The sequence below is a fragment of the Flavobacterium lacustre genome, from assembly GCF_027474525.2.
Classification (GTDB): domain Bacteria; phylum Bacteroidota; class Bacteroidia; order Flavobacteriales; family Flavobacteriaceae; genus Flavobacterium; species Flavobacterium lacustre.
In genome coordinates, this window is record NZ_CP114882.2 from 3,344,047 (window position 1) to 3,401,717 (window position 57,671).

Here is a 57,671-nt window from a genome sequence, read left to right on the forward strand (position 1 = left end):
CCCAAAGTCATCAGCGCCTATTTGTACCAAAGCCAATTACCATTGTTAAACCATTGGAAATCGGCCGAAAGTCTTTATCTCGCCATATCCGATTCGGTTATCAAAACTACTTTACCAGTATTACCCATGCTCAAACAATGCATCATCACCGGGAACAACAGTACAACATTAAGCGCTTCGTTTTTCAAAACCAATCAGCAATTAAAAAAGGTAAGTATTTCCGGCTGCCTCACTGATTATGCGTTTTTAGAACCGCTCAAAAGTCTGGAACAACTCACCATCAACAATCAGGACTGCAAAATGGATTTGGCACTACTCAAAGAAAAATTGCCCAAACTCAACCTGCTTCTTGTATCCGGGACTTGTTCTAAAATCGACTTGCTCACAACCGGCAAAAAACTAAGGTGGCTTGGCCTTCCGGCAAATACTTCCCAACAAGAATTCGACTCTATATGTGCTGCTTTGCCCGCCTTACAAGTACTCGAACTCCGCGGAAGCGACAGTATCTCTAATCTAAAACCGTTACAGCATATCAACCAGTTGAAAGGGCTTATAATAAGAGACAAAATCACCGACATAAAATCACTCTATTCCTTAAAAGATTTGAGATACCTCTCTGTCCCTGATGAAAACAAAACAGACAAAGCAACCATTCAAGCATTAGAAAAGGCATTACCGGGCTGTATTATTGTCCCCAATTCCGGTGCTTGTTTGGGTTCCGGTTGGTTGCTTTTGATTGTACCTGCAACTTTTTTATTCAGTGTTATTTTTGACAGAAAACTTATAAAACTCCTTAAAAAAAACCATTACCATGAAGAATTATGAACACCTTAGAACCGTGCCGAAGCGATACCAAAAAGCCGTATTCGAAGCTGTATTTTGCAGTGTAGGATTGGTTGTTTTTGGGTATTTGGTCAGTTATCCCTTCCCTACAAAATTTCTTTCTTTGGCTCCACTTTTAATGAGTGCCTATATTATCAGTCGCCGTATCCATTCCCCTATGGCCACTTTAGCTGTATTTTTTCGGGACCTTTTTTCTCGAAAGAAACTCATTTATGCCTTCATCGGATTAGAAACAGGAATGGCTGCCGCAATGTATTATCGGGGCAGTATAGGCTTGCCGGTTTTGCCCGCAACATTAGAAAGTTTTGCTTTGGTCGGAATGACTATCGGTGTTGTAGAGGAATCTGTTTTCCGTGGTTTCATACAAGGCCGATTAATGAAATTAGATCCCGGTTTGGCTGTGATTTTTACGGCATTAGCCCATGCATTGTACAAAGCATCCTTATTTCTTGCTCCTGCAGCACAACATTTAGAAAACATGACCTCGTTTTTTCTGTGGTCCTTTAGTGGATATATCGTTCTGGGTATTTTGAGATATTATTCAAAAAGCATGGCGGCAGTTATTATCGCCCATGCCACATTTGACCTCATTCTCTATGCCGAAAATTTACAGGCTCCTTTTTGGGTGTGGTAAATCGTAATGCATTTTATCAGTTCTACTATTTTAACCTTAAACACGCAAAGCGTATGTGTTTTTCAGCCAATGCCAGTTTTGGAGCAGGAATTATTCTATCGGTAATAGGAATTGCCTCCATCAAAAAAACAGAAAAAAAAGCCCAAATTTATTTTGCCTGTATTCCTTTGCTTTTTTGTGTCCAGCAGGTTTCAGAAGGATTTTTGTGGCTCTCTCTCACCCATCCCAGTTTTAGTATACTCCAAAAACCAAGTACTTATTTTTACCTTTTTTTCGCTCAGGTGGTTTGGCCAATCTTAATCCCATTTGCCCTTTTGAAACTGGAAGAAGAGAAAAAGCGTAAAATAATGTTGCGCATACTGGTGGGAATTGGGCTGTTAGTCTCTTTATATCTCTCATATTGCCTGTTGTTTTATACTTCCGAAGCCAAAATAACAGGTTACCACATCCGCTATCAACAAGATTACCCAATCGTTTTTGGCGGCTACGGAGACTTCCTGTACAGTCTTGCAACAATTGCTCCAGCTGTAGTTTCGAGTATTAAACGAATGTGGCTGTTAAGCATTACCATCTTAGTATCGTATCTCATCACTTTGCTTTTTTACGTGGATTATATTATTTCGGTCTGGTGCTTTTTTGCTGCCATAATCAGCATTATGGTTTTGTATCTTTTAAACCATATCAATAAAAAAGTCTTTCCTGACCACGATGAACTACACGTATATTCGTTGTATAAAAAATAGAATAAAGAACTAATTATAAGCAAATTAGACTTAAAAAAAGCAATAAAACAACGAATAAATTGAATATAATTCGCTAATTTAGATACCCCTATAATACGTATCTTTTATATATTGATTTAATACCACAACGCCATGAAGATTACTTTCGAAAAAAAAATATTCCTTGGATTCATCATCAATTTATTGGTTGTAATTGCGCTGGCATGGGTTTTTATTTCCAGAATTAATAAAAAAAGAGATGAGAGTTTTGACAATACACTCAATTTTACGGCCATTTCATTATTCATTCTTTCGGCTATTTTACTGATCATTGTCTATTTTATCTTTCGGTCTCAATTGCGGGCTAAAAAAATCTCTCAAGATTTATTATTTGAAAACCGACAGCTGCTTCAGTCTATCATTGACAACACTACAAATCCTATATTCATAAAAAAAATAAATGGCGAATACCTATTGATTAATAAACAATACGAATCGTTATTTCAAATTTCGAATGAAAAAATAATAGGCAAAACCGACCACGATTTCCTTCCTGCAGCAATAGCCGATCAATACCGAAGCTCTGACCTAGAAGTCGTCAAAGCATTAAAAGAACTTAAAACAGAACAATCCATTCAGCAAGCCGATGGTGTACATACGTATATTGCCGTAAAATTTCCATTGTATGATTTAACCGGAAGAATCTACGCCATAGGAGGAATTTCGACAGACATCAGCGAAAGAAAAAAACTGGAAGAAGAATTAAAAGAAGTAGATAAATTGTTTAATATGTCTATCGACATCATGGCCATTGCATCAAAAGACAAGTTTATAAAAATAAATCCGGCTATGAGTCGCATATTAGGCTATTCGGAACAAGAATTACTGAGCCATCCTTTTTTAACCTATGTTCATCCGGATGATTGGGTAAGTACCAAAAACGAAATCAATAAACTGGAAATGGGTGCTTATGTCATCAAATTTGAAAACCGCTGGATTTGTAAAGACAGCTCTGTTAAATGGTTAGTATGGTCCGCCTCTCCTGATCTTTCCACCGGATTATTGTATGCTGTTGCGATTGATGTCACCGCACAAAAAGGGAATGAAGCCTCATTGAAAATAGCCGATACCTTTTTTAACATGTCCTTTGATATTCTAACTGTTGCCAAAAACGATCATTTTATAAAAATAAATCCGGCATTTACCAAAACACTTGGTTATACCCAACAAGAAATCAATGCTATAAAATTCATGGAATTAACCCATCCGGATGACCGACGCATCGCCGATGAAGTTCTGGCTAAACTTTTAAAAGGTGATCCGATTGTCAGTTTTGAAGATCGAGTTCTTTGTAAAGACGGAACCTATAAATGGCTGGACTGGCATAGTACTATTGATATGCAGCAAGGTATTTTATATTCGGTGGCACGTGATATTACGGAAAAAGTTCATTTAGAAAATGAACAACAAAAAGTCATTAACGAGTTGTATGAAAACGAAGAAAAACTAAGGTTAATTGTCGAAAATATTGGTGAAGGCGTTATGGTTGCCAATGCCGATAAAAAAATCGTCATGGCTAATGATATGGCCAATGAACTTTTTGGAACTCATGAAGATGATAAAATATCCCCTAATTTAATCAACCATTTCGAACTCTATTTCCCGGATGAGAAAACAACTTTTCCTTCTCAAAATTTACCAATGGAACGCGCTTTAAACGGTGAAGTGACGGATGATATCGATGTTATTCTTTGGGACCCGAACACAAAGGAAAAAAGACGGGTACTCATCAGCGGAAGACCATTAATAGATCAGGATAACAATGTAGTGGCAGCTGTGGTGACCATTAAAGACATCAGTAAATACAAACAACTGGAAGAAGAATTAAAAGAAACCGAATCAAAATACAGACAATTAATTGGCTTCAAGAAAGGCGGCGACAACATTTAAAAAAACAGTGAATGTCTTTTATTGTATTTTGATTTTCAAATTTTCTTTTACCCTTTCGAACCATTCCTTTTTAAGAATACTCAGAATAATACTGTCGCGGCGCAGTTCGCTATCGCAAGTCGGCATGTGACTTCTCATAACCCCTTCAACAGTGCAACCGATGCTTTTCATGGCGGCAATACTTCGCTGATTGGCGTTATCTGCACGAAATTCCACGCGCTCCATACCAAGGGTTTCAAAAGCAAATTGTAACAATAAAAATTTGCAATGTTTGTTGAGTCCCGTTCCCCTAAACGCTTTTCCGTACCAAGTATATCCTAATTGAAGTGTTTTGAATTCAAAATTAATATCATAAAAACGGGTGCTTCCTGCATATTTTCCTGACTTTTTATCCAAAACTATAAAGGGAAAATCGGTTTTATTTGCCTTGGCCTTCAGGGCTAATTGAATGTAATTTTCGAGATTTTCTTTTCCGTTGGCACGTACAAGTGAATATTCCCAAGTTTCGGGTTCGTTGATAGAAATTTCCAATAAATTCTCCACATCTGATTCCAATAATGGGCGCAATAAAACAGTTTCGTCTTCTAAGATGGTATTTTGGGATAAAGCTATACTCATGTTTATATTCATTTATGCATTAAAAAAAATCTAGATTATTAATTTTAATAATACGGTCCTAATCAAAAAATTAATGGATTTGAATCCCTTAATTTAAACATTAAAATCTAGTTTTCTATCGATGAACTACATCAAATCAAGTCGTAAATTTACTATAAATATTGAAATTTAACTTCTTACGATTTAGCCTTTTATTATTTTCTTTTTCTTAATTTCGTTTTCGGTAGCAAAAAATTAGTTGAACTAAATAGATAACTACAAAATCCAATTTTAAAAATTAAACTATGAAATCAATCCAGTTTCTAATTCTTCCATTCGTTTTTTTTGCTGCGTTCAGTTCCTATTCCCAAAATGAAAGTAAAACGGATAAATCAAAAGAATTTAAAGTAGCATTCGAGCAGTTCACATTAGAAAACGGACTTCATGTAATCCTGCATATTGATCGATCTGATCCAGTAGTTGCTGTTGCTTTGACCAGTCATGTGGGATCTGCGAGAGAAAAAGTGGGTCGTACCGGATTTGCGCATTTATTTGAACATTTGCTTTTCTTGGAATCGGAAAACCTGGGTAAAGGAGGACTTGATAAAATGAGTGCTCGTATTGGCGGGTCCGGTGCCAATGGTTCTACCAGCAGGGATCGCACTAATTATTTTCAGACTGTTCCAAAAGATGCATTAGAAAAAATGATTTGGGCCGAAGCCGATAAATTGGGATATTTCATTAACACCGTAACCGAACCGGTTTTAGCTAAAGAAAAACAGGTCGTTAAAAATGAGAAAAGACAGAGTTATGATAATAGACCTTATGGACACAATTTTTCTGTCATCTCCAAAAATTTATACCCGGCAACACATCCGTACAGTTGGGAAGTTATTGGTTCCTTGGAAGATTTACAAAATGCCACACTCGAAGATGTAAAAAGTTTCTACAACCGCTGGTATGTACCTAATAATGTTACACTGACAATTGCCGGAGATTTCGATGTCAAACAAACCAAAACTTGGGTCGAAAAATATTTTGGAGAAATAAAACGAGGGGAAGCCATTCCTAAAATGGAAAAACAGTCTGTAACATTGACCGAAACTAAAAAACTGTATTACGAGGATAATTTTGCCAAGTTGCCGCAACTCACATTAACATGGCCCTCCGTTTATGAATATCATCCTGACAGTTATGCTTTGGAAGTTTTAGCCAGTTATCTTTCAAAAGGTAAAAAAGCGCCATTGTACAAAACCCTCGTAGAAGACAAAAAATTAACGGATGACGCCGATGTTTTACAATACAATTCAGAAATTGCGGGTCAATACATGCTAAGTGTTACTGCTTTTGAAAAAACAAATTTGAATGATGTAATGAATGGCGTAAACGAAGCTTTTAAAAACTTTGAAGCTGAAGGGATTTCTCAACAGGATTTAAATCGAATTAAAGCGGGACAAGAAACTGCTTTTTACACGAATTTATCCAGTGTTTTAGGAAAAGGATTTCAACTGGCGCAATATGAAATTTTTGCAGGAACTCCAGATTATATCAATCAAGATGTAAAAAATATTCTAGCCGTAACTACCGAAGATGTGATGCGTGTGTATCAAAAATACGTTAAAGGAAAGCATTTTGTTGCCACAAGTTTTGTTCCAAAAGGAGAGGCTGATTTAATCTTAGAAGGTTCTTCATTAGCCGCAGTTGTTGAGGAAAAAATCATCGAAGGAAAAGAAGATTCATTTGATGCCAGTATTGCAGCAACCTATGAAAAAACACCTTCAAAATTTGATCGAACAGTAGAACCCGCTTATGGAGAAAGCCCTGATGTAATATTACCATCGGTTTGGAAAAGCAAGTTATCCTCCGGTTTAAACGTTTCAGGTATCGAAAACCACGAAGTTCCTCTTGTTCAATTTCAATTGCAACTAAAAGGCGGAATGCTACTTGAAAATACCGATAAAATAGGCGTTTCGACTATGATGGCGGAACTGATGACAAAAGGCACAAAAAATAAAACTCCTGAGCAACTGGAAAATGCTATCGAGAGTCTGGGAGCAACTATTAGCGCTTATGCAACTGACGAATCTATTTTTATTTCAGGGAATACACTAGCTAAGAATTACAATGCAACTATGGCATTAGTTCAGGAAATAGTTTTACAGCCACGTTGGGATACCAAAGAATTTGATTTGATTAAACAAAGTACTTTAAGCCAAATCACACAACAGAAAGCAGATCCAAATAGTATTGCCAGAAATGAATTCAAAAAATTAATTTATGGAAAAGAATCGATTTTAGCTAACAATCGTATCGGTACCGAAAACACTGTAAACAGTATTACTATTGATGATTTGAAAAATTATTATACTAAAAACGCGGCTCCATCTGTTGCTGATTTTAAAATTGTTGGTGCTATTTCAAAAACGGATGTGACCAATTCATTAGCACCTTTAAATAAAAACTGGGAAGCTAAAAAAGTTATCATTCCTAAAATAGCCCCAACAAATACAGCTGCCTCATCAAAAATTTATTTCTATGATGTTCCGGGTGCCAAACAATCTGTAATCCGAATTGGTTATCTTGCTCTTGCCGCTACTGACGCAGATTTTTATCCCGCTCAAATCATGAATTACCGTTTAGGCGGAGGTGGTTTTGCCTCCCAATTAACGCAAGAATTACGTGAAGGGAAAGGATATACGTATGGTATCAATTCCTCCTTTAATGGTTCTGTAAACAAAGGTCCGTTTACAATTTCCAGTGGCGTACGTTCTAATGTAACCTTTGAATCCGTTAGTCTGATTAAAGACATTGTTGCACACTATGGAAAAAATTTCAATGAAAACGATCTCGAAGTGACTAAAGGATACTTGATAAAAAGTAATGCCAGAGCATTTGAAACGCTTTCTGCAAAACTGGAAATGCTTTATGATATCAGCAACTATAACTACGCTGCTGATTATGCAAAACAACAGGAAACCATTGTTAAGAAAATTACTCTTGACGAACTAAAAAAGCTTTCAGAGCAATATTTGAATGCTGATAAAATGATTTATTTAGTGGTAGGCGATGCCGAAACGCAATTGAAAAAGCTGGAGCAAATTGGTTTTGGTGAACCCATTCTTTTGAATAAAACGGCTATAAAATAACTGTTTGAATTAATCTACCGATTCTGGGTATAAATAACTGATTGTATTAGCCCAGATCGAAGTGAAAATCCCGAACTGCAAAAAAGATAATTTTTCTTGTCCTGAAAGAGCGACCAACGGAAGCTCCTTTCAGGATTTAGAAAAATATTTTTTTAAGGGAGGATTGTAACGGAGTGCTGGATTAGCTCCAAAAAAATCTATTCGTTCATTTCGTCGTAACGCACCGGAATTTGCGGATCATACAACGGACATTTGAATTCTTCCAAAGTATCGGCCAGAAGGTTCATGGTTTTACCTTCGGTTCCGTAGCAATCGATTTGTATGCTCTGAGGCGTTGTTTTGACTTGAAAAGCGCCTTTCCCGTTGGTATTTTTCCAACTGCTTTCATCTACTTTTTCCCAGCTTGAAAACACTGAATTGATACGATTCAAGATTACGGAAACCGGAAGCGTTTCTAAGCCTTCGACTTCTTGTTGTTCGACCAAGGCTTCGTAAACCAAATGGTGGTTGAGGTAGATTCCGTCCTGATATTGCCAAAAAAGTAGTTCGTACATTGGAAAAAAGTTTAAAGGTTTAATCGTTTAAAAAGTTTAGGCAAAAAACAAAAGTTTAATTGTTTAAATCAATCAACGATTAATCAATTCAACGGTTAAACAATCTTAATATTCAAAAGTACCGTACTCACTGGTAATAGTCAGTTTCTTGGCATCGGCAGCTGCTACTCTACCCACGATTTGTGCATTGACATTAAACGATTTTGAAATCGCGATGATGTCTTGAGCCACAGCTTCGGGAACGTAAATTTCCATACGGTGACCGCAGTTGAATACTTGGTACATTTCTTTCCAATCGGTTTTAGATTGTTCCTGAATTAGCTTGAACAATGGTGGAACCGGGAATAAATTGTCTTTTATGATGTGCAGGTTTTGTACAAAATGTAAAATTTTAGTTTGTGCTCCACCGCTGCAATGCACCATTCCGTGAATTTCATTGGAAGTATATTTATCTAAAATTTTCTTGATAATCGGCGCATAGGTTCTTGTTGGAGAAAGCACTAATTGCCCTGCATCGATTGGTGAATTTTCGACAGCATCCGTCAATTTTACCTGACCGGAATAAATCAAATCTTCAGGAACTGCAGCATCGTAACTTTCCGGATATTTGGTAGCCAAATATTTTCCGAAAACATCGTGACGCGCCGATGTTAATCCGTTGCTTCCCATTCCGCCATTATAGCTTTTTTCATAAGTAGCCTGACCGAAAGATTCCAATCCCACGATTACGTCACCCGCTTTAATATTGGCATTGTCAATTACTTTTGAACGTTTCATTCTCGCAGTAACTGTTGAATCAACGATAATTGTTCGAACAATATCACCTACATCGGCAGTTTCTCCACCTGTTGAATGAATGGTTACTCCAAAAGAATCCAACTCTTTTATCAATTCTTCGGTTCCGTTGATGATGGCTGAAATTACTTCGGCAGGAATCAGATTTTTATTTCTTCCAATGGTTGAAGAAAGCAAAATATTATCGGTAGCACCAACGCACAATAAATCATCAATATTCATGATTAAAGCGTCTTGAGCGATGCCTTTCCAAACGGAAATATCACCTGTTTCTTTCCAATACATATACGCCAAAGACGATTTTGTACCCGCACCATCTGCATGCATAATGAGACAATAGTCTTCATCCTGGGTTAAATAATCGGGAACAATTTTGCAAAATGCTTGAGGAAATAATCCTTTGTCGATGTTTTTTATAGCGTTGTGTACATCTTCTTTGGATGCCGAAACACCGCGCTGTGCATATCTTTTTGAAGTATCTGAACTCATGTAAAGTAGTTGTGTAATCTGCTATAGGGCAGATGGATTTTGTGGCAAAGATAATTATTTTTTTGGGTTTTTCGTAAGCCGATTTGACAAGTATGTCTCGAAAAAATAATAATGGAGTGAGCGTATATTCATAAAAAAATGCCTGTTGGTATTGACAGGCATTTTTTTTATTCTGGTATTTTGGTCTTTATTTCCATTCGGGCATCGAACCGCCGGAAAATAATGTTACGCGGGAATCGGTTTGGGTTAAACTTGCGGTTTGTATATTTTTTATAGAAATCCCATCATTAGAGGTATTCACAAAAATAACATCTGCTTCATTTGGTGAAAATTTCACATCTAAATCATTGTAACCCGTTGGTTTTTCGATATCCAATTCGGTAGATGTATTTGTGGTATGATTGTAGACAAAAATACGGGAATCCATTCTTCGGTAATTAGAACTTTCATATCCTGAAACATCTCTTGTGTAAACAATTTTTTCATTATCAACCGAAATATTCAAACCACTGACGGCGCCATTGAATCCGGAAAGCACTTCGTAGAGAACAGTTCCCGAAGTATTTATCACGTAAATCTCCACGTTATATCCGGATATATCATTCACCTTGAGAACAATTTTACTTCCGTCCTGACTCCAATCGCATTCTGAAATAAATTTGCCGTTTGGCGTTTTGAACAATTGTATTAATCCACCACCATTAGAGTTGATACGATACAATTTATCAAAATTCGGATAGATCAGCTGACTGCCATTCGTGCTCCAACAGTAATTGACATGCTCCATATTGAATCCGGCGACAGGAATTGAATTGGTCACTTTAAAAACACCGGAACCGTCGGGATTCATTGTATAAATTTGGTTTTGAGAACCATCGGAACTAATATAAGCAATTTTTTTAATTTGCAGATTTTTTCTCGGACGGTAACTGTTTACTTCAGAAGACGTTAATTGCAACTCATTTCCTAATTCATCTGCAGTGTAGATAACATTGTTGCTGTTCACTTTTTTGATATACAAAAATCTAGGATTAGGAAAAGCCAGAGTTGTAAAGGTTTTTGTGACGCTGTTTGTTGGCGGATTAATTCCATCTGAGGCGGAGACCTGCCAATAATACTTGGTACTGTAGCTCAAACCTGACAGTTCTAAAGTGGCTGTTTTAAGATCGGGATAAGTCGTTACCACATCGGTAGTTCCGTTTTTCACAGTAACCACATAGGTTAAAACATCCGATTCCTGATCGGTTGCTGTCCAAGTTAAATTCAATTTTAAAGCTTGGCTTTTGGCATTATCCCCAGGTGCGGTTAATACGGGAATTGCCGGCGGTTTATTATTGGCTGTAGAAATTTCTAATTCAAAAACAATTTGGGTAGTACTGTTTTTGTTCACACTTGCCGCTTCAAATTTAGCAGTATATCCTTCTTTTTGTGCCTGAAAAGAATACTTTCCGACTACAATTTTATCAAAAATAAAATCCCCATTATCGTCTGTAAAATAAGTATTAGTTGCAGGACTTGATGAAATCCTTGCATTTTTAATGGGTTCGAATGTTTGAGAATCGACCACGCGTCCTTTTACGCTTCCTGCACCGGTGTCATCTATTACTTCCTCACTGCAAGAAACAAATAGTATAAAACACACCAAAATTTTTAGTCCAATTTTTTTCATTTGTAGGTATTATTAAATGATTACGCCTATTCTTTTCACTTGTTTATCCTTGACAACGGAATATTTATTTTACTTTATTTTTAATTTTTCGATGAAAATAATACGTCATCCCCAGTCCAAAACGCCAATAATAATCGTCTCTGCTTCCACTGACCACATAATCAACATTATCCGAAAAATTGAGGTTATGTTCCCCGTACACTTTAAATCCAAGGTTATTGGTGACCAGATATTCTAAACCTGCACCATATTGAATTTTAGCATGTGTATTTTTATATTTGGAATTAAAACTTACGCCGCCACCAGCATAGACATAGGGAGTTATTACATCGTACGGCAGAATCAAAAATTCTAAATTTAAATCCAATGATGCATATCCAACATCCAATTTATTTTTATTGCCCAGCCAAAACGCATTTGTCGAAGCACTCAAATCAAAACTCGGAGTAAAAAAATACTTTAAAGCACCCCGCATCATTGGTTTTGCTACCGGATTGGGGTAATCGCCGGCCATATATGTTGTACCTCCAACTAATTCTATTCCTACTTTCGCTCTCTTTTCTTGTCTGTTTCTTCCATAAAGTTGTGCGATATCGGCATCTTCTTTTTCTTTCACATAGGAATTTAAAAAGGTTTTAACCTCATCGGTTGTGGCTTCGACCTCCCAAAGATTTTCTCTGATTCCGTCCACAATTAAACCTTCTACCGCTTTTTCTATGGCTTCAGTAACCGCCAGTTGAATCGGTTCGTTTCGGGTAAACCCTGTCTCAACTTCCAACAGCCTTTTGATATTTACATATTTAAATAAATTAGCATCGACACTTTGAGACAAGATTGTTTTGGACACGTAAACCGTATTTAGAATTTTACCATTTGAGGTAGAAACTAATCGCAGGTAAATAGAAATTCTATCTTGGCGGTATCGCGTTGAAGCTCCTGCTCCAAAATATCGGGCTCCAAATCCGCCTGTAATGATATTAGAATCATACGAAATAATTCCTCCTTCTAATAATACACCGGCAAATAAAAGTGGGGTTAACTGAGAATCGTTTGGATTTGCCGTAGTTGCATATTCCTGCCGAGTTGATCGGATGATATTTCTTTCGTTCAAAAGATTTCCGAGATTTTCCCGTTCAATTGGCACAAACCATTTAGAATCTTCTAAGGCTTTGAGCAAAATAGAAGTAGCGCCTTGAGTGACAGCCGTGCTAAATGTACTTCCTTGATCCGTAGCCTTATACTGCCCGGTTTGGTCTTTGAATTTGTAAACGCCAACAACAATTTGTTCCTTAGGTTTTGGCATTTTAATTAACGAGGATGTTGCAGGAGTACTCTCTCCATAAATGGCTTTTTGAACGCCTACCGGCTGATTAAAATAAGCTCCGCAACTGGACAATAAAAAAAGAAATAATAGGGCAATAGTAGATTTTTTCATATTTGGATTCGCTTTTATTAACATTTTTGAAAACAAAATATCTTATACTGATTAGCAGTAAAAAAACCTGCGCTCAGTTTTAAAGAAATAAATACAAAAGGCATTATCTCTTTTGAAATTAATTGTTAGGAATGATAACTTGGGTTTGCTCGCCAGTTTCAGTATCTAAAATATCGACGACCAATCCCAGATTTGACGGATAAATGTCTACCGACAAACTGCCAAAAACATACGATCCCTCGGTAATTCCTTTATCACCAAATTGTTTTTGGAACAAAGAATTTGACACTTGATTCAACAATTGATTATTGAGATTGTCTTTGAAACGTTCCAGCTCCGTTTGTTGTTCCAGTCCAACACTGGTGTCCTCTTTAAATTTATTTTGTGCTTCGGCTGAACTAAGCAACCATTGATAATTAAAAGTATCTCCTCCAAATGCCGGATTTATTGGTTTGTAAACCAAATCTTGAGCATTAGAAACCAACGAATTTACCAACAGACACGCTAATAGGATTACTATTTTCATTTGATTGCGATTTAAATATGTTAAAAAAAATGCTTTGAAAACTAATGGACTACAATCTGTTTCTTATACAAGTCACTATAAAAACAAGATTCAATTCCTTGAAAATTAAACGCAAAATTTAATATTGCATAATTGATTTATTTTGCTTCTCTATATTTTTAAAATACTTGAAAACCTTGGAAGAAGCCGTTTGAGACATATATTTAAGGAAATCTTCTTCGGGTCTTGCTATAAATTCTTCGATGATTTCCCCATCAATATTGACGGTGATTTTTGTGGTTCTTCCAAAAGTTAATTCTTCTTGGACGTAAATAATTTTATTCGAATTAATTTTGAGTTTAGAAAACTCGGAATAAAAGAAATCGTAGAAATCGTTTCCTAATTTCGTTTTGGTCTCATTAGAAACAATTCCAATCATTTCTAATCCGTCATTGGGTTTCAAAACGCTTACTTTTGGCTCTTCCTCCTGACCAAATACAACGCGGTCTTTACCAATAATCACATTGTTTTCATCATAAATCAATAATAACACAATAATTTGATCGTCTTTCCCTCTATTGATTTGTGTTTTAGAAAGAATCACCTTATTTATAGGCTCTAATGTCATGCGACCATCTTGCATATTACTGGATTTATTATCATTTGATTTATTCTTTTTAAAAACAGACAGTTTAAATGAAATGTTTTTATATACTGCTTTCAGATTTTCGGCTGTTCCGGTAACGGACAATATATTTTCTACTTCCTCGACTTCAATTTTGGCTTTAACTTCTTTATAAACCGTTTGAGACGAAATAGTTTGCATATTGGCGAAAAGCAAAACAAAAGCCAGTTTTAATATCAATGATTTCATAAACTAGTGATTAAAAATATAAATAGTGCCTGAATTTCCGGTTTGTGTAATTTTCAAATCTTTGGATATCGAATTTGATCCATTATTATAGAGCGATAAATTATTTCCGTCCTGAATAATGGACATATTGGTTTCATTTACAGCATTGATTGAAAAATCACTAATAAAATTATTGGTTCCCGATTGCAAGACAAATTGATTGATTTCGTCGGTATTTTTATAGAGGTTCAAAAAATTATTATATCCGTTCTGATTCACCATTACAGTGGTATTTTGACTTTGTAATATGATATCCGAATAATTATAAGCACCTATCTGGGTAACCTGAATCAGGTTATTATTTTGAAGAAAATTAGTCATAGATTGCATTTGCAGAATTTCATTATTTGGATTAGAAATTATACCTGCATTCATTAAACCAAAAGAATCAGGAACAGAAATGGATTTTTCCTCCTGAGCAATACTATCGATTGCTATTAAACATCCGATACTACATAAAACACAATTTATTTTTGATTTCATGAGTTGTTAATTTTCTTGTCGTAAACATAAAAAAAGCACAAATTCCCATTCTAATTATAAAAAGCGGCAACGGTAAAAATTCAAAAATAAAAAGTGATGTTACTACTAATTTTTGTAATTAATAGAAAATCTTCTTTAAGAAAAAATTAGGGTTGAAAAAATAAAGACTTGTTTATTTTATAAAAAAGGTGGAATTGATTTTACAATTCCACCTTTTTATTTAAGTATTATTAGTTAGATTGCAATACAAAACTTGCATTAGCAGAACCCCATTGGTTCACTAAACTAATATGATCGTTACCGGTTTGGATTGTCCAGGCCATGTTGCTATCACCAAATTGGTTAATAAATGAAGTATTGCCTGCTCCTAACTGATCAGTTATTGCGACATTATCTTCACCCAATTGATACACATTGGCACCGTTAAAAAATCCAACTTGTAATACATTTGAATCATTACCTTCACCAACTTGCAATACATTTGAGTGGTTACCGGTAAGGAATTGTAAAGTTGTGGAAGAGTTTTGTTTTCCTAATTGAGTTGTCATAGCCCAGTTAAGAGATCCTGCTTGTCCTATAACAGCATCATTTCTTCTTCCGTCTTGGTTAATAAATGCAGCATTAGCAACACCTAGTTGTCCAACATAAGCATCATTACGACGACCATCTTGATTGACGTTTGCAAGGTTGAAAGATCCTCCTTGGTTTGTGTCAGATTCGTTGTGTCTTCCGTCTTGATCAACAATAGCCATGTTTGCAAAACCTAACTGTAAGGCATCTGAATCATTTTGAATACCTGCTTGCGTGATCAACGCAGTATTGGCGATTCCGAATTGATTTACTGCACTCATGTTACCTTGTGCAAAGCTTAAAGAAGCTACTAGCATCGCGGAGATGCTCAAAATTACTCTTTTCATAATAAATATATTTAATTGGTTATTAATACAAATTATTATGTAGGTTTTTCACAAGTGATTGGGCAATCACTTGTGTAATATTTAATACGAAATGCATTCTTAATTGATTGCTTTTTTAAATATCATACCCAAAGATAGAAAAGAATATCAATACAAATAAAATATAAAATACTGTTTTTTAGTATTTTAACTTACTTTCCGACTAAATGTAAAACTAAGCCGACCAAGTGATAAAATAAATAAATCGAGATTAAGAAAACAACTGTTAATTATTTACTAACAACTTTATCAACAAAAAAAGAGGCCTTTTACAAAGCCTCTTTAAAAAAAACATGAAAAATACTATTATTTAGTAAACAGTAATTCTCTGTATTTCGTTAAAGTCCAATATTCATTATCCACTAATAATTCTAATTTATCACAGTGATTTCTGATAACTTCAAAATATGGTTTTACTTTATTGCAATATGCTTCTGCCATTTCTTGAGCATCTGTCAAATGATTTGCTGATTTTCTTTCTTCAGTCATCGCCTCAACTTTAGAATTGATTCCTTCAATATGATTTGAAATTTCTTTAATTAAGATAATTTGCTCTTTGGCAAGGATTTTAAATTCGTCTCCAAAAATATCTTTTAACCCTTTTACATTTTCAATCAAGGTATTTTGATAACGAATAGCTGTAGGGATTACGTGATTTTTTGAAATATCACCCAAAACTCTACCTTCGATTTGGATTTTCTTCGTGTACTCTTCCAATTCAATTTCGTAACGTGCTTCGACTTCTATATGATTCATGATTCCCAATTCAGAGAATAAATCTAAAGCTTGTTTCGAAGCTCTGGCTTTCAATGCTTCAGGAGTAGTTTTGAAGTTGCTCAATCCTCTTTTTGCCGCTTCTATTTCCCAAGCTTCACTATACCCGTCTCCTTCAAAAAGGATTTTTTTAGATTGTTTGATATATTCTCTCAATACATTAAAGATAGCATCATCTTTCTTCATGTCTTTAGATTCAATCAAAGCATCCACTTCAATTTTGAACGCTCTCAATTGTTTTGCTACAATCGCATTCAAAGTTGTCATTGCGTTAGAACAGTTCGCAGAAGAACCAACCGCTCTAAACTCAAATTTATTTCCAGTAAAAGCAAATGGAGATGTTCTATTTCTGTCTGTATTATCTAAAAGAACATCCGGAATTTTACCAACTACATTTAATTTTAAATCTGTTTTTTCTTCAGGAGATAATTTTCCGGTTGTAACTCCTTCTAATTCTGCCAAAACTTTTGTCAATTGCTCTCCAATGAAAACTGAAATAATTGCCGGCGGCGCTTCATTTGCCCCTAATCTGTGATCATTACTAGCTGTTGCAATAGAGGCTCTCAACAACGATTCGTTATCATTTACCGCTTTAATGGTATTGATAAAAAACGTTAAAAATTGCAAATTGCTCATTGGTGTTTTACTTGGACTCAACAAGTTTACTCCAGTATCTGTTGCTAATGACCAGTTGTTGTGTTTTCCTGAGCCATTAACTCCTTTGAACGGTTTTTCATGAAACAACACTTTAAAATCATGACGCTCCGCTACTTTTTGCATTACATCCATCAACAAGCAGTTGTGATCTACCGCTAAGTTCGTTTCCTCAAAAATAGGAGCCAACTCAAACTGGTTTGGCGCTACTTCGTTGTGACGAGTTTTAACCGGTATTCCTAACAACATACATTCTTGCTCTAAATCTCTCATGTACGTTAAAGCACGAGTCGGAATAGAACCAAAATAATGATCATCTAACTGTTGTCCTTTTGCGGAAGTATGCCCCAACAAAGTTCTACCAGTCATGATAAGATCCGGACGAGAATTAGCCAAAGCACTGTCAACCAAGAAATATTCTTGTTCCCAGCCTAATGTTGCTGTCACCTTTTTAACATTCTTATCAAAATATTTACAAACTTCAGTTGCTGCATCATCCATAACCGACAATGCTCTTAATAATGGAATTTTATTATCTAAAGCTTCTCCGGTGTACGAAATAAAAACAGTAGGAATACACAAAGTAGTTCCGTAAATAAATGCCGGAGATGTTGGATCCCAAGCTGTATAACCTCTGGCTTCAAATGTATTTCTAATTCCACCGTTTGGAAAACTCGAAGCGTCCGGTTCTTGTTGTACCAATTGTGCTCCGCCAAATTTTTCTACAGGATCACTTCCGTCATACGATGTTTCAAAGAACGCATCATGTTTTTCGGCGGTTGTACCAGTAAGAGGTTGAAACCAATGCGTATAATGTGTAACTCCTTTAGCAAGAGCCCACTCTTTCATTCCCATTGCGATATAATCCGCTAATTTTCTGTCTATTTTAGTTCCATGCTGAACTGCACCTTGTACTCCTTTCAAAGCATCTGAAGTCAAATATTGCCTCATTGCTTTTTCATTGAACACATTTGAACCAAAAAGAATTGATTTTCGATCTGATTCTTCAAATTTAACGGGCTTTCTAGTTGAAGCTTCTCTCAAGGCTTGAAAACGTAATGTTGACATTTTAGACAAATTTAAATTGTTATTAATCGATTTTTTACAAAAAACAAATATAAACAATAAAAAATAAAAAAAATCAGCGTTAACAATTATCAAATTAATTTTTAAACGAGGTAAAAATTATTATTTTAAAACTATACCCCCTGTTAAAATACACTTATGTGAAAAATAATAGTTACCCATACAAAAAATACCCCCTGATTTTCCCTCCTAAAAAATTTGATTTATATTTGCAATCAAATAAGAATCACGAAAATAAATTTATAATATTATGGCTAAAATAAAGTTAGAGTACATTTGGTTAGATGGATATGAACCAACTCAAAATCTTAGAAGTAAAACTAAAGTTGAAGAACATGAAGACTTTAAAGGAACATTAGAAGAAATCGGAAACTGGTCTTTTGATGGTTCATCAACAAGACAAGCTGAAGGTGGATCTTCTGATTGTTTATTAGTACCAGTTGCAATTTACCCTGATCCTACTCGTATCAACGGATACTTAGTAATGACAGAAGTTATGAATGCTGATGGTACTGCACACCCTTCTAACGGAAGAGCTACAATTGATGATGATGGTGATTTCTGGTTCGGTTTTGAGCAAGAATACTTTATCATGGACAACCACACTTTATTGCCTTTAGGATTTCCAATAGGTGGTTACCCTGCTCCACAAGGGATGTACTACTGTTCAGTAGGTGGAAAAAACACTCACGGAAGAGACATCGTAGAAGAGCATGCTGATTTATGTATTGCTGCAGGTATCAACTTTGAAGGAATTAATCAAGAGGTTGCTTGTGGTCAATGGGAATTCCAATTGTTCGCAAAAGGAGCTAAAAAAGCTGGAGACGAAATATGGGTTGCGAGATACTTATTAGATCGTTTATCTGAAAAATATAACTGTTTTATTGAATACCACCCAAAACCATTAGGTGATACCGATTGGAACGGATCAGGAATGCATGCTAACTTCTCTAACGAAGTATTAAGAACATGTGGTTCTCAAGAAGTTTACGAAAAAATATGTGAGGCATTCAGACCTGTAACTGCAGAACACATTGCTGTTTACGGAGCATACAATGACCAACGTTTGACAGGTAAACATGAAACTGCTTCTATCCATGATTTCTCTTACGGAGTTTCAGATAGAGGAGCTTCTATCAGAATCCCATTAATTACCGTTCAAAAAGGATGGAAAGGATGGTTGGAAGACAGAAGACCAGCTTCTAACGGTGATCCATACAAAATTGCAGCAAGAATTGTTAAAACTGTAAAATCAGCTTTGTAATTCTTAGCCCGCTATAACTAAAAAGTGCCTTTATCACAAAGGCACTTTTTTTATGCTCTATTTTTTTAATACTAACTTTATCTCCATAAGTTTCTAATTTAAATATTCAAAAAAGTATATTTGCAGTACTCAAAAAATCACACTTATTATGATTGTATGGATTTCTTTTTTAACAGCAGTTTTAATTTTTCTTGCACTTGATTTAGGTGTTTTCAATAAAACGCCTCATATCATCAGCACGAAAGAAGCCGGAAAATGGACCGCTATCTGGGTCGCTCTTTCCTTTTTATTTTCATTTGTTATTCACTGGCTTTACAGCACAAACTACATTGCAAATCCTGACGGACTAAAACCAACCACAGCTTCTATTAAATTCATCACCGGTTATTTGATAGAATTATCATTAAGTGTTGACAATATTTTTGTTATTGCAATTATTTTTTCTGCTTTCAGAATCCCTCAAAAATACCAACATCGCGTTTTGTTTTGGGGTATTTTGGGTGCCATTGTTTTTAGAGGTTTAATGATCTTTTTTGGAGTTATGCTAATCCATAAATTCACTTGGACCACTTATCTTTTTGGAGCATTCTTGATTTATACCGCAATAAAGATGCTAATGAACGGCGAGGATGAAAAATTTGAACCTAAAAAATCATTCGTTTATAAAAGTCTGAAGAAAATTATGCCGATTTCCAATCACATGGACAAAGAGCATTTTTTTGTAAAAAGAAGACATATTAGAGCTGCAACCCCGCTTTTTGTAGCATTGGTTGTGATAGAAGTTATGGATGTTATTTTTGCTATTGATAGTGTTCCTGCTATTTTAGCGATAACTTCAGATCCTTTTCTTGTGTTCAGTTCCAATATTTTTGCGATACTAGGATTGCGTTCCATGTATTTCTTTTTGGCAAATATGCTGGCTAAATTCAGCTATTTAGAATATAGCCTTATTGCTATTTTAAGTTTTGTAGGTCTAAAAATGCTATTGCATGATTTCATCGAAATTCCAGAATGGGGTTCATTGGCTTTTATTGCCGTTTCTCTTTTGGCCGGAATCATAGTATCATTAAAAATAAACAAAGACGAAGTTCCTGAGTAAAACAAATCAGTATACTTTTAACCATAAAAAAAGGAAATCTTACGATTTCCTTTTTTTATATCCTGTTTTGAATTATTTATTTCAAAACCTTAACATTACTGTCATCTATTTTATAGGTTTTTATAACCGTTTTGTAATCCATACCAGCACCGGCAGCCGTACTTTTGGCAGAAAAATCACCTGGTACAATCACAATTCTAAATGTTTTTCCAAGTCTAAAATCCGACGGTAAAAGTGCGCTGTCAAAATCAGAGTCAATAAAAACAGTGAATTGATCATAAGAGAAATTATAGTTGTATTGTGCTGATCCCAGATTAAAATAATAAACCTGAGGCAACAATGCCCATGTATCAATTCCATTAACTGTATCAACCAACTCATAGACTAAAATATTGTCGCTGGAAAAAATCAACGGATCTAAAGCATAGGTAACTGAAAAACCATTTGCTTGAGTAAAACTCGGATTAACTTCAAATACCTCACTAATGGTATCGCTATCAAAATTATCGTCCGGTGTGCAACTTTGTAAGCTAAACATTCCGACAACCGCTAAAAGTGTAATTATTCTTTTCATAACATATAGTTTTTAAGTTCATTATACCATTATCCAAAATTCAAGCCAAAATTTATTTTTTATATAATTTAAACTAAAAAATAATTCGATTAACTTTGTAAATATGAAAGAGAAACTCAAATTATACATGGTAATGCTGGGCTGCACGCCCAAAGGTCGTTTTACGGAACAACATGATATTTTTTTCGGAATTGGTTATTCTCTAAAAGAATTAATCCCGAAAATGAATCTTTTTTGGCCTGAAGCCAAAGGGAAAATACATATTGATGCGTGGCGGGAAGTTACTGCAGTTGATGATTTTGCTATTGAAATTGTTTCTAAGACTGACTTTTCTGCTTCTAATACCGAAAAACTATTCTTCATCAATCTGGGTGGATACAAAGAAAACGAATTTGAAGAATACCATTATAAAACGCTAACTGTTGCCGAAAACATGGCATTGGCTTCGAAAAAAGCGAAGTCCAGCACTTTTTACAAACATTTTGGCTTCAAAGGAGCCACATCACATATTGACGACAAATACGGAATTGATGTAGATGATATTTATAATGTAACCGATATCTTAGCTCCAGATTACAAATCACAATTCGCTATTAAAATCACCAAATCAGAAACACCTTTAGAAGCAGACGCTATGCAAATTGGTTATTTGAAATTGGATAAAATTCTATAGTCGAAATATTTTCCTATTTATTACATTAAACTACAAAAAGACCTCTCACCCGAAAGGTCTTTTTTGTTTTTAAGCCCAATCATTAGTATGTAACTGAAACACCATTATTTCTCTTTTCCCAAATGGAACCACATCAACACATTTACCCACAATCTATACTAAATTAACTTTCGCAACCCTATATCGATATCGCAATGACAAAATAGTGTCTAAATCAGAAAATACTGCTCTATTACTACGTTAATTGTTAAAGTACATTTACCGCAGTGATTTTAACTATTAATTTAAAAACCAGAATTATGAAAAACATTTTAAAATTGAGTTTATTGTTGGTAGTAGCAATGACTAGTGTAAGTACGTATGCAATTGATGGTGATTTTTTACTAAATGTAAAAAAAGGAAATGGCAATGAAATTAGCTTTTCTCTAAATGGACTTCAAAAAGTCACAGTCTTTATTTATGACGATGAGAATAATCTAATTTATACCGAGAAAGCAGCCGGTGAAAAAGGAATTTTAAAAACCTATAATTTAGATGAATTTCCTATTGGCACCTACTATTTGGTTGTAGAAAACAATCTGAAAAAAGTGAAACATGAAATTGTTATTTCTGAACAAAAAACAATTTTGACTACAAAAGCAGTTTCGGAAATCTACAAACCGACCTTGAAAAAACAAAATGTAGCCGATGTTAATTAATTCACCTCAGAACAGGAAAATTGAATTTAATGTGTAAGAGGCTTTCTTTAAAGATAAAGAAAGCCTCTTTTTTGTTCTAAATATTACTTCAAATTGAACTCAAGTGAGATTCGTTTGGTACAATTTATTCCTTTTACATGTTTCTTCTGTATTGCCCGCCTACTTCAAACAAAGCGGCCGTAATTTGTCCCAACGAACACACTTTGGTCGCTTCCATTAAATGTTCGAATAAGTTTTCATTTTTAATGGCTGCATCTTGTATTGCTTTCAATTGCTCGTTGACTTTGTCCTGATTTGACTGATGCAAATTATTCAACATCGTAATTTGATATTGTTTTTCTTCTTCGGTGGCGCGAATTACTTCGGCTGGAATTACTGTTGGAGACCCTTTGGAACTCAAAAAAGTATTTACTCCGATAATCGGGAACTCACCCGTATGCTTTAGCGTTTCATAATACAAACTTTCCTCTTGAATTTTAGAACGTTGATACATGGTTTCCATTGCACCAAGCACACCACCGCGTTCGGTGATTCTATCAAATTCCTGTAAAACTGCAGCTTCCACTAAATCTGTCAGTTCTTCGATAATGAAAGCACCTTGAATTGGGTTTTCGTTTTTCGCCAAACCTAATTCTTTATTGATAATCAACTGAATCGCCATGGCACGACGTACAGATTCTTCTGTAGGCGTGGTGATTGCTTCATCATACGCATTGGTGTGCAATGAATTACAGTTGTCATAAATTGCATACAAGGCTTGCAAAGTCGTACGAATATCATTGAAATCTATTTCCTGTGCGTGCAAAGAACGGCCGGAAGTTTGAATATGGTACTTCAACATTTGTGCCCGTTCGTTAGCGCCATATTTATTTTTCATGGCTTTCGCCCAAATTTTTCGTGCTACACGACCAATAACGGCATATTCCGGATCAACACCATTTGAAAAGAAGAACGATAAGTTTGGTCCAAAATCATTGATATTCATTCCACGACTCAAATAATATTCCACATACGTGAAACCATTCGATAGTGTGAAAGCCAATTGCGTGATTGGATTTGCACCTGCTTCGGCAATGTGATACCCAGAAATAGAAACCGAATAGAAATTTCTAACATTCTTAGTAATGAAATATTCCTGCACATCACCCATTAATCGCAATGCAAATTCAGTCGAGAAAATACAGGTATTCTGTGCCTGATCTTCTTTCAAAATATCAGCCTGAACCGTTCCACGAACTTGAGACAACGTTCTTGCTTTGATCTCATCATACACTTCCAAAGGCAAAACCTGATCTCCGGTTACACCCAAAAGCATCAAACCTAAACCGTTATTTCCTTCCGGTAAATCACCTTGGTAATGTGGTCTTTCGACACCTTTATCTGCGTATATTTTATTAATTTTTAATTCAACTTCTTTTTCAAGATTATTTTCTTTGATGTACAATTCACATTGCTGATCAATCGCCGCATTCATAAAAAACCCTAATAACATAGGTGCTGGTCCATTAATAGTCATACTGACAGATGTCATGGCGTGAACCAAATCAAAACCGGAGTATAATTTTTTGGCATCATCCAAACAACAAATAGAAACTCCGGCATTACCAATTTTTCCATAAATATCAGGTCGTATATGCGGGTCGTTTCCGTATAAAGTCACACTGTCAAAAGCAGTTGACAATCGTTTTGCGGGTAATCCCGCGCTTACATAATGAAAGCGTTTGTTGGTTCTTTCCGGTCCGCCCTCTCCAGCAAACATTCGAGAAGGATCTTCTCCTTCACGTTTAAAAGGATACAATCCAGCGGTAAACGGAAATTCTCCAGGAACATTTTCCTGCAGACACCAACGTAAAATATCACCCCAAGCTTTGAACTTAGGTAACGCAATTTTCGGGATTTGAGAATGCGAAAGTGACTCTGTGTGCGTAGCCATTTTTATTTCTCTGTCACGAACTTTAAACGTATAAACTGGATTCTTGTACTTGTTTACTTTCTCGTCCCAAGTCAAAATGATTTCCCAATTATACGGATCTAAATCCATTTTTACTTTATCAAATTGATTCAGCAATAGATTGATGAAAATTTTATCTTCAATAGCACCCGGTTTTTCTATTTCTAAAGCCGTTGGTAAAACGGAATCTTCATTAATTCCAACTTTATTCAATTCCGGAATTTTTTTAGCAACCGATTCAATCGTTTTAAAAATTCCGTATAATTTTTGAGCAACTTGTTCTTGGCTCACCGCAGTAATATCATATTTCCGGTTACTTTCGGCAATTTCAGATAAATAACGCGTTCTGTGTGGCGGAATGACATAGATTTTCTCACTCATTTCGCGAGTAATTTTGAAGGTTGATTTCAAATCAGAATTTGTTTTCTCAACAATTTTATCCATGATTGCTTTGTAAAGCGTATTCATTCCGGGATCATTAAACTGCGAAGCAATCGTCCCGAAAACAGGTAAAGTGTCTAAATTTGAGTCCCAAAGATTATGATTGCGCTGGTATTGCTTTTTAACATCCCGAATCGCATCTAATGCCCCGCGTTTATCAAATTTATTTATGGCTACTAAATCGGCAAAATCAAGCATATCGATTTTTTCCAATTGGGTTGCAGCACCAAATTCAGGTGTCATGACATACAAAGAAACATCCGAATGATCCATAATTTCCGTATCAGATTGACCTATTCCGGAAGTTTCAAGGATAATAATGTCGTATTGTGCGGCTTTCAAAACCTGAATTGCTTCTTCAACATATTTAGACAAAGCCAAATTTGATTGTCGAGTAGCCAAAGAACGCATGTAAACCCTAGGATTATTGATGGCATTCATCCGGATTCTATCGCCCAAAAGTGCACCACCTGTTTTCCTTTTGGAAGGATCTACCGAAATTAATCCAATCGTTTTTTCAGGAAAATCAATCAAAAAACGGCGTACTAACTCATCAACCAAAGATGATTTTCCAGCGCCGCCAGTTCCTGTAATTCCTAAAACGGGTGTTTTACTGGTTTTATTTTTATTGTGAATTGTATCTAAAATAGGTTTTGCCACTTCGGGAAAATTTTCTGCCGAAGAGATAATTCTGGCAATAGCCCTAGGATTTTTATCTTCAAGATGATTCATTTCATCTTTCAGAACGTCCCCAATTGCATAATCTGAACGTTGTACCAAGTCATTTATCATGCCTTGCAATCCCATTGCTCGACCATCATCCGGAGCATAAATTCTTGCAATGCCATATTCTTGTAATTCCGCTATTTCCGAAGGCAAAATAACACCACCGCCACCGCCAAATATTTTAATATGCCCTGCTCCTTTTTCTTTAAGCAAGTCATACATATATTTAAAATATTCGTTGTGTCCTCCTTGATATGAAGTCAAAGCTATCGCATTCGCATCCTCCTGAATAGCTGTATTCACGACTTCCTCAACACTACGGTCATGACCCAAATGAATCACTTCAACCCCGGTTGACTGAATAATTCTCCTCATGATATTAATCGCGGCATCGTGACCGTCAAAAAGTGACGCTGCAGTTACAATTCTTACTTTATTGACAGGGACATACGGTTTTATTGGTTCCATTTTACGAATATGATAATTTAAAGACGCAATTTACGTTATTTTTTAAAATTTAATCAACATAACTTCTTATTATTGATTAAAAGTAACATTATTAAAAGATTTTACATCAACAAAGTTACTTTTAATCCCCTTGATACTATACAATAAAAGCAGAAGATGTAACTATTTTTATTTTATAAGAAATATGGCTTCATTTTTGAGTAAAACGTATCTTTAAAACTTATAAAAAACGACATCAAATGAAACGAATTTTAATCGTAACGATTCTTCTATCCATAACTTTCTCGAGTTGTGCCGAAATGCAACAAGTCATCAATCAATTTCCACAAATACAAGGCATAGGCGGTGTTGATGTTTCCGGTGGATTAAAAGAAGCACTTAACAACGGAATTTCAAAACAAGTGACTAAGTTAACCGCAACCGATGGGTTTTACAAAAACGAAGCGGTAAAAATTCTATTGCCGGACGAATTGAAGAAAGTAGATTCCGGATTGCGAAAAATAGGATTAAGTTCACTTGCTGACGAAGGATTAAAAGTCCTTAATCGTGCTGCCGAAGATGCCGTAAAAGAAGCAACTCCTATATTTGTGAATGCTGTAGTAAACATGAGTTTTTCTGACGCAACGACTATCTTGATGGGCAATGAAAGTGCCGCAACCCAATATTTAGAAAACAGCACTTCGACTGCTTTGTACGGAAAATTTAATCCTGTAATACAAAATTCATTCCGTAAAGTGGGCGCAGATAAAGTATGGAGTAATATCATAACAAAATACAACAACATTCCCCTTGTAAAAAAAGTAAATCCGGATTTGACAGATTATGTCACGAATCAAGCCATGCAAGGTGTTTTTAAAATGATTGCGGTTGAAGAAAAAAACATCAGAACTAATTTGAGTTCCAGAACCTCTCCGTTATTACAGAAAGTATTTGCTATGCAAGACCATAAATAATGAGTTTATTTGTTTTGAAATAACGTTGAAAAGCTATAGCATTCTCATCTGACACTTTATAACACAAAATACTTCAACAGCATTTTTTTTACAAAAAAATAGGATTAATTTTGAAGAAATATTTTGAAAAACAAACAGCTTTAATTCTGATATTTGATAAAATCGGGATTAGTGCCAAAAATAAACAGCATGCAAAAGATTACAATACTTATACATTGCGAGGATCAAAAAGCAATAATCGCATCAGTAACTAATTATATCGCCTCTATTGATGGTAATATCATTTATTTAGACCAGCATGTTGATGCTGATGAAAACGTATTTTTCATGCGTTTAGAATGTGAATTCAGTGCTAAAAATTGGGATTTAGAAGCTATAAAAATTGATTTCCAAACCCATTTAGCCAATCCGTTTAATATGTCTTGGGAAATGTATACACAAGAACATAAACCCAGAATGGCTTTGTTTGTTTCTAAATACGATCATTGTTTGTATGACATTTTAGGACGATACAGTGCCGGCGAATTACCGCTCGAAATCCCTTTAATTGTCAGCAATCACGAGGATTTAAAATCGGTTGCGGAACGTTTTTCCATACCGTTTCATTATGTGCCTTTCACCAAGGAAATTAAAAGAGAAGGAGAACAAAAACAAATTGATTTATTGAAGGAATATGAGGTTGACTTTATCGTTTTGGCGCGGTATATGCAAATCATTACGCCTAATTTAATTGCGCTTTATAAAAATCAAATCATCAACATTCACCATTCGTTTTTACCTGCATTTCCTGGAGCGAAACCGTATCATTCCGCTTTTAAACGTGGAGTAAAAATCATTGGTGCCACTAGTCACTATGTCACCGAAGGATTGGATGAAGGACCAATTATTGAACAAGATATTGCTCGAGTTACCCACAGTCACTCTATTGAGGATTTCATTATGAAAGGACGAGATTTGGAGCGTATGGTTTTGGCACGAGCCATCAAATTGCATGCAGAACGAAAAACGATGGTCTACAACAATAAAACGGTAGTTTTCTCTTAGAACCCCTTTTGAATCAAGCGATTAAACGCTAATTATCTGAGTTTGATTTTCAGGTATAGAATCAGACAAAATGTAAAGCAACATTTCAAGACTGGGATCGATTCAAAAACGAGTCTTTTGCCGCGTGATTAAATAGTAGACCCGATAGAAAATGTTTCCTATTTATTAATTATCTTTACCCCTTAAATTTACATACCCAATATAACAGTAGCTTTTTAATGATAAATAACGAAGAATTTCAAGACGAAATAGGAAACAATCATGTTAGTACTAATGCGCAAAATCCAGTTCGAGAGGATGCTTTTGCTATTACTGATGAAGAAAAAATTGAAAAAATAAAAAAAGATGTCGAAAATATTCTGCTTACCCTTGGAATGGATTTGACGGACGACAGCTTAAAAGGCACGCCAAATCGTGTGGCAAAAATGTTTGTGAAGGAAATTTTTGGAGGCTTGAATCCTGCCAAAAAACCAAAAGCATCCACTTTTGACAATAATTACAAATATGGCGAAATGTTGGTTGAAAAAAACATCATTGTTTATTCGACTTGTGAGCATCATTTGTTACCTATTATAGGAAGAGCACATGTGGCTTATATTTCGAAAGGAAGCGTAATCGGACTTTCGAAAATGAATCGAATTGTTGAATATTATGCCAAAAGACCTCAAGTTCAAGAGCGCTTGACGATGCAAATTGTTCAGGAATTGCAAATTGCTTTGGGTACTGAAGATGTTGCTTGTGTCATTGATGCCAAACATCTTTGTGTGAATTCAAGAGGAATCAGCGATATTGAAAGTAGCACGGTCACTTCAGAATTTGGCGGAAAATTTAAAGATGTCCAAACTAAAAGAGAGTTTTTGGATTACATTAAATTAGAAACTAAATTTTAATTATAAAATAAAATCCATTTAGTACTACTAAACCCTAGCCCTGATGGAAGCGGCATCCCACGCTTTTTTGCGTGGATACAGCGTACAGCAGGAAATAGCTCCAAAAAAAATAAAAATGCCATTATATAGCAGCCAATCCCTAAAAATATACAATTCTCTTTCGGGAGAAAAGGAGACTTTTAAACCCATTCATGAAGGCAATGTTGGAATGTATGTTTGCGGACCAACGGTTTACAGCAATGTACATCTTGGAAATGTGCGAACGTTTATGTCATTTGACGTGATATTCAGGTATTTTTTGCATTTGGATTATAAAGTTCGTTACGTTCGAAACATAACGGATGTAGGGCATATTGTAGATGATGTGGATGAAGGTGAGGATAAAATTGCCAAAAAAGCACGTTTGGAACAGCTGGAACCTATGGAAGTGGTGCAGCGTTATACGGTAGATTTTCATGAAATACTGAGTGCTTTTAATTTTTTGCCTCCAAGTATTGAACCTACTGCAACCGGACATATTATTGAGCAAATTGAAATCATCAAAAAAATAATTGATAAAGGAATTGGTTATGAAGCCAATGGTTCTGTTTATTTTGATGTGGTAAAATTCAATGAAACCAATCATTACGGAGTATTGAGCGGCCGAAATATTGAAGACATGCTGGCTAATACGCGTGATCTTGACGGACAGTCTGACAAAAGAAACCCACAAGATTTTGCCCTTTGGAAAAAAGCGGAACCGCAACATATTATGCGTTGGCCTTCGCCATGGAGCGATGGTTTTCCCGGTTGGCATTTAGAGTGTACCGCTATGAGCACTAAATATTTGGGCAATCATTTTGATATTCACGGAGGTGGAATGGACTTAAAATTTCCGCATCATGAATGTGAGATTGCACAAAATGAAGCGTGTACGGGTCAAACTCCAGTTAATTACTGGATGCATGCCAACATGTTGACTTTGAACGGTAAAAAAATGGCTAAATCTACCGGAAATAATATTTTACCAAGAGAGATTTTGACTGGTGAAAATACTATTTTGAGTAAAGCTTTTTCAGCATCGGTAGCGCGTTTCTTTATGTTACAAGCTCATTACAGAAGTATCCTTGATTTTTCTGACGATGCGATTGTAGCAGCCGAAAAAGGATACAAACGCTTGATGGAAGCGATGGCTTCCTTAAAAGATATTTCGGTTGGAACTTCCAGTTCTATTGATATTCAATCGTGGAAACAATTGTGTTACGACGCCATGAATGACGATTTTAATACACCGATTTTAATCGCACAATTATTTGAAGGCGTTCGCTTTGTCAATTTATTGAAAGAAGGAAAAGAAACCTTGAATGCTGAAGATTTAAACTCTTTTGCGAAAGTGATGAATGCTTTTGTATTTGCTGTTTTGGGTCTTGAAGACGAGAAAGTTTCTGACAGCAGTAATGACAAATTAGAAGGAACTATACATATGCTCATTGAAATGAGAAAACAAGCGAGAGACAACAAGAATTTCGCTTTATCAGATCAAATACGAGACCAATTGATTGCCTTAGGTATTCAGTTGAAAGACGGAAAAGAAGGCACTACTTTTAGCCTATAGTTAGCAGATTTTAGCTTAGACTGGACCTAATTTTAAATTTGAATTTCTGGATTATGGTATCAAAGATTATTGTTTATCCGTTTCTGCTTCTTGTTCGCTTTTACCAAGTGGCCATTTCGCCATTTACGCCAGCTGCCTGCCGATTTGAACCTACTTGTTCCTCGTACATGATTCAAGCGTTACAAACACATGGTTTGTTTTACGGAGGTTTTCTGGGAATGAAACGGATTCTGAGTTGTCATCCCTGGGGAAGAAGTGGTTATGATCCTGTTCCAAAAAAAAGGTGTAACCACAAACATTAACGTATTATAAGGATAAATTTTACATTAAATATTTATTTTTACATCACATAAAATAGAAATAATAAATGACACATGCTTTAAACATCGTTTGGAATCCCTCTGAAGGTATCGATTTAGGATTTTTTGTAATTCGTTATTACAGTCTAATGTTTGTAATCGCTTTTGGATTAGGCTGGTACATCATGAAAAATATATTTGACCGTGAAGGCGAATCTATAGACAAATTAGATTCCTTATTCATTTGGACAGTTCTGGCAACTTTAATCGGAGCGCGTTTGGGACATGTTTTCTTTTATGATTGGGAATATTACAGCAATCATTTATTAGAAATCATTTTGCCTTTCCGATTTACCCCTAATTTTGAATTTACCGGATATCAGGGTTTAGCGAGTCATGGTGCTGCTATTTCCATCATCATTGCAATGTATTTTTATAGTAAAAATATCTTAAAAAGACCACAATTATGGATTTTAGACCGAGTGGTTATTCCTGTATCCAGTGGTGCTATTTTTGTACGATTGGGAAACTTTTTTAATTCAGAAATCATTGGACACGAAACCACATCTCCTTTCGGAATTAAATTTGTAAGAGATCAATTCAGTCCGAGAGATGCTGTCAATGCTACTCAAATTGCCAATCCAAAAGACGCTTATCACGCCATAGCAACCGACCCAAAATTTGCTTCATTATTAGAGCAGGTTCCGGCTAAACATCCGACTCAGTTGTATGAAGCTTTTTGCTATATTTTTGTGTTTGCCATATTATTTTTCTTGTATTGGAAAACCGAAAAAAGAAAAAGTTCCGGTTTCCTTTTTGGCCTGTTTCTTATCCTTTTATTTTCCGTACGTATGGTTGTTGAATCTGTAAAAGAAAGTCAAGGAGGTTTTGAAAGTGCATTAGGATTACTTTCTACAGGACAATGGCTAAGTATTCCTTTTATCCTGATTGGTTTTTACTTTGTTTTTACTGCAGAAAAACCAGTTGCATCCCTTTAAAGTTTACATCAGAACTTAAATTTAAAATCGGCAGTTCTTTTGAGAAAAGGAATTGCCGATTTTTAATTTAAAGGGAAAGTGAGTCCGAATTCTATGTTTTTAGTATTAAACCCTGCATTTGAGCTTTGAATTCCGGCATTAGACACATGCCTGACATTGGACTGAATGTCAAGAGCTATATTTTTAACTTTAAATGAAAAACCCATAGCGATACCATCCGAAAAAGCAAAGCCTTTGGATAATCGTTCCGTTTCGGTATTCGTTACCATAGGACCAACACTGGCTAAAACATAAACACTTATCGTTTTTGAAATTGGTTTTCTAACCAGAAATCCAAGATTCAAAATATGTTCCTTGATGTTTTTCAAACGCATATATTCTTCCCTTTTCCTGATATAATCCGGTTCGTCCGGTTGAACAAAATAAAGATTTAAAAGCTGATGAGATGCAAAATTTAGTTCCGGCTGTACAAACAGTTCATATTTGAAATGCCTTGTTTGTTTCAAAACATACGAAAACTGTACTTTATAATAATTATTAGAATAGGAATAATTTCTATTTTTAAATTCGTTTCCAAAACCATGTCTAAATCCAATACTGATATCATTCTTCTTACTTTGGGCATAAAAAGAAAGAAAGCAGAAGAACAAATATCCGCTTAAAATTAATTTTTTACACATTGATTCTTCATGATTGTTATATTAAAATTCACTAAAACAAAAAAAGCATCTCTTTGAAAAAAGAAATGCTTTTAAAAATTAGCACTAAAATACTATTTATTTGGCAAAGTATTAAAACCCATGTTGTATAAAGTAAACGCTTGCAAATCTGCAGCTTCTTCAATCGTTTTTGAAACTGGTTTTCCGGCACCATGACCAGCATTCGTTTCAATACGTATCAAAACTGGATTTTCCCCTGATTGCTTGTCTTGTAATTCAGCAGCAAACTTAAAACTATGCGCAGGAACTACCCTGTCATCATGATCGCCTGTCGTTACTAGAGTTGCAGGATATTTTACTTCAGACTTTACATTCTGAACTGGTGAATATCCTTTTAAATACTCAAACATTTCTTTTGAATCAATAGCCGTACCGTAATCATAAGCCCATCCTGCTCCTGCGGTAAATGTATGATAACGCAACATGTCCATTACACCTACAGCGGGGAGCGCTACTTTCATCAAATCGGGTCTTTGAGTCATTGTTGCTCCCACTAATAATCCACCGTTAGAGCCTCCTTTTATTGCTAAGAAATCTGAAGAGGTGTATTTTTGGGCAATCAAATATTCAGCTGCGGCAATGAAATCGTCAAATACATTTTGTTTTTTCATTTTTGTACCTGCATCATGCCATTTTTTTCCGTATTCGCCACCACCACGAAGATTAGCTACTACATAAATCCCTCCCATTTCTAACCAAACTGCATTTGCAATACTAAAGCTTGGCGTCAGGCTCACATTAAATCCGCCATAACCATAAAGGATTGATGGATTTTTACCATCTAAAGCGACTCCTTTTTTGTGTGTAATAATCATTGGGACTTTTGTTCCGTCTTTGGATGTATAAAAGACTTGTTTCGAAACGTAATCATCGCTTTTGAAATCTACTTTTGGCTGAACATATACTGTTGAATTTCCTTCCTTTGGCATAAAACGATACGTAGTTCCCGGCGTAGTATAATTTGTAAAAGAAAAATACAACTCCTTATCTTTCATTTTTCCACCAAAACCTGATGCGGTACCAATACCCGGCAAGGTAACTTCGCGAATTAATTTGCCATTATAATCAAACTGTTTCACAACAGAAACGGCATCTTTCATATAATTTGCAAATATAAAACTAGCTCCTGTTGAAGGTGACAAAACATTTTCGGTTTCCGGTATTAAATCTTTCCAATTATCAACTGATGGATTATTGGCATCAACGGTAACAATACGTTTGTTTGGTGCACCCAAATTAGTAACAATGAACAATTTTGAACCAATATTATCTATAACATCCACATCATTCTCAAAACCTTTACTGATTGTAATAATATGACTATTGGTTTGTGTCAGGTCTTTGATATATAATTCATTACCTGAAGTGGAATTTGCAGCAGAAATAAACAAATATTGATTGTCCTCAGAAACACTACCACCCACATATCGGCGTTTATCTTTATCCCCAAACACAACTACATCTGCACTTTGATTAGTCCCTAATTTATGAAAATACAATTTATGTTCATCGGTTTTGGCTGAAAGCTCACTTCCTTTTGGTTTTTCATAACTAGAATAAAAAATCCCTTCATTCCCTTTCCAAGAAAGACCGCTAAATTTTACATCAATCAAATTTTGGTCTATATTTTGTTTAGTTTTTGCATCGATAAAGATTACTTTTCTCCAATCGCTACCCGCTTCAGAAATAGAGTAAGCAACCAAAGAACCATCTTTAGAAAAACTAACCGCATCTAAGGAAGTTGTCGCATCCTTTGAAAAAGTATTCGGATCCAGAAATATTTCCTCTTTTCCAGATGCATCTTTTCTGTATAAAATCGATTGGTTTTGCAAACCATTATTTTTATAATAATAAGTAAAATCTCCTTCTTTAAAAGGTGCGGAAATTTTTTCATAATTCCATAATTTCTCCATTCGCTCTTTTATGGCATTTCGAAAAGGGATTTTTGACAAATAATCAAAAGTTACTTTGTTCTCTGCTTTTACCCAAGCTCCCGTTTCTGTTGATTTATCATCTTCAAGCCAGCGATACGGGTCATCTATATTGACACCAAAATAATTATCAGTATGGGCCACTTTATCTGTTCTTGGATAAATTAAACCTTTGGACTGTTGACCAAATGAAGCTATTGTTGAAGTCACAAGCATTGTTAATATTATTTTTTTCATTTTAAAAATAGTTTGAGATAGAACAAAAATAGACAAATATTACTTAGATAATTGTTAAAAAAAAAGGATTCAACTTTCGTTGAATCCTTTTTCATATGATATAATATATATTTTATGCTTCTTGATGTTTCTTTTCAATCAAGGCTTTATCCGCTTTAGAAATACTATCCACTAATACCGGAGTAGCAATAAATAAAGAAGAATAGGTTCCTACAACAATACCCACCAACATTGCGAAAATAAATCCTCTGATAGACTCACCTCCAAAAACAAACATGGTCAACAATACGATAATCATCATCAATGATGTATTTAATGTTCTTGACAAAGTTGTATTAATAGAAGCATTCACAATTTCTTCAAAAGTACCTTTTCGTTTACCCATGATAAACTCTCTAATTCTATCGAATACAATAACGGTATCATTCATAGAATATCCAATTACAGTTAAAATCGCAGCGATAAAATGCTGATCCATTTCCATGTGGAAAGGCATGAATTTATAACATAAAGAGTAAATCCCTAATACAAATATTACGTCATGCGCAACAGCTGCAATCGCACCTAATGAATATTGCCATTTACGGAATGAAATCATTAAGTATAAGAAAATAACAGCCATAGCACCAAGAACAGCCCAATATGAATTGGTTTTAATATCCTCAGAAATAGAAGCCCCTACTTTAGAAGCTTGAAGTACTCCAATTTTTTTACCATCATAAGAATTAATAAATTGATCGTAAGTAGTATTAGTATAATATTTCCCTAATGCTTTATACAATTTCTCATTTACTTCTTTATCAATATCAACACCTTCTTCTTTAATTTTGTATTTGGTCGTAATTTTCAATTGATTATCATCACCAAAAACTTTAGCTTCAACAGTAGTTCCAAATTCTGCAGATAATTCTTCAGAAATCTTAGTTGCTTCAACTTCTTTTTCAAATTTCACTTGAAAAGTTCTACCTCCAACAAAATCTACACCTTGATCTAATCCGTTTACAAAGAAGATAGACGTCAAACTTACTATTACAACTATAGAAGAGAAAATGTACGTTACTTTTTTCATTCCGATAAAATCAAAATGGAAGTTTGTAAACCAATTTTTAGTGATAGCAGTAGAGAATGTTAAATCTCCATTTTTAGCAATATTTTTATCAATAAAGATTCTAGCTATAAATATTGAGGTAAATAATGAAGTTATAATACCAATCAATAATGTTAAAGCAAATCCTTTGATCATTCCTGTTCCAAAAATAAACAAAATCGCTCCAGTTAAAATGTGTGTTACATTCGCATCAATGATAGAACGCATTGCACCATGCCAACCGTAAGAAGCCTCAACTGCTTCTGCTAATGTTTTACCTTCACGTAATTCTTCTTTTGCTCTTTCGTAAATAATAATATTCGCATCTACAGCAGTACCTAATGTTAATACAATACCTGCAATACCTGGCAATGTTAATACAAAACCAAAACTTGCCATGATACCAAATAAGAAAAGTAAGTTCAATAATAAAGCAAGATTTGCATACCAACCCGCTTTACCATAATAGAATACCATCCAGATACAAACTAATAAAAATCCAACTATTGAAGAAGTTGTTCCTGCATCAATCGCTGCTTGACCTAAGGATGGTCCTACCACTTCTGATTGAATAATATCTGCAGAAGCCGGTAATTTACCCGCTTTCAATACGTTTGCTAAATCTTTAGTTTCCGTAACATCAAAAACACCTGAAATTTCAGATCTTCCACCAGAAATAGGGCCACTTGATACACCTGGAGCAGAATATACTACATTATCTAAAACGATAGCAATATTGCTTTTTTGTGTGTAAGCTCTTCCTGTTAATTCTTCCCAAGCTTTAGCACCTTGACCGTTCATTTGCATAGAAACAGCTGGTTTTCCAGTTTGGTCAAATGTATCACTTGCATCTGTCACAACACCACCGCTCATTGAAGCAACATTATCACGATTTCCTTTCAATGCATATAATTCTACTGCATCAATATCTTTAGCTTTAGCATCTTTTATTGTTGTTGGTTTTCCCCAAACAAATTTAGCATAACGTTGGTCAGCTGCCAATAAAACTCTAATATCTGCTCTTCTCAAATAACCACCTACAACAGCAGTATCTTTTGGTGCAAAAAGACCTAAAACAGGTCCGCCACCTTGAGCAATAATTTTATCTAATAAAGGATTATTTCCTGTTTTAGCGGTTGCAGAGTCTTTTGCGTCAGTCAATAAAGCACTCAAAGAGTCTTTCGCAACTGTTTTAGTCGCTACTTTATTAATTTCCGTTTTTTTCAATGCCTCATTCGCAGCCATCAAGAAGTTTCCTATTTCCTCTATTTTATAAGTTTCCCAGAACTCTAATTGAGCTGTGCTTTGTAATAAGTTTTTAATTCTATCTACATCTTTAGCACCAGGAAGTTCTACAAGAATTCTTCCAGACTCTCCTAATTTTTGAATATTAGGTTGTGTTACTCCAAATTTATCAATACGTTTTCTTAGTACTCCAAAAGCACTTTCAACTGACTCATTAACTTTTCTTTTGATTACTTTTTGCACTTGTGCATCAGTCATCTGAAAATCAATTCCACCTTCACCTTGTAAACTTCTGTTTGCAAAAATATCAGGAGAAGCTAATTTCACACTACCTTTTGAGTTGGCTTCAAACGCTTCGAAAAACTTATCGATATACGTTTTATTTCCTTCCATGTTTGCAGTTGCATCAGCCAAAGATTTGTTGAAAACCGGATTTTTAGAATTATTAGATAATCCTTTCAAAATGTCTTTAACAGAAATTTGAAGAATTACATTAATTCCTCCTTCTAAGTCAAGACCTTTGTTGATTTGTTTGTCTTTTACTTCATTGTATGTAAAATTTGAAAAACCAAGGTTAAAGACACTTTCTTTACCTATAGAATCTAAATATTTTACTTCTTTTTCAGGATTTCCACCAGCAAAAGATTTTGCATCACTTGCTACTTTATTTGAAACAAAAGTGAAAGAAAGTTGGTAAATACTTACCAATGCAAATAGAATTGCGAAAAATTTAATAAGTCCTTTATTCTGCATTATTACTAAAAATTAATTATTTTTATTCATTTATTTTTGATTCAACCCCCATGAAATAAGACTTAACGCTATTTTTTTAATTAAAAAAGAGACATTAAACTAAACCTCATTTTTTTTAAACCGAGCAAATATATAATTAAGGAAAAGATTAACCAATTTATTTATTGATTAATCTCAAAAAAAAGACTGCAAAAGTGCAGTCTTCTTTATATATGGTATAAAAATTTATGCTAAAACCGCTTTTAGGTCAGCATTCATGTTTCTAACTGCATCGGCACTTTTAGCAAACAAAGCTTTCTCTGCATCATTCAATTCAATGTCAAGAATTTGTTCTACTCCATTTTTACCTATAATACAAGGTACACCAATACAAATATCGCTTTGCCCATATTCTCCTTCAAGGAAAACAGAACAAGCAATCATTTTCTTTTGGTCATTCAAAATACTATCTACTAAGTACGCTACAGATGCTCCTGGCGCATACCAAGCTGAAGTTCCTAAAAGACCTGTTAAAGTAGCACCACCAACCATAGTTGAAGCAGCCACTTTGTCTAATTCTTCTTGTGAAAGAAACTCAGAAACAGGAATACCATTGTAAGAAGCTAATCTTGTCAATGGAATCATTGTAGTATCACCGTGACCTCCAATAACCATTGCTGAAACATCGTTTGATGGTCTGTCTAATGCTTTTGATAAATAATATCTGAAACGAGAACTATCTAAAGCTCCTCCCATTCCGATAATTCTGTTTTTAGGTAAACCTGTAGATTTCAATGCTAAATAAGTCATTGTATCCATAGGATTTGAAACTACCACTACAATTGTATTTGGGGAATGAACCAATACATTTTCAGCAACTGTTTTCACAATTCCTGCATTGATTCCAATTAATTCTTCACGAGTCATTCCAGGTTTTCTTGGAATTCCAGATGTAATAACAACTACATCACTATTGGCTGTTTTAGAATAATCATTTGTCACACCTGATACTTTGGTGTTAAAACCAGTATTAGTAGCACATTGCATAATATCCATAGCTTTACCCTCGGCAAAACCTTCTCTAATATCCAATAATACTACTTCGCTTGCAATTCCTCTATAAGAAATTACATCTGCGCAGGTTGCTCCTACATTTCCTGCTCCTACAATGGTAACTTTCATGATATTTATATATTTATTAATTCTTAAATTTTAAAAATCGTAATCAGCCCCTAATTTACGCATCAATTTTGGCATAAACAGCATTTTTTTCAATAAATTCTCTTCTAGGAGGAACTTCGTCTCCCATCAACATAGAGAAGACTCTGTCAGCTTCGACCAAGCTGTCAATAGTGACTTGACGAAGCGTTCTGAAATTAGGATCCATAGTAGTTTCCCATAGTTGCTCAGCATTCATCTCCCCAAGACCTTTATAACGTTGGATTGCTGCACTTCCTCCCATTCTTTCATTTGCTTGGTCACGTTGAACATCTGTCCAAGCATATTCTTTCTTATTTCCTTTTTTAACCAAATATAATGGTGGAGCTGCAATATAAATATGTCCTTGTTCTATTAACTCTTTCATAAAACGGAAAAAGAATGTTAATATTAAGGTAGAGATGTGACTTCCATCGACATCAGCATCACACATAATAATTACTTTATGGTATCGTAATTTTTCAACATTTAATGCCTTAGAATCTTCAGCAGTTCCAATTGTAACTCCAAGGGCTGTAAAAATATTTCGTATCTCTTCGTTTTCAAAAACTTTGTGATGCATCGCTTTTTCTACATTCAAAATCTTACCACGTAATGGCAGAATCGCCTGGAAAGCACGATCACGACCTTGTTTAGCCGTTCCACCTGCCGAATCTCCCTCGACAAGATATACTTCACATTTTGCAGGATCTTGTTCAGAACAATCCGAAAGTTTACCCGGTAATCCACCGCCACCCATTACGGTTTTGCGTTGTACCATTTCACGGGCTTTTTTCGCAGCGTGACGGGCTTGTGCTGCCAAAATTACTTTTTGAACAATGATTCGGGCATCATTTGGATTTTCTTCCAAATAATTTTCAATCATTTCACTCACCGCCTGACTTACCGGAGAAACAACTTCTCTATTTCCCAGTTTAGTTTTGGTTTGTCCTTCAAATTGTGGTTCAGCCACTTTTACCGAAATAATTGCCGTCAATCCTTCACGGAAATCATCTCCTGAAATATCAAATTTCAGTTTATCCAACATTCCGGAAGCATCTGCATATTTCTTTAACGATCTGGTCAAACCAGTTCTAAAACCTTGTAAGTGCGTTCCTCCTTCGTGTGTATTAATATTGTTTACATAAGAAAAAATATTCTCGGTGTAACTTGTATTATAAATCAAAGCCACCTCAACCGGAATTTCTCCTTTTTCATGATCCATAGAAATTACATGAGCAATAATTGGCTCACGATTTCCATCTAAATATCGGATGTATTCTTTTAAACCTTCATCGGAATGAAAGATTTCTGAAACAAAATTTCCGTCTTTATCTTTTTCTCTTTTATCCGTAAAAGTGATTGTAATCCCTTTATTCAAATAAGACAACTCACGCATACGAGCGGATAATGTATCATAAGAATACTCTATGGTTTGGGTAAAAATACTTGGATCTGGATAAAAAGTTACTATCGTACCTCTTTTAGTTGTTTCTCCAATTTGTTTTACAGGATAAAGTGCTTTTCCTTTTTCGTATTCCTGCTCGTACACTTTTCCGTCACTACTGTGAACGGTTGCTCTCAAATGGTTAGACAATGCATTTACCACCGAAACCCCCACACCGTGAAGACCTCCGGATACTTTATACGAATCTTTGTCGAATTTACCTCCGGCACCAATTTTAGTCATTACAACTTCTAAAGCGGAAACACCTTCTTTTTTGTGAATTCCTACCGGAATACCACGCCCATTATCCTCAACAGAAATAGACCCGTCCTCATTTATATCTACTCGTATCGTATCACAATGACCTCCCATTGCCTCATCGATAGAGTTATCCACTACTTCATAAACCAAATGATGCAGTCCACGAACACCTACATCCCCAATATACATTGATGGACGCATTCTTACGTGCTCCATTCCTTCTAACGCCTGAATACTATCCGCTGAATAATTGTCCTTTTTGATTTCTTCGCTCATATATTTTTAATCTAAAAAATGTAATTTTTGTCTAACACGCAAATATAAGAAAACCGACATGATTTACCGATTTAAATCACATCATAAGTCGTCAAGTTATTAACAAAATTGTCAGTTTATATTACATTTTCGTCAATAATTATAATTTAAAAAATGAATTTAAATAAAATAAGAGCACCATTTATAAATCTAAATTCAAGCCCAAGAACGCTATGAATTTTATTTCTTTATTTACGGATTGAATAAAAAAGAAAAAATGGGTTTGTATTAAAAATACAAACCCATTTTAGGAATAATTATAGATTATAAAATCTATTATTTCATAATTCGAACATTCATTTCCTCTACCTTTTTATCCGATAAAAGCGATGGTGCGCCAAATAATAAATCTTCGCTAGAACCTGTTTTCGGGAAAGCCATTACTTCTCTAATAGATGCTTTTTTCTCTAAAATCATCATCAAACGGTCAATTCCCCACGCAATTCCTCCGTGTGGCGGTGCACCGTATTGAAAGGCTTTATGCATCGTTCCAACGCTTTTTATCATTTCTTCTTTGTTATACCCCATATTTCTATAAGTAGCTTCCAGAATCTCCGATTTATGCGCACGAACTGATCCTCCACCAATTTCGTAACCATTTAAGATGATGTCGTATTGCTGAGCGATGATAGTTCCTATTTCATCATCATCCCCTTTCATATGCTTTTCAAGATCATAAATCGCAGGCATTGAGAACGGATTGTGCGTAAAGGTCCATCTTCCTTCATCTGTTCTTTCAAACATTGGGAAATCAACCACCCAAGCCGGACATAATTCCTTTGGATTGATTAAGTGCAATATTCTACCCAATTCCTGACGAACAGCATCCAAAGCTTTGTTAGCCGTTGCATAATCTGCCGCTGAAAAGAATACAATATCTCCTACTTGTGCGTCAGTTGCTTTTATAATTCCAGCTGCAATATCTTCACCTAAAAACTTAATAATTGGTGATTGCAACTCGTCTTCATTTACAATAATATAAGCCAATCCGCCTAAACCGTGCTGTTGCGCAATAGCGGTAAGGTTCTCGATTTGACCTTTGGACATACGCTTGTTTCCCTGATCTTTAGCCGAAACCTTGATACATTTTACAATTCCACCGTCCTCAATAGGTTTACTAAATACTTGGAAAGTCGTATTTTTTACAATATCGGTGATGTCTTGCATTTTTAATCCATAACGCAAATCTGGTCTGTCACAACCGTAGAAATCCATTGCGTCTTTGTAAGTAATAATTTCAAACGGACGCAAAATCCACTTGTTCCCGTATATTTTCTTCACTACTTCATTAAACATTTTGGTGTTTAAATCTATAATTTGCTGCATACTGCCATAAGCCATTTCCATATCCAATTGCGTGAATTCAGGCTGGCGGTCTCCACGAGAATCTTCATCTCTGAAACAACGTGCAATTTGGAAATATTTTTCATAACCACTGACCATCAACATTTGTTTGAACTGCTGAGGTGCTTGTGGTAATGTATAAAACAAACCAGAACCTTTACGTGTAGGAACAATAAATTCACGTGCTCCTTCATCGGTTCCTGCACTTAAAATTGGTGTTTCAATTTCCAAGAATTCTTCTTCATCTAATATGTCACGCAATAATTTAATTACTTTATGACGGTTTACGATGGCTCGTCGCACTTCTTCATTTCTGTGATCCAAAAACTTGTATTGAAAACGAATCGCTTCGTTCGTTTTGGCCGCTCTTTTAATCTCAAAAGGCAAGGTTTTCGATAAGTTTAAAATTTCCAACACTGAAGTTTCCAATTCAATTTTACCGGTACGCAAACCTGCATTATAATCGTCTTCATTACGACCTACCACTTTGCCAGTAACAGAAATTACTGATTCTGGTTTTAATTTCACCAACTCATCGATGTTAGGAAATGATTCTCTACTGATACGTAATTGAAAAATCTCAAAACTGGAATCACGCAAGTCAATAAACATCAATTCACCATGGTCACGAACACTCGCAACCCAACCAGACAACATCACTTCTTCGCCGATAGTTGCCTCTGATAATTGTGAAATTTTATGTGTTCTGTAGGTATCTTTTATAATAATAGGAATTTCAGGAAGCGTTTCTTCTTGACTTTCCTTTTCTTCTGAAACTGGTACTGACAAGTCGCTACTTGTCTCTACAGTATTTTTTTCCAAAATAGCGTCAGCACCTAATTTGTCTAAAATAATTTGACGAATTACTTTTCCGTTCGCACCTTTTCCAATAACTCCTAAAACCTTACCAACCAAAATACCTGCTTTTCCTTGGTCACCCGCTTTAATATCATTGGCAACAGCCTCATTTTCTGAAATTACAGAAGCAATAACTTCTTGAATTTTATCTTCAGAAATAGTATTTTCTTCAAAGTACTTATTGTAATCAAAAGTTTGGTCTTTTAAATAACCTGTAATCGCATTTTGAACCAAAACGGCTGTGATTTTTTCGGCTTTAAATAATTTAAAAATATCCGTTAAATGAGCAATACTATGAATTTCAGCGTAATCTTCGGCCTTAATATTGTTTGCCAAAGTTTTAGCAACAAATGAAGGATCTTTGATTTCGTTATTTATTTCCACAAATGTCTGCGAACGCAACTTATCTGCCGTGAAAAATTTAGCGTCTTGTGGCAAAACACCTCCATTTATTAAAATAGATTCCACTGCATAAGGCAATGCACTTGTATCCACTTTAATCGCTTCAATCTCCGCTTTAATATTTACAAAAGGCAAATCCGGTTCCGAAATAAAACGATAATCGGCTTCGAATTCTTTTTTACGCATTACTTTGGTCTGCTTCAAATCAGCATCCCACAAAACTGTCGTTTGATCCGGTCTAAATTCTTTATTTTCAATAAAATAATTGAATTGTTTCTCCACTTCTTCTTTCAAAGCTTCCACCATAAACTTAAACGAGTTTAAGTTTTTGATTTCCGTTCTTGGATTTAATTCGTAAGAATGTTTTTTGCGCAAAGACACAGAAACATCCGATTTAAATTCTCCTTTCTCCAAATTCGCTTCAGAGATTCCCAAGTTTTGAACAATACGTTGAATGTATTGCGCATAGGTTGAAGCATCTTCAATATTACGAATACAAGGCTCTGTAACAATTTCAATCAACGGAACACCAGCTTTGTTAAAATCAACTAACGAAATTTTCTTTTCGTGCATCAATTTGGCAGCATCCTCTTCAATATGAACCTGTGTTAAATTCACGGTAAACTGCGTACCATCATTTCTATAACAAGAAACGTGTCCTTCAGGAATTATTGGATTGTGAAATTGCGTGATTTGAATATTTTTTGGGTTGTCCGGGTATTCGTAATGTTTTCGATCCCAAGAAATCACTTCATTACTAAATGACGATCCTACAGCTTTACCAAAATAAATCGCTTTTGTAATCGCTTCTTTATTTAAAGCAGGCAAAACGCCCATTTGTCCCGTACAAACCGAACATATATTTTCGTTAGGTGTTTCTATTTCTTGATTTGGACAAGAACAAAACAACTTGGTTTTGGTATTCAATCGAACGTGAGTTTCCAGTCCAATTACCAATTCTAAATCGTGGGCTTTTAAAGCCGCAGTTAATTGCTCCAATTCCATTATATTGTATCTTTTAAGAAGTTTGCGAACTTCAACACTAATTCATCATTATTTTTTGCTGCCGTAATTTGCAATCCGGTGCTTGTGCCCTGTGGTACGGTTAAAGTTGGTAATTGTCCCAAACTAAAACCAACCGTATAAGCATCGGATAAATACATCGCCAACGGATCTTTTAAACTGTCTCCAATTTTAGGAGGAGTACTTGGTGTAACCGGCGATAAAATAATATCCACTGCCGCAAAATCTTTACTGAAGTTTTCCGAAATTTGATCTCTTAAAGCCAAACCTTTTAAATATATTTCATCTGAAAAACCTTGTGACAAAACTTGGTTTCCTCCTACAATTCTGCGTTTTGTTTCTTCCGAAAAGTTTTCAGAACGGGTCACCGCATAGGTTTCAATTAAATTCTCCGCTTCAATTCGGTTTCCGTAATTAGTTCCGTCTAAACGAGATAAATTCGAAGCCGTTTCAGCCATTGCCAATGTGTAATACGTTGAAACCAAAATATCAGATTTGAAAAAATCCAACTCTTTTACTTCAATTCCTTTGGCTTTTATTTTTTCGATACTAGCTAAAAAATCAGCTTTTATCTGTGTATCAATAGCATCACTTTCGATAAAGTTCTTGAAATAACCTACCTTTTTCACAGGAGAAGTTGCAATCGCATCTTCACAGATTTCTGTTGAAGCGACTGAAGTTTGATCTTTTGGATCTTTCCCGCTCATTACATTCAACACAATTCGGATATCTTCAATGGATTTCGCCAATGGACCCACACAATCTGTAGAAGATGCATAAGCCATCAATCCAAATCGAGAAATTCTTCCGTAAGTTGGTTTAAAACCATAAATATGATTGTAACCGGCAGGCTGACGAATCGAACCTCCTGTATCTCCACCAATAGAAAATACGGTATATTCTTTAGCAACGTTAACTGCAGAACCTCCGCTTGAACCTCCAGCAACTAATTCTGGGTCAATAGCATTTTTTACCGCTCCAAAAATGGTGTTTTCACTGGAAGATCCGTGACCAAAACTGTCACAATTTTCTTTTACTAACGGAATAGCACCTGCATCCAATAATTTCTGAATAGCAGTGGCCGTGTATGGCGATTTATAATTTCTTAACAATTCAGAACTTGCCGTTGTGTAAGTTCCTTGCAACATATACACATCTTTAATTCCAAAAGGAATTCCTTCCAACAAACCAATAGTTTCTCCTTTTGCAATTTTAGCATCGACTTTAGCCGCCAAATCCAGCGCCAAAGTATCTAACAAAGAATTGACAGAGTTATACGTATTTTGCTTAAGTAAGCCTAATTTTTCTTGTACCAAAGCAGTGCAAGTAATTTGTTTTGACACCAATTGTTGGTGTATTTTTTTTATTTGAGAATCCATTTTATCCTTCTATAACTTTAGCAACTACTAAAAAACCATTTTTTTTGTTCGGGAAGTTTTCCAAAATGAGTTGTCTCTCCATAGCCGAACTCTCTATCACAATATCTTCTCTTAAATTATTTACAGAAACACAATTATAATTGACAGTATTTGCAGCATTATCATTTGATGGAAGTGCATTTTTTATCACATCAAATAATTTGTTCACGGACTCTGAAGGCTGTGCTCCTTTAATACTCGACAAGATGTCGACTGTCATTGTTTTGCTCATAATTTTAATTCGTTTTAAAGTCAAACTTTTAGGCTGGCAAAATTACGAAAGTTTTATTAGGGAATGATGTTTTATTTTAATGATTTCGATAGTTTTTTGTGAAAGAAGATGTTAATTTAACATTATGTTAGATTTGATTTCTTTGTTAAGAAACTATGTTGAAATAGTAATTAGTTCTGTAGAATAGAACTCGGATACAACTATTGAAAGCAAAACGGATTTTATTCAATACTTTCAATCACATACATCGTTCCATTAATTTCGAACGAAAAGCCAATTGCATTTCCCATTAATTTATTTCCCAACGGAGATTGTGGTGACAATGCAATAATATTGATTCCTTCGACACTAATTTTAGGAAGCGCTACACTTAAATACAAATAAATTCCATTGGCTTTGACCAAACTGCCTACAATTATAGTTGTGGCAATTGTGGCAGAATCAATTTTGTCTAAAAGATTTTTTTGATCCAAAACTTCTCTCAATTTACGATTGAGTTTTTCCTGTTCGATATGCATCATAGACAAAGCCGTTTCGTGCTTATCACCGGCTGAACCTTTGGCATCATTCTTAGAATCTTCGGTAAGTGCCACAATCATATCTCTGAAAACATCGATTCGGTCTTGTACTAATTGAAGGTAGTAGGTATGTATTTTTTGTTTAAAAGTCATATTTTTTCTTCCCGTAAAGACGCTAGATCGCAAAGTGATTTTAAGCACTTCACCCTAAAATTCAGCGTCTTTTCGGATATTTATTTTTTAGAAATCAAATTTATAATTCGCTCCTACAACTACTTGTAAGCCTTGCACCGGATAATTCAACCATTTTTCATACGCTTGATTTGCAATATTATTACCTCTCAAAAAGGCCGTTAATCTATCGCTATATTTAAATCCAACATGAGCATTCAAATCAAAATACGCCTTCAATGTAACTGGACTTGGAATTATCAGATAAACAATATCGGTGTTTAATTTTTGATCTTTTCGTTCCCCAACATAAAACACATTTACGCCTGCATACCATTTTTTAGTAATATCAAAATCAAGATTTGAATTCAGTTTAATTGTTGGTAAATTCCAAGCTTCTTTTTGTACATCATTTGTAAAACTGCTAAAGGTTCCATTGATTCCAAAAGTAATATTTTCAGAGAAATCAGCTTTTAACTCTCCAAAAAAACGCACTGTTTTCATATCATCATAAACGACTTGCAGTGAATTTCCAAAAGCATAATCTTCATTCGTACTACCTTCATTATAATCATTGCTTTTATACAACGCTTTATTTCTTTCATTCACATAAGAACCCCGAATATTATAGCTAACATTATTGGCTAATTTTCCTTTTAAACCGGCAAAAATATCATATTGTTTGTCTGTTGGCGAAATACTTAATGTTGGCGAAACAAATGGGTTTTCATTCACAAAATCCATATAAGAATTTTGTTCTAAATTCCCTTCGGCTCCGGCATAAAAAATCATCAAATCACCCACCACTTTGTATGAAGCATTAATTTGCGGATAAATGAAAAACTTATTATTGCTATTTTTTGTATCTAAACTATAAAATATTCCGGCACCAAAATGAAGCGTCCAATCGTCTTGCTGCATTTCAAAACTTGTGGCAATTCCAAAATTAGTAAAACCATATTCTATCTTTTTTGTATTGGTGTTCCAATAGTTTTTTTCGAAACTTCCCCCCAAATAATCCACAATTACATTTGTTTTTATGGATTTATCCATCATTTCAATTTGAAAAGAAGGTTTCACATAAAACCTGTTTTCCGAAGATCCATAAGCATCCGAAAAATGATTGAATTTTAAGCTGGCTTCCTTAAAAAAACTGTTATTAAAATCCATTTTTCCACCTAAAGTAATCGTATTGTAGGTTTGTTGCGGCTGTATGCCTGACACCAAAGCATTTCTGTCATAAGGAATTAATGCGTCACCAAAACCCATTGGCAAACCATACCAATTGTATATTTGATTTTGATATCCCAAATCAAAATTCCAAGAAAAATCAGTCGAATTTGAACCATACGTCAAATCAATCGAAGTGTCAAAAAAAGCATCATCTAATTCCACTTTTTTTATTCCACCTTGTGATGAAAGATGGCGAAACATTCCGGCTACATAATCATTGGCATTCAAATCTTCGGTAACAAATAATTCAGCATTAAAAGTCCCGTAATTTCCACCGGCAAATGTTGCATAATTTTTGAATAAATGTTGTTGCTTTTCTTTTTCAACACCTTCCGCCTTTCCTTTGGATGGCGTAAAAGTCGAAGCCACAGGAAAAGAAAAAACCGTATACTTTACCGTTTCTTTTTTGGCCGTTGCCTCATCGTTCAAAGAAGGTGTTTCCTTAACTTTGAAAGCATCCGAAATGGTTGGCGTGTATGGCTTCACCACATTTACCGTTTCGGTTCCTATTTGCTCTTTCTTTTGTGCAAACGAAAATTGAAACGCAATAAGTAACAGACTTACAATTATTTTATTTGGGAAATTGATTTTCATTTTTATTATTTTTTTTGATAAAAGAAGGAAGAAATAAGACTTTACAAATTGTCTTTATCTTTTTCTTTTCCAGTTATCTCTTTTACTTTTTTTACTTTTTATTTATAACTCTTAGCCCGGAATTTAAACTTCCCATTCGCCTTTTGCAATGAATTGCGTTTTCCCACCAATCTTAATATCAAAATGATTTTCAGTTAATTTTCCGTCAAAATAAATTCGAGATGGTCTGTTTATAAAATCTCCCTGATGATTGATAATTTGAATTTCCGGAGCGTAATATTTCAAAAGAAAAGCCTGTAAACAAGTACTAGCACTTCCTGTCGCTGCATCTTCTTTGAGTTGATTGTCTTCTAAATACAACATTCTGCTGATAAGATTTTTTTCTTCCAGACAATAAAAATACAAGGCTCTGAAATTTGTTTTACAATGAGTCAGCAACCATTCATCCATTTTAACCTTATCCAAAACCAAATTCTCTAATGCTTTTTTATTTTTGAGAGGAACAATTACAAATGCGCTTCCTGTGCTCACTTCCTGAACGGGATATTCAACATCAAAATCAGTACTGCTTAAATTGCTGAAGGATAAAATACCTTCTGCTGAAAAGATATCAAAAAACTGAGGTTGAGCAGCCTGTAACCAAACTAAATCGTCCGCTTGATGAATTGGAATTTCACCAATTGGAACTGATAACGTAATTTTTTCGGGTTGATTTTCAAATATTTTATTCATCAAAACCCAAGAAGTTCCTATAATTGGATGTCCTGCAAACTTCATTTCGTACTCCGGAGTAAAAATTCTAATTTCCGCGGCGTTATTTTCAGGTTCAAGCTTCGTGATAAAAGTACTTTCCGCAAAGTTAATTTCACGGGCAATTTTTTGCATCTCTACGGCACTTAAAGCATCAGCCTCCAGGAAAACTGCCAATTGATTGCCTGCGTATTTTTTCTCTGCAAAAACATCAACGATGTAAAAAGATATATTCATTCTCTTTGTTTTTTTGGCTTTCGATTATTTAAAAAATATCATGCCGATTCTTCTTGTTTTCTTAATCCGATTCCCTGAATACTTTACTTGATAATCGATGAATTTGTTTTGGATTCTTCTGCTTTAATCGCATTCAATTCAGATTGTGCTTCTGTTACTACATCTGGAAAATCAGTGAAATTTTGAATCACATTATCCAAAATATAAGTCGCTTGAAAACTGTCTTTTAATCCGTAATAGTTTTTCGCCATAAGTACTAATCCTTTGGCTCCAAAAAAACGATATCCCGAATAATTCTTCGCTAACTTTTGCACTGCATCATTAGATAACTCAAATTTTGAATCTTTATTTTTGAAATACGCATCATAATACAAGGCTTCGGCAGCTAATTCTCCTTTTGCAATTCCAAGTAATTTAGCGTAAGCCAATCTTGCTTTCGTTTCGTCACCCGTTTGTACCGCTGCTCTTGCTATAATTATTTGCGCATCACTTTTTACATTATCGTCTGTTTTTGGATTTGCCAATACTTTTTCAGCATACACAACTGAATTTTGATATTCCTTACTCTCATAATAACATTTCATCAAATTCGATTGTGCAAATGTCTTGTTTTGAGGAAAATCAGCTTCGTTTTCTAAACGGGATAAAACCAAAATCGCTTTATCACACTCTTTGTTTTTTAAGAAAATCTGGGCCAATCGCACCAATGATTGTTCCGTAAATTCATTGCGGGGTTCTGCAATTACATATTCATAATTAGGAATCGATTTGCTTTCTGAACCATCCGAAAAATAAGATTGAGCCAAATAAAAATTAGCTTTCAATGCATGAATTCCTTTTGGAAACGCCGAAATATAACTGCTAAATCCTGAAATCGCCTGTTTGGTATTGCTTTGTTGAAATTGCTTTTCGGCGGCTTCATAAGTGTCATTATCTAAATCCACATCCGTTACAGCCACGAAATCCAAAGTACGAACCCAAGTTGCATATTCATCTACTCTGCCGTTGTCTACATAAATTAATCTCGCTGTAGAAACCGCTTCTAATGCCTCCGGAGATTTAGGAAAATCAGCCGCTACTTTTTTGAATTTAACCAACGCTTGCTCATCTTTATCCGAATTGTAATAAATCAAACCTTGGCGTAAAACCGCTTTCGAGGTAAACGAACCATTTTTGAATTCAGCATTCAATTTGTCGTATGTTTTGATGGCTAAATCCTGTTTGTTTTCGGCAACATAAGTATTTCCTAATTCAAACATAGCATCATCGCGGTATTCCGATTTTGGATACAGTTGTAAGAACAAATTAAGTTCTTCGATTTTCTTCTCATTTTTAGACACAAATCCATAGCAAATTGCTTTTTGAAAATATGCATAATCCGCATCTACACTTTTCAATTCGATTACTTTCACATACGCTTCCATGGCCGGCCAATATTTTGAAGTTACAAATCGGCAGTCTGCTAAACGCAAATACGAATCATGAAGTCGCACTTTATCGGCGGTTCCTTTTTCAATCTGATTTTGAAAATAATTCCCCGCTTGATCGTACTCTTTTAATTTAAAATAAGTGTAGGCAACATTATAATTATAATTTTTGAATTCCGGTGTTACTGCCGCTCCGGATGAAGCCGTGAACTGTTTGAAACTCAATAACGCATTTTTGAAATCATCCAAAACATATTCGGTTTCTCCTTTCCAAAACGTGGCTCTTGCAGTAATTGCAGCATCTTTTTGCTCTGTGGTTGCTTTAGTAAACAGGCGCAACGCTTGTTCATAATCCCCGTCTGTGTATAATTCTAAACCGCTGTAAAAAAGCACTTTTTGGTACGCTGCTTTATTTTCCGGAGCGCTGTTTTTTTCTAATAAAACTAAGGCTTCTTTATAGTTTTTTGAAGAAATATAGGAGTCAATCAAGAGTCTTTCCAGTTCTGAATTGTTGGCATTATTGGGATATTTTTTGATAAAATCCATTAAGACAGCAGGAACACTTTGGTAAGAATTCCCAATTTCGTAACTTAATTTAGCATAATTTAAGCTCGCTTCTTGTTTTAACGAAGCATCAAAATCCATTTCGGAAGCATTTTTGAACGCATTCAAAGCTTCCTGTTTTTTATTCAAATTCAAATAACTCTGCCCTAAATGATAATACCCGTTTTGAGCGACAAAATCTTTTCCGCCAATGATTTTATTGAATTGTGAAATGGCTTTATCGTATTCTTTTTGTTCGTAGTAAGCGAATCCCAATTGGTAAAAATCAGTATTATTCCACTTCCCTTTTTTCCCTTTGTAGTTTTCTAAATACGGAATGGCTTTGTCGTATTTTTTTAAATTAAAATAGCTTTCGCCAATAATTTTATTAAGCTCCGATTTTTCTAAAAGAGTTGATTTAGCCATTGCTTTCTCGCCTAAATCTATTGCTTTTTGGAAATTTCCCAACTTAAAATTCATATCCGCCTGATAATACGAAAGCTTTTCTTTGTATTTTTCTTCTCCGGAAACCGCATCAAAATATTTTGTAGCTTCCTTATAATCATCGCCTTCATACGCCATAAAACCTAAGTAATATTTGGCCTGCGAACCATATTCGGCTGAATTTACGACTTTATTAAAATAAACAGTCGCTTCTTTTTTGTTTTTGGAATTAAAAAAACTGTAGCCTTTTTGAAAATTAAACATTTCGCTTTCGCTTCTGCTCAAATTGCTTTCGTCTACTTTATCAAACCATTCAAGGGCTTTTGGATAATTTCCCTGATTGAAATAAAAATGGGCCACTTCAACATAAGCTTGGTTTTGTTTCACACTTGTTGGATAATCCGCAACAAAACGCTCCATCAATTCATCAGCATTTGACTGATTGGTACGAATGGCACAATTTGCAGCATAATAAGCACAATCCGACTGAATTTCCTCAGTAATTGCAGTTGCTTTTACCTTTTCGAAAATAAGTTTAGCCGAGGTGTATTGCTTATCGTTGTATAACGTAAGCGCCGTGTTAAAATCCTTTAAATCGTGTGTGTAAATCGTTGATTTTTGGGCTGAAATGGGAGCAACTCCTATAAAAATAAGGAAAAATAAAAATCTGGGAAGTTTATGCATTGTGATTTTTGTTTAATAGTCAAATGTATCATTTTCTATGGTCTATAACGAAACGCTTTTGGTTTTTATTATGAACAAATGTTTTAACAAAAAATAAAAAAAGGAAACATTGCTTCGTCCTTTCGAAAAAAAAACTAATTTTTTCTGCTGTGATAATTGATAATTGACAATTGATAATTACTTTTACCACATAAACAAATACAAATTATGTCACAGACCGTACTATCTTTAAAAAACGTTGCTATTTCTCAAGAAGGAAATACTATTTTATCTCACATAAATTTAGACGTAAATCATGGTGAATTCATTTACATCATTGGAAAAACCGGCTCTGGAAAAAGTAGTTTGATGAAAACTTTATATGCTGATTTGCCTCTTACAGAAGGAGAAGGTCATGTAGTTGATTTTGATTTGGCCACATTAAAAGAAGATGATATTCCGTTTTTGAGACGAAAAATCGGGATTGTTTTTCAAGATTTCAAATTGCTTCCGGACCGAAGCGTGAAAGACAATATGCTATTCGTTTTGAAAGCAACAGGCTGGACTGACAATGACGAAATGTCTCGAAAAATAGAAGAAGTATTAGACAAAGTAGGCATGAAAGATTTTGCTAATAAAATGCCACATCAGCTTTCCGGCGGTGAACAACAACGTGTTGCCATTGCAAGAGCTTTGTTGAACGACCCAGAACTTATTCTTGCAGATGAACCAACAGGAAACTTAGATCCACAAACGAGTTCTGAAGTACTGGAAGTCCTGAGAAAAATTAATGCAAACGGAAAAACAATTCTTATGGCAACTCATGATTATGCCTTGTTGATGAAATTCCCATCTAAAACATTGAAATGTGAAGATGCCCGAATCTTTGAAGTAGTTCAAAGAACAGCATAATGCTATCCATCCTCATTCCGGTTTATGATTACCATGCTTTCCCGCTAGCAGCAGAGCTGCATCAGCAATGTGTTGCATTACAGATTCCCTTTGAAATCCTGTGTCAAGACGATGCTTCGACAACATGTATTACTGAAAATCAAACTATTAATACATTAGAAAACGGCACTTTTTCATCGAATGTATTTAATTTAGGAAGGGGCAGAAATTGCAATGCACTTGCCAAAAAAGCAACTTACGACTGGCTGTTAATTCTGGATTGTGATACGTTTCCCAGAGATGCTGATTTTATAAAAAACTACCTCCAATTCATTCAAAATCAATCAGGAACTGTGGCTTTTGGCGGAATTGTGTACCAGCCCGAAAGACCTACTGAAAAGAACGTTTTGCGCTGGGTTTATGGTACTGCAAGAGAATCGCTTTCGGTTGAAAAACGAAATGCCAATCCTAACGGAAACGCCTTAACATCAAATCTATTAATCAAAAAAAATGTGTTTATTTCAAATCCATTTGAGGAATCAATTACCCAATATGGGTATGAAGATTTGGTATTTTTGTCTGATTTGAAAAAAAAGGGAGTTGTAGTAAAACATATCGATAATGCGACTTATCATCTTGGATTAGAAAGCTCGAAACAGTTTTTAGAGAAAACCAAAACAGCTTTAGAAAACTTAGCTTTTCTACATAATTCCAAAAGCATTGAAACGACTGACAGTAAACTAATCTCGGCTTATTCTGCATTAAAAAAACTGCGATTGGTTCGGATTGTCGCTTGGTTTTTTGAAAAAACGGAGGCGACGATTACTTCAAATTTAGTTTCCGGACAACCTTCCCTTTTAGTATTTGACGTTTACAAATTGGGTTATTTTTGCAAAATTAAAGCAAGTTCTTATTTTGATAAACTCCAAAAATAGCATCTGATTTCAATTGTTTTTTTACAAAATCAGCTTCTTCTGCTATCAAAAAGTCAATTATTTTTTTGGTTTCCGGCTCTTCATTGAGAAAATTTTGGGCAATTCCTTTTAAAAGTATGTGCAAAATATTCCAGCCCAAATCGGTTTGTTCAAGCACTTTAAAATGTTTATTTAAACTGGGAACAATCGATTCAGAATCTATCGCTTCAGAAGGATCAACGAGTAACATTCTCAGCAATCCCGGTCTGTAAACTTTCTTTTTTACCGATGATTTATCGGATAACATTTTAAATTTTAGTGGCAAATTACGTAACAACTCATTGGCTTTGTCTAATTGTTCTTTGGTCCATTGCAACCGGTTAGGTCCCGTAAACTCATAGATGACTAGAATTCCGTCTGGTTTCAACAAGGGTTTTACATCATGTTGTAAGGTAGCTTCAACATCCTTAAAATGATGCAGGCTCGACGAAAATAAAATTACATCATACGAATTGCTATTCAGCTTCATTTTTTTGAAATCACCTTGAAAATAATTAATATCCACATTATTTTCTTTGGCGGATTGCACCGCATTTTTGATGCTTTCCGGAGAAATATCTATACCGTCTATTAGAGAAAAACAACCTTGTTTTGCAAAATTTCTATCATGAGAACCTTCCCCGCATCCTATAGAAAGTAATTTTAAATTGCGTTTATTGGAAAGGTATTTTTGGGCTACATATTCTTCATATTCCATTTCAGGATGTCCCGAAATCATTTTATTCCAGGAATGTTGAATAGCGGGAATCAACCAAAAATCAGAGGTTGAAGCATACGAATCCCATTTTGACTCGATTCTGGCTGTAGGCAACAGCTTGACTTTAGACATCAAATAACGAAGTCCTTTTTCACGGATTTTATGATACACGTCCAAAAAATCGCCAACGGATATATAGGTTGTATTTTTTTGCATAGAGCAGTCTTAACTGTTTGTATTGGCGGTTAGGGTAATAAAAAGAGTCTCCCAAGTTTCCATAATTTCATTTCTATTGTATTTTTTGACAGCTGCAGCAGCATTATTCCCTATGTTAACGGCTAATTCTTTATCGGCTATGAGCTGGATAACTGTTTTCAAAAACTCATCACTGTCATTATCCTTGACCAAAAATCCATTCTCCTTATTGGTGATGATAGCTCTAGGACCGCATGGACAATCATAAGCTACACAAGGCAAACCACAATCCATGGCTTCTATCAATGCCATAGGAAAGCCCTCGGTTCTGGAACACATCAAGAAAAGAGAAGCGTCAATATATTGCTCTTGAATGTTCCGAACAGGTTCCAGAAAATGGACTTCATTAGTAATTCCTAAATCAGCAGCCAACTTATGAAACGTCTTGTTCCCCTCACTGCTGCCATAAATATCGAGTTCCCAGTCCGGATAAATCTGAATTACTTTTTGCCAGATTAGCAACAAGCGGTCAACTCCTTTTTCGTAACTGTGACGGCAAACGGCAATTGCTTTTTTGTTTTTTAAACTAGCTCTTTTATGCGCTTCAAACCAATTGGGATTAGGGATAATTTGACTGTTTTTTAGATTCCACTCTTTTTTAGCATCTTCCGACAGTACTATGAAACGGTCAAATTTTCCGGCTGCTTTTCGTTTTAAATAATTCAGCAATTGAAACCTAAACTTTGTAACAATAGGATTACTACCTGGTTTTTCCAGATTAAAAATAGAACCATGCGTTTCAAAAACAATGGGAATATCCGTATTGATTATCCAAGGAACAAAAAAACCTTTCAGGCCATCACAGACCATAATAATATCAGGATTTATTTGCTGTATTATACGATTGATTGCGTTCCTGTAGTCCCTTAAAAACTGAATTCGATTCCCTTTTAAAATCATATCATGCCGTATAATTTTAAAATCAAAATCGTAAAATAAAGGAGCGTTATCCGTGTTTTGAGTCAGTATATGAACTTCATAGCCCTTGATAGCCGAGAGATAATTTGCTTTTAACGCAAGTACTCTGACTAAGCCACCTTCGCCTGAAAGTGTTGGGGTTATGTATAAAATTTTCATTTTACCGATTCTAAAAAAGCGTCGTAATCCCGAATATAATCGGCTTCATCAAACACATCTGATGCTAACACAAGACAAACAGAACCCGAAGAAAAGTTTTGTAATTCACGCCAAATCCCTGTAGGCACGTGCAATCCTAAATTGGGTTTATTGAGTAAAAATGCTTTTTTATCGGTACCGTTTTGAAGTACCACCTCAAAACTCCCGCTCAAAGCAATAATAATTTCGTGTTGATGAATGTGGGAATGCCCACCACGAAAAGCATTGCTGGGCACATCAAAAAGATAATACACCCGTTTGAAATCAAATGGTAAAAACCCTTTTTGAATCACTCCCAAATTGCCTCTAGTGTCTTCGATAACCGGAATGTGCAGTAATTGTATATCGTTAAGATTAGTTCTCATCCTTTAGTTTTAAAAAATTTAGCCATTGATTCCCTATGGCCTCAACAGCGAAATGAGCCACACTGGCTGTTGTATTTCGTTTGCAATACTGATATAACTCACTATCATTTACCATAGTATTCATTGCTTGTGTCAATTTAATATTATTTTGGTCTTCCACCAATAAGCCGTTGTATCTATCAGTTATTATTTCGTTAGGTCCTGCAAAACAATCAAAAGAAACTACTGGAGTTCCCACAATCATACTTTCGACAATTACATTAGAAAACCCTTCCTGTATACTTGAAACTACACTAAAAAGGGCCTTTTTTTGATACCCGTGCGGATTGTTCTGATAGCCTTTGAAAATAACCTCATTCTCCAATTTTTTTTGGACAACCAGTTCCTTTAATTCCGCTAAATATTGACCGGAACCAATGATTACTAATTTAATATTTTGTTGTGGTAAAACGGAATTACCGTAAGCCA

45 protein-coding genes (2 of these 45 only partly in view) are annotated in these 57,671 nt (G+C 35.0%); 17 read left to right on the forward strand and 28 right to left on the reverse strand.

Features of this window, described 5'->3' with window-relative positions:
• From O6P34_RS14455 to O6P34_RS14470, 4 genes are all read left to right on the forward strand, one after another.
• Positions 1-825, forward strand: partial view of a leucine-rich repeat domain-containing protein gene (locus tag O6P34_RS14455; RefSeq protein WP_269685224.1) — the 3' portion only. It extends 585 nt beyond the left edge of the window; only the last 825 of its 1,410 coding nucleotides appear in the window; the start codon falls outside the window, past its left edge; the stop codon is at positions 823-825.
• Positions 812-1,477, forward strand: a complete 666-nt coding sequence (locus tag O6P34_RS14460) for a CPBP family intramembrane glutamic endopeptidase (protein ID WP_269685225.1) — start codon at positions 812-814, stop codon at positions 1,475-1,477. Before O6P34_RS14455 ends, O6P34_RS14460 begins: the two co-directional genes overlap by 14 nt.
• Before the next feature lie 53 nt (positions 1,478-1,530).
• Positions 1,531-2,220, forward strand: a complete 690-nt coding sequence (locus O6P34_RS14465; protein ID WP_269685226.1) for a DUF6629 family protein — start codon at positions 1,531-1,533, stop codon at positions 2,218-2,220.
• Positions 2,221-2,352: 132 nt separating this feature from the next.
• Positions 2,353-4,149 (forward strand): PAS domain S-box protein, encoded by a 1,797-nt coding sequence (locus O6P34_RS14470; RefSeq protein WP_269685227.1) that lies wholly within the window; start codon positions 2,353-2,355, stop codon positions 4,147-4,149.
• Between the two features lie 18 nt (positions 4,150-4,167).
• On the opposite strand, the gene O6P34_RS14475 is transcribed toward O6P34_RS14470, so the two are convergent.
• Positions 4,168-4,767 (reverse strand): GNAT family N-acetyltransferase, encoded by a 600-nt coding sequence (locus O6P34_RS14475; RefSeq protein WP_269685228.1) that lies wholly within the window; start codon positions 4,765-4,767, stop codon positions 4,168-4,170.
• A 284-nt stretch (positions 4,768-5,051) separates the two neighbouring features.
• On the opposite strand from O6P34_RS14475, the gene O6P34_RS14480 reads away from it, so the two are divergent.
• On the forward strand, positions 5,052-7,892 hold the full coding sequence (locus tag O6P34_RS14480; protein ID WP_269685229.1) for a M16 family metallopeptidase: 2,841 nt from the start codon (positions 5,052-5,054) through the stop codon (positions 7,890-7,892).
• Positions 7,893-8,089: 197 nt separating this feature from the next.
• On the opposite strand, the gene O6P34_RS14485 is transcribed toward O6P34_RS14480, so the two are convergent.
• The 9 genes from O6P34_RS14485 to O6P34_RS14525 form a co-directional block, all read right to left on the reverse strand.
• Complete coding sequence (locus O6P34_RS14485) at positions 8,090-8,446, reverse strand: hypothetical protein (protein WP_269685230.1); 357 nt, start codon at positions 8,444-8,446, stop codon at positions 8,090-8,092.
• A 105-nt stretch (positions 8,447-8,551) separates the two neighbouring features.
• Positions 8,552-9,730 carry an AIR synthase related protein gene (locus O6P34_RS14490; protein WP_269685231.1) on the reverse strand — a complete coding sequence of 393 codons (1,179 nt, stop codon included), beginning with the start codon at positions 9,728-9,730 and terminating at the stop codon, positions 8,552-8,554.
• 187 nt (positions 9,731-9,917) lie between these two features.
• Complete coding sequence (locus O6P34_RS14495; RefSeq protein WP_269685232.1) at positions 9,918-11,399, reverse strand: carboxypeptidase regulatory-like domain-containing protein; 1,482 nt, start codon at positions 11,397-11,399, stop codon at positions 9,918-9,920.
• Positions 11,400-11,463: 64 nt separating this feature from the next.
• Positions 11,464-12,834, reverse strand: coding sequence for a CsgG/HfaB family protein (locus tag O6P34_RS14500; protein ID WP_269685233.1), 1,371 nt, complete (start codon positions 12,832-12,834; stop codon positions 11,464-11,466).
• A gap of 118 nt (positions 12,835-12,952) precedes the next feature.
• On the reverse strand, positions 12,953-13,360 hold the full coding sequence (locus O6P34_RS14505; protein ID WP_269685234.1) for a curli production assembly/transport component CsgF: 408 nt from the start codon (positions 13,358-13,360) through the stop codon (positions 12,953-12,955).
• Positions 13,361-13,478: 118 nt separating this feature from the next.
• Positions 13,479-14,213, reverse strand: a complete 735-nt coding sequence (locus O6P34_RS14510; protein ID WP_269685235.1) for a CsgE family curli-type amyloid fiber assembly protein — start codon at positions 14,211-14,213, stop codon at positions 13,479-13,481.
• A 3-nt stretch (positions 14,214-14,216) separates the two neighbouring features.
• Positions 14,217-14,735 (reverse strand): hypothetical protein, encoded by a 519-nt coding sequence (locus O6P34_RS14515; protein WP_269685236.1) that lies wholly within the window; start codon positions 14,733-14,735, stop codon positions 14,217-14,219.
• Positions 14,736-14,965: 230 nt separating this feature from the next.
• Complete coding sequence (locus tag O6P34_RS14520; protein WP_269685237.1) at positions 14,966-15,637, reverse strand: hypothetical protein; 672 nt, start codon at positions 15,635-15,637, stop codon at positions 14,966-14,968.
• Positions 15,638-15,997: 360 nt separating this feature from the next.
• Complete coding sequence (locus tag O6P34_RS14525; RefSeq protein WP_269685238.1) at positions 15,998-18,187, reverse strand: glutamine synthetase III family protein; 2,190 nt, start codon at positions 18,185-18,187, stop codon at positions 15,998-16,000.
• Positions 18,188-18,455: 268 nt separating this feature from the next.
• Here O6P34_RS14525 and O6P34_RS14530 point away from each other — a divergent pair, with 268 nt between their 5' ends.
• Both O6P34_RS14530 and O6P34_RS14535 read left to right on the forward strand, forming a co-directional pair.
• Complete coding sequence (locus tag O6P34_RS14530; protein WP_269685239.1) at positions 18,456-19,469, forward strand: glutamine synthetase beta-grasp domain-containing protein; 1,014 nt, start codon at positions 18,456-18,458, stop codon at positions 19,467-19,469.
• A gap of 148 nt (positions 19,470-19,617) precedes the next feature.
• Complete coding sequence (locus tag O6P34_RS14535; protein WP_269685240.1) at positions 19,618-20,568, forward strand: TerC family protein; 951 nt, start codon at positions 19,618-19,620, stop codon at positions 20,566-20,568.
• Between the two features lie 76 nt (positions 20,569-20,644).
• Here O6P34_RS14535 and O6P34_RS14540 read toward each other — a convergent pair whose 3' ends face one another.
• On the reverse strand, positions 20,645-21,142 hold the full coding sequence (locus O6P34_RS14540) for a hypothetical protein (RefSeq protein WP_269685241.1): 498 nt from the start codon (positions 21,140-21,142) through the stop codon (positions 20,645-20,647).
• Between the two features lie 103 nt (positions 21,143-21,245).
• Between O6P34_RS14540 and O6P34_RS14545 the strand changes: the two genes are divergently transcribed.
• The gene (locus O6P34_RS14545; protein ID WP_269685242.1) at positions 21,246-21,815 is read left to right on the forward strand and encodes a DUF1543 domain-containing protein; all 570 of its coding nucleotides are present in this window, start codon (positions 21,246-21,248) and stop codon (positions 21,813-21,815) included.
• Positions 21,816-22,114: 299 nt separating this feature from the next.
• Positions 22,115-22,513: a FimB/Mfa2 family fimbrial subunit gene (locus tag O6P34_RS14550; protein WP_269685243.1), complete on the forward strand. Its 399-nt coding sequence runs from the start codon at positions 22,115-22,117 to the stop codon at positions 22,511-22,513.
• 133 nt (positions 22,514-22,646) lie between these two features.
• On the opposite strand, the gene O6P34_RS14555 is transcribed toward O6P34_RS14550, so the two are convergent.
• Positions 22,647-26,099 carry a methylmalonyl-CoA mutase family protein gene (locus tag O6P34_RS14555; RefSeq protein WP_269685244.1) on the reverse strand — a complete coding sequence of 1,151 codons (3,453 nt, stop codon included), beginning with the start codon at positions 26,097-26,099 and terminating at the stop codon, positions 22,647-22,649.
• Positions 26,100-26,338: 239 nt separating this feature from the next.
• Here O6P34_RS14555 and O6P34_RS14560 point away from each other — a divergent pair, with 239 nt between their 5' ends.
• The 6 genes from O6P34_RS14560 to lgt all read left to right on the forward strand — a co-directional run bounded on the left by O6P34_RS14560 (position 26,339) and on the right by lgt (position 31,877).
• The gene (locus O6P34_RS14560; protein ID WP_269685245.1) at positions 26,339-27,052 is read left to right on the forward strand and encodes a DUF4197 domain-containing protein; all 714 of its coding nucleotides are present in this window, start codon (positions 26,339-26,341) and stop codon (positions 27,050-27,052) included.
• Positions 27,053-27,241: 189 nt separating this feature from the next.
• Complete coding sequence (gene purU / locus O6P34_RS14565) at positions 27,242-28,096, forward strand: formyltetrahydrofolate deformylase (RefSeq protein ID WP_269685246.1); 855 nt, start codon at positions 27,242-27,244, stop codon at positions 28,094-28,096.
• A gap of 218 nt (positions 28,097-28,314) precedes the next feature.
• Positions 28,315-28,986: a GTP cyclohydrolase I FolE gene (gene folE / locus O6P34_RS14570; RefSeq protein WP_269685247.1), complete on the forward strand. Its 672-nt coding sequence runs from the start codon at positions 28,315-28,317 to the stop codon at positions 28,984-28,986.
• A gap of 115 nt (positions 28,987-29,101) precedes the next feature.
• Positions 29,102-30,580 (forward strand): cysteine--tRNA ligase, encoded by a 1,479-nt coding sequence (gene cysS / locus O6P34_RS14575; RefSeq protein ID WP_269686763.1) that lies wholly within the window; start codon positions 29,102-29,104, stop codon positions 30,578-30,580.
• Positions 30,581-30,633: 53 nt separating this feature from the next.
• Entirely contained in the window at positions 30,634-30,882 is a 249-nt protein-coding gene (yidD, locus tag O6P34_RS14580; protein ID WP_269685248.1) for a membrane protein insertion efficiency factor YidD, read from the forward strand.
• Between the two features lie 65 nt (positions 30,883-30,947).
• Positions 30,948-31,877 carry a prolipoprotein diacylglyceryl transferase gene (lgt, locus tag O6P34_RS14585; protein ID WP_269685249.1) on the forward strand — a complete coding sequence of 310 codons (930 nt, stop codon included), beginning with the start codon at positions 30,948-30,950 and terminating at the stop codon, positions 31,875-31,877.
• A gap of 62 nt (positions 31,878-31,939) precedes the next feature.
• Here the strand turns inward: lgt and O6P34_RS14590 are convergent, their stop codons facing one another.
• From O6P34_RS14590 to O6P34_RS14645, 12 genes are all read right to left on the reverse strand, one after another.
• Positions 31,940-32,557: an acyloxyacyl hydrolase gene (locus O6P34_RS14590; RefSeq protein ID WP_269685250.1), complete on the reverse strand. Its 618-nt coding sequence runs from the start codon at positions 32,555-32,557 to the stop codon at positions 31,940-31,942.
• A gap of 92 nt (positions 32,558-32,649) precedes the next feature.
• On the reverse strand, positions 32,650-34,764 hold the full coding sequence (locus O6P34_RS14595) for a prolyl oligopeptidase family serine peptidase (RefSeq protein WP_269685251.1): 2,115 nt from the start codon (positions 34,762-34,764) through the stop codon (positions 32,650-32,652).
• 112 nt (positions 34,765-34,876) lie between these two features.
• Complete coding sequence (secDF, locus tag O6P34_RS14600; RefSeq protein WP_269685252.1) at positions 34,877-37,849, reverse strand: protein translocase subunit SecDF; 2,973 nt, start codon at positions 37,847-37,849, stop codon at positions 34,877-34,879.
• 225 nt (positions 37,850-38,074) lie between these two features.
• Positions 38,075-39,010 carry a malate dehydrogenase gene (gene mdh / locus O6P34_RS14605; RefSeq protein WP_269685253.1) on the reverse strand — a complete coding sequence of 312 codons (936 nt, stop codon included), beginning with the start codon at positions 39,008-39,010 and terminating at the stop codon, positions 38,075-38,077.
• A gap of 55 nt (positions 39,011-39,065) precedes the next feature.
• On the reverse strand, positions 39,066-41,009 hold the full coding sequence (gyrB, locus tag O6P34_RS14610) for a DNA topoisomerase (ATP-hydrolyzing) subunit B (protein WP_269685254.1): 1,944 nt from the start codon (positions 41,007-41,009) through the stop codon (positions 39,066-39,068).
• Positions 41,010-41,324: 315 nt separating this feature from the next.
• A complete protein-coding gene (gene gatB/aspS / locus O6P34_RS14615) occupies positions 41,325-44,657 on the reverse strand; it encodes a bifunctional amidotransferase subunit GatB/aspartate--tRNA ligase AspS (RefSeq protein ID WP_269685255.1) in 3,333 nt (1,110 codons plus the stop codon).
• Entirely contained in the window at positions 44,657-46,054 is a 1,398-nt protein-coding gene (locus tag O6P34_RS14620; RefSeq protein WP_269685256.1) for an amidase family protein, read from the reverse strand. The genes gatB/aspS and O6P34_RS14620 overlap by 1 nt, the downstream gene beginning before the upstream one ends.
• Before the next feature lies 1 nt (position 46,055).
• Positions 46,056-46,325: an Asp-tRNA(Asn)/Glu-tRNA(Gln) amidotransferase subunit GatC gene (locus O6P34_RS14625; protein ID WP_269685257.1), complete on the reverse strand. Its 270-nt coding sequence runs from the start codon at positions 46,323-46,325 to the stop codon at positions 46,056-46,058.
• Between the two features lie 221 nt (positions 46,326-46,546).
• Positions 46,547-46,996 carry a hypothetical protein gene (locus O6P34_RS14630; RefSeq protein ID WP_269685258.1) on the reverse strand — a complete coding sequence of 150 codons (450 nt, stop codon included), beginning with the start codon at positions 46,994-46,996 and terminating at the stop codon, positions 46,547-46,549.
• A gap of 87 nt (positions 46,997-47,083) precedes the next feature.
• Positions 47,084-48,841, reverse strand: a complete 1,758-nt coding sequence (locus O6P34_RS14635) for a TonB-dependent receptor (protein WP_269685259.1) — start codon at positions 48,839-48,841, stop codon at positions 47,084-47,086.
• Positions 48,842-48,964: 123 nt separating this feature from the next.
• Complete coding sequence (locus tag O6P34_RS14640) at positions 48,965-49,828, reverse strand: PhzF family phenazine biosynthesis protein (protein WP_269685260.1); 864 nt, start codon at positions 49,826-49,828, stop codon at positions 48,965-48,967.
• An 83-nt stretch (positions 49,829-49,911) separates the two neighbouring features.
• Positions 49,912-52,926, reverse strand: coding sequence for a tetratricopeptide repeat protein (locus O6P34_RS14645; protein ID WP_269685261.1), 3,015 nt, complete (start codon positions 52,924-52,926; stop codon positions 49,912-49,914).
• Positions 52,927-53,133: 207 nt separating this feature from the next.
• Here O6P34_RS14645 and O6P34_RS14650 point away from each other — a divergent pair, with 207 nt between their 5' ends.
• Positions 53,134-53,817: a cell division ATP-binding protein FtsE gene (locus O6P34_RS14650; protein WP_269685262.1), complete on the forward strand. Its 684-nt coding sequence runs from the start codon at positions 53,134-53,136 to the stop codon at positions 53,815-53,817.
• On the forward strand, positions 53,817-54,731 hold the full coding sequence (locus O6P34_RS14655) for a glycosyltransferase family 2 protein (protein ID WP_269685263.1): 915 nt from the start codon (positions 53,817-53,819) through the stop codon (positions 54,729-54,731). Before O6P34_RS14650 ends, O6P34_RS14655 begins: the two co-directional genes overlap by 1 nt.
• Here the strand turns inward: O6P34_RS14655 and O6P34_RS14660 are convergent.
• The 4 genes in view from O6P34_RS14660 to O6P34_RS14675 are tightly spaced (at most 9 nt apart) and all read right to left on the reverse strand, a layout consistent with a single transcriptional unit that may run on beyond the window.
• Complete coding sequence (locus tag O6P34_RS14660; protein WP_269685264.1) at positions 54,694-55,683, reverse strand: class I SAM-dependent methyltransferase; 990 nt, start codon at positions 55,681-55,683, stop codon at positions 54,694-54,696. The two genes, O6P34_RS14655 and O6P34_RS14660, sit on opposite strands and share 38 nt — an antisense overlap.
• 9 nt (positions 55,684-55,692) lie before the next feature.
• Entirely contained in the window at positions 55,693-56,799 is a 1,107-nt protein-coding gene (locus O6P34_RS14665; RefSeq protein ID WP_269685265.1) for a glycosyltransferase, read from the reverse strand.
• Entirely contained in the window at positions 56,796-57,203 is a 408-nt protein-coding gene (locus O6P34_RS14670; protein WP_269685266.1) for a sugar 3,4-ketoisomerase, read from the reverse strand. The genes O6P34_RS14665 and O6P34_RS14670 overlap by 4 nt, the downstream gene beginning before the upstream one ends.
• Positions 57,193-57,671, reverse strand: the 3' end of a protein-coding gene (locus O6P34_RS14675) for a glycosyltransferase (RefSeq protein WP_269685267.1). The gene runs 619 nt beyond the window's last position; 479 of the gene's 1,098 nt are visible here — the last part of the coding sequence; its start codon lies off the right edge, out of view; the stop codon is at positions 57,193-57,195. The genes O6P34_RS14670 and O6P34_RS14675 overlap by 11 nt, the downstream gene beginning before the upstream one ends.

Bases quoted from the DNA above. Each gene is read 5' to 3' on its own strand.
- O6P34_RS14460 (WP_269685225.1), top strand. From the start codon at position 812: ATGAAGAATTATGAACACCTTAGAACCGTGCCGAAGCGATACCAAAAA.
- O6P34_RS14465 (WP_269685226.1), top strand. From the start codon at position 1,531: ATGTGTTTTTCAGCCAATGCCAGTTTTGGAGCAGGAATTATTCTATCG.
- O6P34_RS14470 (WP_269685227.1), top strand. From the start codon at position 2,353: ATGAAGATTACTTTCGAAAAAAAAATATTCCTTGGATTCATCATCAAT.
- O6P34_RS14475 (WP_269685228.1), bottom strand. From the start codon at position 4,767: ATGAGTATAGCTTTATCCCAAAATACCATCTTAGAAGACGAAACTGTT.
- O6P34_RS14480 (WP_269685229.1), top strand. From the start codon at position 5,052: ATGAAATCAATCCAGTTTCTAATTCTTCCATTCGTTTTTTTTGCTGCG.
- O6P34_RS14485 (WP_269685230.1), bottom strand. From the start codon at position 8,446: ATGTACGAACTACTTTTTTGGCAATATCAGGACGGAATCTACCTCAAC.
- O6P34_RS14490 (WP_269685231.1), bottom strand. From the start codon at position 9,730: ATGAGTTCAGATACTTCAAAAAGATATGCACAGCGCGGTGTTTCGGCA.
- O6P34_RS14495 (WP_269685232.1), bottom strand. From the start codon at position 11,399: ATGAAAAAAATTGGACTAAAAATTTTGGTGTGTTTTATACTATTTGTT.
- O6P34_RS14500 (WP_269685233.1), bottom strand. From the start codon at position 12,834: ATGAAAAAATCTACTATTGCCCTATTATTTCTTTTTTTATTGTCCAGT.
- O6P34_RS14505 (WP_269685234.1), bottom strand. From the start codon at position 13,360: ATGAAAATAGTAATCCTATTAGCGTGTCTGTTGGTAAATTCGTTGGTT.
- O6P34_RS14510 (WP_269685235.1), bottom strand. From the start codon at position 14,213: ATGAAATCATTGATATTAAAACTGGCTTTTGTTTTGCTTTTCGCCAAT.
- O6P34_RS14515 (WP_269685236.1), bottom strand. From the start codon at position 14,735: ATGAAATCAAAAATAAATTGTGTTTTATGTAGTATCGGATGTTTAATA.
- O6P34_RS14525 (WP_269685238.1), bottom strand. From the start codon at position 18,187: ATGTCAACATTACGTTTTCAAGCCTTGAGAGAAGCTTCAACTAGAAAG.
- O6P34_RS14530 (WP_269685239.1), top strand. From the start codon at position 18,456: ATGGCTAAAATAAAGTTAGAGTACATTTGGTTAGATGGATATGAACCA.
- O6P34_RS14535 (WP_269685240.1), top strand. From the start codon at position 19,618: ATGATTGTATGGATTTCTTTTTTAACAGCAGTTTTAATTTTTCTTGCA.
- O6P34_RS14540 (WP_269685241.1), bottom strand. From the start codon at position 21,142: ATGAAAAGAATAATTACACTTTTAGCGGTTGTCGGAATGTTTAGCTTA.
- O6P34_RS14545 (WP_269685242.1), top strand. From the start codon at position 21,246: ATGAAAGAGAAACTCAAATTATACATGGTAATGCTGGGCTGCACGCCC.
- O6P34_RS14550 (WP_269685243.1), top strand. From the start codon at position 22,115: ATGAAAAACATTTTAAAATTGAGTTTATTGTTGGTAGTAGCAATGACT.
- O6P34_RS14555 (WP_269685244.1), bottom strand. From the start codon at position 26,099: ATGGAACCAATAAAACCGTATGTCCCTGTCAATAAAGTAAGAATTGTA.
- O6P34_RS14560 (WP_269685245.1), top strand. From the start codon at position 26,339: ATGAAACGAATTTTAATCGTAACGATTCTTCTATCCATAACTTTCTCG.
- purU (WP_269685246.1), top strand. From the start codon at position 27,242: ATGCAAAAGATTACAATACTTATACATTGCGAGGATCAAAAAGCAATA.
- folE (WP_269685247.1), top strand. From the start codon at position 28,315: ATGATAAATAACGAAGAATTTCAAGACGAAATAGGAAACAATCATGTT.
- cysS (WP_269686763.1), top strand. From the start codon at position 29,102: ATGCCATTATATAGCAGCCAATCCCTAAAAATATACAATTCTCTTTCG.
- yidD (WP_269685248.1), top strand. From the start codon at position 30,634: ATGGTATCAAAGATTATTGTTTATCCGTTTCTGCTTCTTGTTCGCTTT.
- lgt (WP_269685249.1), top strand. From the start codon at position 30,948: ATGACACATGCTTTAAACATCGTTTGGAATCCCTCTGAAGGTATCGAT.
- O6P34_RS14590 (WP_269685250.1), bottom strand. From the start codon at position 32,557: ATGTGTAAAAAATTAATTTTAAGCGGATATTTGTTCTTCTGCTTTCTT.
- O6P34_RS14595 (WP_269685251.1), bottom strand. From the start codon at position 34,764: ATGAAAAAAATAATATTAACAATGCTTGTGACTTCAACAATAGCTTCA.
- secDF (WP_269685252.1), bottom strand. From the start codon at position 37,849: ATGCAGAATAAAGGACTTATTAAATTTTTCGCAATTCTATTTGCATTG.
- mdh (WP_269685253.1), bottom strand. From the start codon at position 39,010: ATGAAAGTTACCATTGTAGGAGCAGGAAATGTAGGAGCAACCTGCGCA.
- gyrB (WP_269685254.1), bottom strand. From the start codon at position 41,009: ATGAGCGAAGAAATCAAAAAGGACAATTATTCAGCGGATAGTATTCAG.
- gatB/aspS (WP_269685255.1), bottom strand. From the start codon at position 44,657: ATGGAATTGGAGCAATTAACTGCGGCTTTAAAAGCCCACGATTTAGAA.
- O6P34_RS14620 (WP_269685256.1), bottom strand. From the start codon at position 46,054: ATGGATTCTCAAATAAAAAAAATACACCAACAATTGGTGTCAAAACAA.
- O6P34_RS14625 (WP_269685257.1), bottom strand. From the start codon at position 46,325: ATGAGCAAAACAATGACAGTCGACATCTTGTCGAGTATTAAAGGAGCA.
- O6P34_RS14630 (WP_269685258.1), bottom strand. From the start codon at position 46,996: ATGACTTTTAAACAAAAAATACATACCTACTACCTTCAATTAGTACAA.
- O6P34_RS14635 (WP_269685259.1), bottom strand. From the start codon at position 48,841: ATGAAAATCAATTTCCCAAATAAAATAATTGTAAGTCTGTTACTTATT.
- O6P34_RS14640 (WP_269685260.1), bottom strand. From the start codon at position 49,828: ATGAATATATCTTTTTACATCGTTGATGTTTTTGCAGAGAAAAAATAC.
- O6P34_RS14645 (WP_269685261.1), bottom strand. From the start codon at position 52,926: ATGCATAAACTTCCCAGATTTTTATTTTTCCTTATTTTTATAGGAGTT.
- O6P34_RS14650 (WP_269685262.1), top strand. From the start codon at position 53,134: ATGTCACAGACCGTACTATCTTTAAAAAACGTTGCTATTTCTCAAGAA.
- O6P34_RS14655 (WP_269685263.1), top strand. From the start codon at position 53,817: ATGCTATCCATCCTCATTCCGGTTTATGATTACCATGCTTTCCCGCTA.
- O6P34_RS14660 (WP_269685264.1), bottom strand. From the start codon at position 55,683: ATGCAAAAAAATACAACCTATATATCCGTTGGCGATTTTTTGGACGTG.
- O6P34_RS14665 (WP_269685265.1), bottom strand. From the start codon at position 56,799: ATGAAAATTTTATACATAACCCCAACACTTTCAGGCGAAGGTGGCTTA.
- O6P34_RS14670 (WP_269685266.1), bottom strand. From the start codon at position 57,203: ATGAGAACTAATCTTAACGATATACAATTACTGCACATTCCGGTTATC.